This is a genomic window from Streptomyces sp. NPDC104307, from assembly GCF_055584045.1.
The window spans coordinates 1-57,212 of record NZ_JBVJMU010000022.1 but is presented as its reverse complement, the minus strand read 5'-3'; the positions used below and the strand labels follow the sequence as shown (position 1 = coordinate 57,212).

At 71.0% G+C, this 57,212-nt stretch carries 51 protein-coding genes, 2 tRNA genes and 1 pseudogene (1 of these 54 running past the window's edge); 21 read left to right on the top strand and 33 right to left on the bottom strand.

Going from position 1 to position 57,212, the window contains the following annotated elements:
* From ACZ601_RS35485 to ACZ601_RS35455, 7 genes are all read right to left on the bottom strand, one after another.
* A protein-coding gene (locus ACZ601_RS35485) for an amino acid adenylation domain-containing protein (RefSeq protein ID WP_469545588.1) crosses the window boundary here: on the bottom strand, positions 1-2,177 show its 5' end (the start). 5,452 nt of this gene lie to the left of the window's left edge; only the first 2,177 of its 7,629 coding nucleotides appear in the window; its start codon is at positions 2,175-2,177; its stop codon lies off the left edge, out of view.
* 22 nt (positions 2,178-2,199) lie between these two features.
* Positions 2,200-4,161, bottom strand: coding sequence for a non-ribosomal peptide synthetase (locus ACZ601_RS35480; protein WP_469545586.1), 1,962 nt, complete (start codon positions 4,159-4,161; stop codon positions 2,200-2,202).
* A complete protein-coding gene (locus ACZ601_RS35475; protein WP_469545582.1) occupies positions 4,158-5,207 on the bottom strand; it encodes an HAD-IIIC family phosphatase in 1,050 nt (349 codons plus the stop codon). The genes ACZ601_RS35480 and ACZ601_RS35475 overlap by 4 nt, the downstream gene beginning before the upstream one ends.
* On the bottom strand, positions 5,204-6,433 hold the full coding sequence (locus ACZ601_RS35470) for an acyl-CoA dehydrogenase family protein (RefSeq protein WP_469545579.1): 1,230 nt from the start codon (positions 6,431-6,433) through the stop codon (positions 5,204-5,206). The genes ACZ601_RS35475 and ACZ601_RS35470 overlap by 4 nt, the downstream gene beginning before the upstream one ends.
* Positions 6,417-6,689 carry an acyl carrier protein gene (locus ACZ601_RS35465; protein WP_469545576.1) on the bottom strand — a complete coding sequence of 91 codons (273 nt, stop codon included), beginning with the start codon at positions 6,687-6,689 and terminating at the stop codon, positions 6,417-6,419. Before ACZ601_RS35465 ends, ACZ601_RS35470 begins: the two co-directional genes overlap by 17 nt.
* Positions 6,686-7,702 (bottom strand): 3-oxoacyl-ACP synthase, encoded by a 1,017-nt coding sequence (locus ACZ601_RS35460; RefSeq protein ID WP_469545574.1) that lies wholly within the window; start codon positions 7,700-7,702, stop codon positions 6,686-6,688. The genes ACZ601_RS35465 and ACZ601_RS35460 overlap by 4 nt, the downstream gene beginning before the upstream one ends.
* A 69-nt stretch (positions 7,703-7,771) precedes the next feature.
* Entirely contained in the window at positions 7,772-9,184 is a 1,413-nt protein-coding gene (locus tag ACZ601_RS35455) for a class II 3-deoxy-7-phosphoheptulonate synthase (RefSeq protein ID WP_469545572.1), read from the bottom strand.
* Positions 9,185-9,448: 264 nt separating this feature from the next.
* Here ACZ601_RS35455 and ACZ601_RS35450 point away from each other — a divergent pair, with 264 nt between their 5' ends.
* Both ACZ601_RS35450 and ACZ601_RS35445 read left to right on the top strand, forming a co-directional pair.
* Entirely contained in the window at positions 9,449-10,939 is a 1,491-nt protein-coding gene (locus ACZ601_RS35450; RefSeq protein WP_469545569.1) for an anthranilate synthase component I family protein, read from the top strand.
* A gap of 29 nt (positions 10,940-10,968) precedes the next feature.
* On the top strand, positions 10,969-11,565 hold the full coding sequence (locus tag ACZ601_RS35445) for an anthranilate synthase component II (protein ID WP_469545702.1): 597 nt from the start codon (positions 10,969-10,971) through the stop codon (positions 11,563-11,565).
* On the opposite strand, the gene pdxR is transcribed toward ACZ601_RS35445, so the two are convergent.
* On the bottom strand, positions 11,539-12,942 hold the full coding sequence (gene pdxR / locus ACZ601_RS35440; RefSeq protein WP_469545567.1) for a MocR-like pyridoxine biosynthesis transcription factor PdxR: 1,404 nt from the start codon (positions 12,940-12,942) through the stop codon (positions 11,539-11,541). The two genes, ACZ601_RS35445 and pdxR, sit on opposite strands and share 27 nt — an antisense overlap.
* Positions 12,943-13,061: 119 nt before the next feature.
* Between pdxR and trpD the strand changes: the two genes are divergently transcribed.
* Positions 13,062-14,120, top strand: a complete 1,059-nt coding sequence (gene trpD / locus ACZ601_RS35435; RefSeq protein WP_469545565.1) for an anthranilate phosphoribosyltransferase — start codon at positions 13,062-13,064, stop codon at positions 14,118-14,120.
* A gap of 41 nt (positions 14,121-14,161) precedes the next feature.
* Here the strand turns inward: trpD and ACZ601_RS35430 are convergent, their stop codons facing one another.
* Positions 14,162-14,491, bottom strand: coding sequence for an acyl carrier protein (locus ACZ601_RS35430; RefSeq protein WP_469545563.1), 330 nt, complete (start codon positions 14,489-14,491; stop codon positions 14,162-14,164).
* 69 nt (positions 14,492-14,560) lie between these two features.
* A complete protein-coding gene (locus tag ACZ601_RS35425) occupies positions 14,561-14,761 on the bottom strand; it encodes a hypothetical protein (protein ID WP_469545561.1) in 201 nt (66 codons plus the stop codon).
* A 767-nt stretch (positions 14,762-15,528) separates the two neighbouring features.
* Between ACZ601_RS35425 and ACZ601_RS35420 the strand changes: the two genes are divergently transcribed.
* From ACZ601_RS35420 to ACZ601_RS35410, 3 genes are all read left to right on the top strand, one after another.
* Positions 15,529-16,407 carry a YwqG family protein gene (locus ACZ601_RS35420; protein ID WP_469545558.1) on the top strand — a complete coding sequence of 293 codons (879 nt, stop codon included), beginning with the start codon at positions 15,529-15,531 and terminating at the stop codon, positions 16,405-16,407.
* 38 nt (positions 16,408-16,445) lie between these two features.
* The gene (locus ACZ601_RS35415; RefSeq protein WP_469545556.1) at positions 16,446-17,648 is read left to right on the top strand and encodes a hypothetical protein; all 1,203 of its coding nucleotides are present in this window, start codon (positions 16,446-16,448) and stop codon (positions 17,646-17,648) included.
* A gap of 129 nt (positions 17,649-17,777) precedes the next feature.
* Positions 17,778-17,996, top strand: coding sequence for a hypothetical protein (locus ACZ601_RS35410; RefSeq protein WP_440578576.1), 219 nt, complete (start codon positions 17,778-17,780; stop codon positions 17,994-17,996).
* Positions 17,997-18,068: 72 nt separating this feature from the next.
* On the opposite strand, the gene ACZ601_RS35405 is transcribed toward ACZ601_RS35410, so the two are convergent.
* From ACZ601_RS35405 to galU, 7 genes are all read right to left on the bottom strand, one after another.
* Positions 18,069-18,142: transfer RNA gene (locus tag ACZ601_RS35405), tRNA-Ala, on the bottom strand.
* A gap of 96 nt (positions 18,143-18,238) precedes the next feature.
* On the bottom strand, positions 18,239-19,402 hold the full coding sequence (gene sepX, locus ACZ601_RS35400; RefSeq protein WP_469545553.1) for a divisome protein SepX/GlpR: 1,164 nt from the start codon (positions 19,400-19,402) through the stop codon (positions 18,239-18,241).
* Between the two features lie 163 nt (positions 19,403-19,565).
* Positions 19,566-20,180 carry a GNAT family N-acetyltransferase gene (locus ACZ601_RS35395; RefSeq protein WP_440577123.1) on the bottom strand — a complete coding sequence of 205 codons (615 nt, stop codon included), beginning with the start codon at positions 20,178-20,180 and terminating at the stop codon, positions 19,566-19,568.
* A gap of 17 nt (positions 20,181-20,197) precedes the next feature.
* A complete protein-coding gene (locus ACZ601_RS35390) occupies positions 20,198-20,704 on the bottom strand; it encodes a MogA/MoaB family molybdenum cofactor biosynthesis protein (RefSeq protein ID WP_469545550.1) in 507 nt (168 codons plus the stop codon).
* A gap of 8 nt (positions 20,705-20,712) precedes the next feature.
* Complete coding sequence (moaC, locus tag ACZ601_RS35385; protein WP_469545547.1) at positions 20,713-21,213, bottom strand: cyclic pyranopterin monophosphate synthase MoaC; 501 nt, start codon at positions 21,211-21,213, stop codon at positions 20,713-20,715.
* 122 nt (positions 21,214-21,335) lie between these two features.
* The gene (glp, locus tag ACZ601_RS35380) at positions 21,336-22,646 is read right to left on the bottom strand and encodes a molybdotransferase-like divisome protein Glp (RefSeq protein WP_469545544.1); all 1,311 of its coding nucleotides are present in this window, start codon (positions 22,644-22,646) and stop codon (positions 21,336-21,338) included.
* Between the two features lie 4 nt (positions 22,647-22,650).
* Positions 22,651-23,553, bottom strand: coding sequence for a UTP--glucose-1-phosphate uridylyltransferase GalU (gene galU / locus ACZ601_RS35375; protein WP_390089282.1), 903 nt, complete (start codon positions 23,551-23,553; stop codon positions 22,651-22,653).
* 83 nt (positions 23,554-23,636) lie between these two features.
* Here galU and ACZ601_RS35370 point away from each other — a divergent pair, with 83 nt between their 5' ends.
* Positions 23,637-24,245, top strand: coding sequence for a 5-formyltetrahydrofolate cyclo-ligase (locus tag ACZ601_RS35370; protein WP_469545541.1), 609 nt, complete (start codon positions 23,637-23,639; stop codon positions 24,243-24,245).
* A gap of 31 nt (positions 24,246-24,276) precedes the next feature.
* Here the strand turns inward: ACZ601_RS35370 and ACZ601_RS35365 are convergent, their stop codons facing one another.
* Positions 24,277-27,027, bottom strand: a complete 2,751-nt coding sequence (locus ACZ601_RS35365) for a penicillin acylase family protein (RefSeq protein ID WP_469545538.1) — start codon at positions 27,025-27,027, stop codon at positions 24,277-24,279.
* 276 nt (positions 27,028-27,303) lie between these two features.
* On the opposite strand from ACZ601_RS35365, the gene ACZ601_RS35360 reads away from it, so the two are divergent.
* The 6 genes and pseudogenes from ACZ601_RS35360 to ACZ601_RS35335 all read left to right on the top strand — a co-directional run.
* Positions 27,304-29,004, top strand: a complete 1,701-nt coding sequence (locus ACZ601_RS35360) for a potassium/proton antiporter (RefSeq protein ID WP_469545535.1) — start codon at positions 27,304-27,306, stop codon at positions 29,002-29,004.
* Between the two features lie 370 nt (positions 29,005-29,374).
* Positions 29,375-30,658, top strand: a complete 1,284-nt coding sequence (locus tag ACZ601_RS35355) for an MFS transporter (protein WP_469545533.1) — start codon at positions 29,375-29,377, stop codon at positions 30,656-30,658.
* 66 nt (positions 30,659-30,724) lie between these two features.
* On the top strand, positions 30,725-31,093 hold the full coding sequence (locus ACZ601_RS35350; RefSeq protein WP_311305111.1) for an FmdB family zinc ribbon protein: 369 nt from the start codon (positions 30,725-30,727) through the stop codon (positions 31,091-31,093).
* Positions 31,094-31,179: 86 nt separating this feature from the next.
* The gene (locus ACZ601_RS35345) at positions 31,180-32,013 is read left to right on the top strand and encodes an S-methyl-5'-thioadenosine phosphorylase (protein ID WP_469545530.1); all 834 of its coding nucleotides are present in this window, start codon (positions 31,180-31,182) and stop codon (positions 32,011-32,013) included.
* Positions 32,014-32,406: 393 nt separating this feature from the next.
* Positions 32,407-32,937: a hypothetical protein gene (locus ACZ601_RS35340; RefSeq protein ID WP_469545528.1), complete on the top strand. Its 531-nt coding sequence runs from the start codon at positions 32,407-32,409 to the stop codon at positions 32,935-32,937.
* 40 nt (positions 32,938-32,977) lie between these two features.
* Positions 32,978-33,285 (top strand): annotated as a pseudogene (locus ACZ601_RS35335) (MscL family protein); the annotation flags it as partial.
* 5 nt (positions 33,286-33,290) lie between these two features.
* On the opposite strand, the gene ACZ601_RS35330 reads toward ACZ601_RS35335, so the two are convergent.
* The 6 genes from ACZ601_RS35330 to ACZ601_RS35305 form a co-directional block, all read right to left on the bottom strand.
* Positions 33,291-33,494 (bottom strand): hypothetical protein, encoded by a 204-nt coding sequence (locus ACZ601_RS35330; protein WP_440575932.1) that lies wholly within the window; start codon positions 33,492-33,494, stop codon positions 33,291-33,293.
* Between the two features lie 111 nt (positions 33,495-33,605).
* Complete coding sequence (locus tag ACZ601_RS35325) at positions 33,606-33,986, bottom strand: hypothetical protein (protein WP_390089266.1); 381 nt, start codon at positions 33,984-33,986, stop codon at positions 33,606-33,608.
* Complete coding sequence (locus tag ACZ601_RS35320; protein WP_469545524.1) at positions 33,983-34,729, bottom strand: Rieske (2Fe-2S) protein; 747 nt, start codon at positions 34,727-34,729, stop codon at positions 33,983-33,985. Before ACZ601_RS35320 ends, ACZ601_RS35325 begins: the two co-directional genes overlap by 4 nt.
* Positions 34,726-35,328 carry a 4Fe-4S dicluster domain-containing protein gene (locus ACZ601_RS35315; RefSeq protein ID WP_024489583.1) on the bottom strand — a complete coding sequence of 201 codons (603 nt, stop codon included), beginning with the start codon at positions 35,326-35,328 and terminating at the stop codon, positions 34,726-34,728. Before ACZ601_RS35315 ends, ACZ601_RS35320 begins: the two co-directional genes overlap by 4 nt.
* A 7-nt stretch (positions 35,329-35,335) precedes the next feature.
* A complete protein-coding gene (locus ACZ601_RS35310) occupies positions 35,336-37,621 on the bottom strand; it encodes a molybdopterin oxidoreductase family protein (RefSeq protein ID WP_469545700.1) in 2,286 nt (761 codons plus the stop codon).
* 110 nt (positions 37,622-37,731) lie between these two features.
* Complete coding sequence (locus tag ACZ601_RS35305) at positions 37,732-38,814, bottom strand: MFS transporter (RefSeq protein ID WP_440575929.1); 1,083 nt, start codon at positions 38,812-38,814, stop codon at positions 37,732-37,734.
* Positions 38,815-39,059: 245 nt separating this feature from the next.
* Here ACZ601_RS35305 and ACZ601_RS35300 point away from each other — a divergent pair, with 245 nt between their 5' ends.
* Together ACZ601_RS35300 and ACZ601_RS35295 are read left to right on the top strand one after the other, a co-directional pair.
* Positions 39,060-40,157 (top strand): P1 family peptidase, encoded by a 1,098-nt coding sequence (locus ACZ601_RS35300; protein WP_469545520.1) that lies wholly within the window; start codon positions 39,060-39,062, stop codon positions 40,155-40,157.
* 124 nt (positions 40,158-40,281) lie between these two features.
* Positions 40,282-41,052 (top strand): DUF6227 family protein, encoded by a 771-nt coding sequence (locus ACZ601_RS35295; protein ID WP_469545518.1) that lies wholly within the window; start codon positions 40,282-40,284, stop codon positions 41,050-41,052.
* Between the two features lie 98 nt (positions 41,053-41,150).
* Here the strand turns inward: ACZ601_RS35295 and ACZ601_RS35290 are convergent, their stop codons facing one another.
* Positions 41,151-42,698, bottom strand: coding sequence for an MFS transporter (locus ACZ601_RS35290; protein ID WP_469545515.1), 1,548 nt, complete (start codon positions 42,696-42,698; stop codon positions 41,151-41,153).
* A 62-nt stretch (positions 42,699-42,760) separates the two neighbouring features.
* Between ACZ601_RS35290 and ACZ601_RS35285 the strand changes: the two genes are divergently transcribed.
* Positions 42,761-43,756 (top strand): helix-turn-helix transcriptional regulator, encoded by a 996-nt coding sequence (locus tag ACZ601_RS35285; RefSeq protein ID WP_469545513.1) that lies wholly within the window; start codon positions 42,761-42,763, stop codon positions 43,754-43,756.
* Between the two features lie 115 nt (positions 43,757-43,871).
* Here ACZ601_RS35285 and ACZ601_RS35280 read toward each other — a convergent pair whose 3' ends face one another.
* Positions 43,872-44,870, bottom strand: coding sequence for a sigma-70 family RNA polymerase sigma factor (locus tag ACZ601_RS35280; RefSeq protein ID WP_073737264.1), 999 nt, complete (start codon positions 44,868-44,870; stop codon positions 43,872-43,874).
* Positions 44,871-45,017: 147 nt separating this feature from the next.
* Here ACZ601_RS35280 and ACZ601_RS35275 point away from each other — a divergent pair, with 147 nt between their 5' ends.
* A complete protein-coding gene (locus tag ACZ601_RS35275) occupies positions 45,018-45,578 on the top strand; it encodes a GNAT family N-acetyltransferase (protein WP_469545509.1) in 561 nt (186 codons plus the stop codon).
* 119 nt (positions 45,579-45,697) lie between these two features.
* Entirely contained in the window at positions 45,698-46,804 is a 1,107-nt protein-coding gene (locus ACZ601_RS35270) for a questin oxidase family protein (protein WP_469545507.1), read from the top strand.
* A gap of 59 nt (positions 46,805-46,863) precedes the next feature.
* On the opposite strand, the gene ACZ601_RS35265 is transcribed toward ACZ601_RS35270, so the two are convergent.
* Positions 46,864-47,646: a dioxygenase family protein gene (locus ACZ601_RS35265; RefSeq protein WP_469545506.1), complete on the bottom strand. Its 783-nt coding sequence runs from the start codon at positions 47,644-47,646 to the stop codon at positions 46,864-46,866.
* A gap of 135 nt (positions 47,647-47,781) precedes the next feature.
* Between ACZ601_RS35265 and ACZ601_RS35260 the strand changes: the two genes are divergently transcribed.
* A complete protein-coding gene (locus ACZ601_RS35260; protein WP_440575921.1) occupies positions 47,782-48,297 on the top strand; it encodes a MarR family winged helix-turn-helix transcriptional regulator in 516 nt (171 codons plus the stop codon).
* Between the two features lie 95 nt (positions 48,298-48,392).
* Here ACZ601_RS35260 and ACZ601_RS35255 read toward each other — a convergent pair whose 3' ends face one another.
* Positions 48,393-49,931: an MFS transporter gene (locus tag ACZ601_RS35255; protein ID WP_311305096.1), complete on the bottom strand. Its 1,539-nt coding sequence runs from the start codon at positions 49,929-49,931 to the stop codon at positions 48,393-48,395.
* A gap of 227 nt (positions 49,932-50,158) precedes the next feature.
* Positions 50,159-50,821: a TetR/AcrR family transcriptional regulator gene (locus ACZ601_RS35250; protein ID WP_390089241.1), complete on the bottom strand. Its 663-nt coding sequence runs from the start codon at positions 50,819-50,821 to the stop codon at positions 50,159-50,161.
* Positions 50,822-51,131: 310 nt separating this feature from the next.
* Between ACZ601_RS35250 and ACZ601_RS35245 the strand changes: the two genes are divergently transcribed.
* The gene (locus ACZ601_RS35245) at positions 51,132-52,409 is read left to right on the top strand and encodes a M6 family metalloprotease domain-containing protein (protein WP_469545502.1); all 1,278 of its coding nucleotides are present in this window, start codon (positions 51,132-51,134) and stop codon (positions 52,407-52,409) included.
* Here ACZ601_RS35245 and ACZ601_RS35240 read toward each other — a convergent pair.
* Positions 52,396-54,291: a class I adenylate-forming enzyme family protein gene (locus ACZ601_RS35240; RefSeq protein WP_469545500.1), complete on the bottom strand. Its 1,896-nt coding sequence runs from the start codon at positions 54,289-54,291 to the stop codon at positions 52,396-52,398. The genes ACZ601_RS35245 and ACZ601_RS35240 overlap by 14 nt on opposite strands.
* Before the next feature lie 514 nt (positions 54,292-54,805).
* On the opposite strand from ACZ601_RS35240, the gene ACZ601_RS35235 reads away from it, so the two are divergent.
* Positions 54,806-54,878, top strand: a tRNA-Arg gene (locus ACZ601_RS35235).
* Between the two features lie 71 nt (positions 54,879-54,949).
* On the opposite strand, the gene ACZ601_RS35230 is transcribed toward ACZ601_RS35235, so the two are convergent.
* From ACZ601_RS35230 to ACZ601_RS35220, 3 genes are all read right to left on the bottom strand, one after another.
* Positions 54,950-56,101 carry a tyrosine-type recombinase/integrase gene (locus tag ACZ601_RS35230; protein WP_469545498.1) on the bottom strand — a complete coding sequence of 384 codons (1,152 nt, stop codon included), beginning with the start codon at positions 56,099-56,101 and terminating at the stop codon, positions 54,950-54,952.
* Positions 56,101-56,289, bottom strand: a complete 189-nt coding sequence (locus ACZ601_RS35225) for a helix-turn-helix domain-containing protein (RefSeq protein WP_030075792.1) — start codon at positions 56,287-56,289, stop codon at positions 56,101-56,103. Before ACZ601_RS35225 ends, ACZ601_RS35230 begins: the two co-directional genes overlap by 1 nt.
* Positions 56,286-57,212, bottom strand: a 927-nt coding sequence (locus ACZ601_RS35220; RefSeq protein WP_469545496.1) for a replication initiator, incomplete at its 5' end; no start/stop codon positions are given. The genes ACZ601_RS35220 and ACZ601_RS35225, both read right to left, overlap by 4 nt.

Here is a 57,212-nt window from a genome sequence, read left to right as displayed (position 1 = left end):
CCGTCGGGGGACAGCGCCTCCCCCAGCGGCCCGGCCCAGCAGCGCACGCCGGTCAACGGATGCCCCGGCAACGGAACCCGGACCGCCGACGGGTCGTCCCGCAGCGCCGGCCAGTCCAGGCCGACGCCTTCCTCGTACAACCGGCCCAGCAGCTCCAGTACGGCGGTCTCGGTGTCGGCCCCACCGGGCTCCAGGCGGAGGACGCGGGCGTCCGCGCGGTCGTGGAGGTGAGCCGTCAGGCGGTCGCTGATCTCGCCGCGGGCGGCCAGCTCCACGAAGACCACAGGGCCGTCGGAGAGCTGTTCCTCCGCCGCCGCATGGAGCTGCTCCACCCGCAGCGGGTCACCCGCCACCGCCGGGTCCTGACCGCTGTGGGCCCGGCGCAGCGTGGCGGTGTCCTCCGCGCTCAGACCGCCCCGCAGGTAGCGGGCGGTGTAGCGGGAGATCCCCGAACTCATCAGGCCGTCCGGCGAGACGCCCGCCCGGACCAGCCGCCGGTACGCCGCGAGTTGACCGCCGGCCATCGCGGCGCGGTCGGCCGGTACGGGCAACTCGTCCGGCAACTCGTCGCGCGGCCCGACGGGGGTGGCGTCCGAGGAGAGCAGGAAGACCACCCGGGGTGCGGCCGGGGAAACGCCGTCGGCCGCTCCGTCCTCCCCGCCCCGACGCCAGGTGACCTCGGCGGCCAGGCGTGCGGCGAGCTCAGAGGTGTCCCGGGCGACCACGGCGGCACGGTGGGGGCCGTGGTCCCTGCCCTCGTTCAGCGTCCGCGCGATATCGGCCGGCGGGTGGGCGGCGCGGCGCAGTCCGAGCGACAGCCGCTCGCACTGGGCGAGCAGTCCGGCCCGGCTGCGGGCGGACACCGCGAACAGCCGAGGGCGGCCGACGTCGGCCCGTACCGGGGTGGTCACCGGGGGCTGCTCCAGCACGCAGTGCGCGTTGACGCCGCCGAGGCTGAACGAGCTCACGCCCGCCCGGCGCGGCTCGTCGCCCCACTGTTCGAGCGAGGTGACGACCTCCAGTCGGGCGCCTTCGAGGTCGACCTCGTCAGCGGGCTCCTCGAAGTGCAGCGAGGGGTACAGCTCGCCGTGGTGCACGCTGAGTACCGTCTTGATCAGCCCGGCGATCCCCGCGGCGTGGTCCAGGTGCCCGATGTTGGTCTTGACCGAGCCCACCTTCACCGTCTGGTCGCCGTCCGGGCGGGCGAGGGCCAGTCCCTCGGCCTCGACCGCGTCGCCGAGCCGGGTGCCCGAACCGTGGGTCTCGATGTATCCGGCGGCCGACGGGTCCAGCGCGGCGTCGCGCCACGCCTTGGTGATGACCCGGGCCTGCGAGCGGGCGCTCGGGGTGCTGATCGTCGCGGAGTGCCGGCCGTTGTGCGCCACGGCGCTGCCGCGGATCACGGCGTGGATGAACGCGCCCTCCGCCAACGCCCGTTCCAGCGTGGCGAGGAGCACCACCCCGCCGCCCTCACCGGCGCCCGCGCCGTCCGCTCCACGGTCGAACGCGCGGGAGCGGGCGGTGGGCGAGGCGATGCCGGGGAAGTCGGCCACCGCGGCGACGGGCGGCACGACGTGGCGGAGCTGCACCCCGCCCACGACGGCGTAGTCCGCTTCGTCGTCCGCGAGTTCACGGCAGGCCTGGTGAACGGCGACGAGCGAGCCGTTGCAGCCGGTGTCCACGCCGTAGCTGGGTCCGGTGAATCCGAAGAGGTGGGAGATCCTGGAGGGCAGGGCGCAGGGGATGTTCCCGGTCATGCCGAGGGTGCCGTGCTCGCGCACCAGGGGTGCGTAACCGTTGCTCGGCGAACTGAAGATCACCGCTGTCCGGCTGTCCCGGAGCCCCGAGGGGGCGTATCCGGCGTTCTCCAGCGCCTCCTGGGTGAGCTGGAGCGCGAGGCGGTGCTGCGGGTCGGTCACCTCCGCCTCGCGCCGGGAGAGGCCGAAGAACTTGTGGTCGAAGAGGTCGATCCGGTCCAGGTAGCCCATCTCCGGGTAGTCGATCCGGGGATCGAGCCCGGTGCCGCGCGCCCGTTCCCCGGGGATCGGGCGCACCGAGTCCCTCCCCGCCCGCAGGTTCGCGCGGAAGGCGGCGAGGGAATCCGCCTGCGGGAATCTCGTGGCGATGCCGATCACCGCGACGGCCGGCCTGCCGTGTGTCACACCCGAACCACTCATGTCGCCTCTCCGTTCGTACGTGTCAGAGCTCGTAGGTGACCGGTGCGGCGGGTTCCTCGTCCTGGGCGCGCCCGCCCAGGCGCTCCGCGATCAGCTGCGCCTGGGTGGCGATGGTGATGTAGTCGAACAGCTCGCCCACCCGCAGCGCTTCGGGCCAGAGCCCGTCCAGCCGGTCGTACAGGTCGATGACCTTGATCGAACTCCCGCCGACAGCGAAGAAGTTGTCGTGCGGGGTGGAGCGGGAGTGCCCGAGGACCTCCGCCCAGATCCGTCCGACGGCGGCTCTGTGGCCGCTCCACTCCCCGTCCGCGCCGCCCTCCGAGCCCTGCCGGTCCGTCGGGATCAGGGTGCGGAGCGCGGCCCGGTCCGCCTTGGTGCTGCGGTCCAGCGGCATGTGGCCGACCCGTACGAACAGGGTCGGAGTGGCCTGCTCCACCAGCCGGCCCCGGCAGTGTCCGCGCAGCTCCGCGTCGTCCGGCGGGGTGCTGCCGGGTGCCGGCAGCACGAAGGCGATCAGCTGCGGCTCGCCCTGCCCCGCACGCTCGCAGAGCACCACGGCCTGCTCCACGCCCGGATGGCGTTCCAGCACGCTTTCGATCTCGCCGAGTTCGATCCGCATCCCGCGGATCTTGGCCTGACTGTCCGTTCTGCCGTGGTAGTGCAGCTCGCCCCGCTCGTCGACGCTGGCGATGTCCCCGGTGCGGTAGAGGCGCCCGCCCGGTCGTCGCCCGTACGGGTCCGCGACGAACCGCTCGGCCGTACGGGCTGGCTGGTTCGCGTAGCCGATCGCCACCAGGGAGCCGCCGACGTAGAGCTCGCCCCGCTCCCCGGGCGGGACCTCACACAGCCGCTCGTCCAGTACCAGGGTCCGCACTCCCGGCCAGGGCCGCCCGATGGGGACACGGTCCCCGGCCGGGTCGGGATCGGTCGCCACCGTGCAGGCGATGGTCGTCTCGGTGGGCCCGTACTCGTTGACGAGCGGTACCCGGGGCAGCCGCTCGTGGTGTGCGGCCAGCAGCTGGGGGGTGCATGCCTCACCCCCCACGACCACCCGGCGCAGCGTGTCGGGCAGACCGCCCGGGTCCTGGAGCACCGCCCGGTAGTAGGAGGGGATGTTGAAGAGGTGGGTCACACGGTGTTCCCTGGCCAGCCGGACGAACTCCGCCACCCGCACGAGCTGCCGGGAATCGGGGAGCACCAGCGTGTGACCGCCGGTGAGCGACCAGAACATTCCGCCGAGGATCCCGTCGAAGGACAGCCGCAGCGCGATCAGGAAGACGGAGCGCTCCGTGCCGTACACCGGCCCCCGGCAGCCGATGGACGCCGCGAGCTGGTCCCGGCCGACCAGCACGCCTTTCGGCACCCCCGTGGACCCCGAGGTGTAGGCGACGTAGGCGGGACTCGTCTCCGGGACCGCCGGGTACGGCTCCGCGGGCAGCGCCCGGCCCGCCTCGACGAGCCGCGTCAGCCTGAGGTCCGCCGCGTCCACGACCACCGGCGGCTCGGCCATCGCCGCGAGCGCGGCGGCCGGTACCGCGTCGTCGCTCTCGCTCAGCACCACCGCGCAGTCGACGTCCCGGCAGAGCGCCTGGAACCTCTCCACGGGCAGGTCGGGTTCCAGGACCGCCCAGGTCGCGCCGGTGCGCAGTGCGGCGAGCATGGCCACCACGGACAGGGCGCTCTGCTCCGTCCGGACGCAGACGACCCGTCCCGGCCGCAGCCCGTGCCGCCGCAGCAGCAGCGCCAGACCGGCCGTGGCGTGGTCGAGCTCGCGGTACGTCAGCGAGTCCCCGCCGATCACGAGCGCCGTCGCCTCCGGCACCGCGGCCACCTGGCTCCGGAAGGCGGCCCACACCGGCCGTACCACCGCCGGGGCCTGGCCGGGGACCTCCGCGGCGGGCGCTACGGGGACGGACTCACCGGTGTCTCCCGGGTGCCGGGTCATCGCGGCCTCGCTTCCTGTGTCGTTGCCCGTGCCGGTCATGCCGCACCGGCGATCACGCGGGTGTGGCCCGGGGCCTTGCCCGGCGGGCGCTGCGGGTCCACGGCGAGCACGAGGCGGTTCTGCTCCTCTGCCGTCGTCCCGTAGCCGGCGAAGCGCATGGTGACCAGCAGGTTCCGGTTGACCTCTGTCGGGGTGAAGTGCGCGACCGGGCGCCGGCCGTCCGCCAGTGCCCGCTGGATGAGGTGGTGCAGCAGCACGCTCCCCGCCCCGCGCGAGGCGACCCGGCAGGACATCAGCATCAGCCGCAGGACCGAGTCCCGCCCGACGAGTTCGGTGACGGCGAGGCCGATGATCCCGTAGTCGCCGAAGCGGTCCCGGAGCCTGGCCAGCCGAACCTGGTGGTCCGGGGACGCGCTCAGCCGCCGCAGTTCGTCGATGCCGTAGGTCAGCCCCGTGCTGTTGAGCTGATGGGTGCGGACGGTCAGCTCGCTCGCCCGGGACAGGTCCTCCTCGGTGGCCGGACGCACCTCCATGACCAGGCCGAGCGAGTCGAGGAACGCCTGTCGCCCGTCGGTGAACTCCTCCTCGGCCTCGTGGCGTTGCCACTCCGTCCGGTAGAGCAGGCGCCGCCCGGTGGCCTCCGCGGTGATGTGCTCGGGCCGGAACTCCCGTAACTCCGGCAGCTGTCCGACCTCATCGGCCCGGTAGCAGCGGACCATGGGGAGTTCGCTCGCGACCTCCGCCCGCTCCACCGCGTCGTTGTCGACGAACGCGATGGTGTCCAGGCCGAGGTTGAGGGCCTTCGCGATCCGGCGCACAGAGGCGGACTTGGCACCCCAGCCCACCCGCACCGCGCAGAACCACTCGGCCAGCCCGCGTTCCGTCAGATGGCGCTGGGTGACGCTCCGTTCGCCGCGACTGGCGGCGGCGTGCAGGATGCCGCGACGGTCCAGCTCGGCCAGGGTCTCCAGCGCGGCGGGGAAGGGCTCGGGATCGTCGCCCTCCAGCACCACTCCGTTCCACAGGGTGTCGTCCAGGTCCCACACCAGGCACTTGACGGTCGGAGCGCCGCTTGCCGCCGTCACGACGCGGTCCCGGGGAGACGGGCCCCGGCAGGGCGGCCGGTGCCGCGCTCCGCAGCACCGAAGCGACGTAACAACCGCTCCGCTATGTGTAGTTCGGCCACCTGCGGTGCTCCTTCGATGATCTCCATGACCTTGGCGTCCCGGAAGTGACGGCCCGCCCTGCTGTCGGGTGCGCAGCCGGCCGAGCCGAGCACCTGGACGGCGTCGCGGCTCGCCGTCGCCGCCGCGGCAGCCGCCGCGTACTTGGCCATGAGCGTCTCGGGCACCCCGTGCCCCGGGCCCGGGGCCCGTGCCTCCGCTGCCCTGCGGGCGAGTTCGCGGGCCCCTGCGGCGTCCACCGCCGCCCTGGCCAGCATCGACCGGACCAGCTGGTGATCGCCCAGGAGGGTGTCGCCCTGGCGGCGGGCCGCCGCGTGGGTGGCGGCGTCCTCGACGCACGCCTCCGCCATCCCCACGCATCCCCAGCCGACCGTGAAGCGGCCGTGGTCGAGGGCGGTCCCGATGACGTGGGAGAGCCCCAGACCGGGAGGGGCGATAAGCCGGCTCCGGGGCACCCGCACACCGTCGAAGGTCAGGTGGGCGATCCGGGCGGCCCGCATGCCGAGCTGGCCGTGCACCGGCTCCCGCTCGACACCGGCCCGGTCCGCGTCCACGAGCACGGCGGCCGGCTTCCCCTCGTACTGGCCGAGCACCAGGAACACGTCGGCGACCTCACCGAAGGTGATCCACCGCTTGCGGCCGCTCACCACCAGTTCCCGGGAGCCGGACCGGTCCAGTGGATCGATACGGGTCTCCACCGAGCCCAGCGCGCTGCCGGCGGACTGCTCCGTCACCGCGAAACCGGCGGTCAGCTCGCCGCCGGCCAGCCGGGGCAGCCAGTCGTCCCGCTGCTCCGCCGTTCCCCAGCGCAGCAGCGCCGCCGCGACCATGCCCTGTACGGTCAGCAGCCCGCGCAGGGCGCTGCACTCACCGCCGATCCGTGCGGTGATCTCCCCGAGCGCGAGTGGACCGAGGCCCGCGCCCCCGTACCGCTCGGGCAGGTCGGCGGCGAGCAGTCCCGACGCCGCGAACCTCTGCCGTACCGAATCGGGCAGCCCGCCGTCCTGGTCCCAACGGGAGGCACAGGCACGTGCTTCGGCCGCCGCCTCCTCCGCCGCCCGGAACAGGTCGGGGGACGGCGGATCCGCCGTCGCGGCGTCGGGGCCGCCGTCAGGACCCGTCAGCATGCGCCACCCCCCGCCCCTGGGCACCGGCCTTGCGCCTCACGACCTCCGTGATGCGGTTGGCGGTCCTGAAGTTGTCGAGGTCCAGGTCCTCGACCTCGATGGTGAGGCCGAAGCGGTTCTCCACGAAGGTCACCAGCTCCAGTGCGAACAGGGAGTCGGCGAAACCCTGGTCGAAGTAGTCGTCGTCCGGCTCGATCCGCCGCCGGAGCGCCGCGCTCAGGAACTCGGTGATCTGCTCGGTGATGTCGTCGTTCATGTCACGTCCTCCTGTGGACCTGTCTCGACCAGCAGCAGGCTCCAGGCGGCCACCGGGCTGACGTTGATCAGGACCGCGAGGCCGCCAGGGGCCATCTCCTCGCGGTCCAGTGCGGTGCGGAGATTGAGGAACACGTCGATGGGGCCGAGGTGTCCGTACCTCCGCAGGTTCCGCCGGCACGCCGGCAGCAGTTCGATGCCCAGGGAGTCCTCCAGGAAGGTGAAACCCCCGGCGGATAGGTTCTGGCTGACGAATCCGCCGACGTCCTCGCGGCCGATTCCGTTGCGCCGCAGCAGGTCGTCCAGCATCGAGGAGAGGCGGTTGCGCGTCTCCACGGCCAGGCGGAAGGAGTAGGTGCTGAGTTCGGTGCACTGTTCGCGCCACTGGGCGGTGGGGCGGTTCCGGTAGTCGACGTGGAAGAGATCCCAGTAACGCCCGTTGCTCAGCTGCGCGATGTCGCGTATCCGGATGCTGCCGCCGCGGGAGAGCAGCAGCGCCTGCCCGGCGTCGCCGTTCACCGTGACGGGGTGGCGGTAGCGCAGGGCGGCGGCCGGCTTGCTGCCGTGCACGACCAGGACATGGTCCAGGGCGGGGTCCGCGGCCAGCAGTCCGCGGGCCGTCAGCAGGGCCGGGGTGATCGAGACACAGCCGAGCCCGCCCACCGAGAAGGTGAGCGCGTTGCCGGCGCCGAGCCGCTCCTGGAGCTGAGTCGCCTCGGAGCTGAGGAACGTCTCCTGGACCCGCGACTCCACCATCACCAGGGCGCCCAGCTCCCCGGCGTCGAGCCCCGACTGTTCGAGGGCCCGGCGCGCGGCGCGTTCCGCGAGAGCGACCGCGTTCAGCCGGTCGTCGGCCCGGACGGTGTCGATGCCCAGGGCGTCGCGGGTGGCCCGCTCGGTCTCGTCGAGCGTCCGCACCTCGGTGATCGGCAGTGTGTGCTCGGGCAGATACCAGGCGGCGCCGCGGATGGCGACGGGGGCCGCGCCATGCTGCTGAAGGGCCTGCTGGGACACGCTCTTTCCCTCCCGTCCGAGAGCCGAATGGCCTCAGCCTCGCCTCGGGGCCCAGGAGCCGCCAGGTCTTTAAGCAGACGGCGAATCCGCCGGGTGAGCGTCGCTCCCCGCTGACCGGCCGGGGAGTTCGCGGTACATCTCGGCGAGCAGGAAGGCCAGGTCCAGGGACTGCGTGTGGTTCAGGCGCGGGTCGCAGGCCGTTTCGTAGCGCTGGTGCAGGTGCTCGGGAAGAACCGTGTTGCCCCCGCCGATGCACTCGGTGACGTCGTCCCCGGTGAGCTCCACATGGATGCCGCCGGGGTGGCTGCCCAGTTCGCGGTGGACCTCGACGAAGCCACGCACCTCATCCAGGATCGTGTCGAACCTGCGGGTCTTGTGGCCGCTCGCCGCGGTGATGGTGTTGCCGTGCATCGGGTCGCTGACCCAGCAGACGAGCGCGCCCTCCGCCTCGACCTTCTGCACCAGGGTGGGCAGTACGTCGCGGATCCGGTCCGCGCCGGCCCTGACCACGAAGGTCAGACGGCCGGGCTCGCGGTCCGGGTCGAGCCGGTCGAGGAGGGCCATCACGGAGTCGGGGCTTGCCGTGGGGCCGATCTTCACCGCGATGGGGTTGGCCACCCGGGAGAAGTACTCGACGTGCGCCCCGTCCAGGTCACGGGTCCGCTCCCCCATCCACAGCAGATGGCCGCTGGTGGCGTACGACCGGCCCGTACCGGGTTCGGCGCGGGTCAGGGCCGCCTCGTAATCGAGCAACAGGCCCTCGTGGCTGACGAAGAACTCTGTGGTGCCGAGCTCCCGGGTGTCGACCCCGCAGGCCTGCATGAAGGCCAGGCTGCGGTCGATCGCGTGGGCCAGCCGCTCGTAGCGCTCACCGGCCCGCGAATCCGCCACGAAGCCCTGGTTCCAGGCGTGCACCTGGCGCAGGTCGGCGAATCCGCCGGTGGTCAGGGCCCGGACGAGATTGAGCGTGATGGCCGACGACTCGTACATCCTGCGCAGTCGGTCCGGGTCGGGCCGCCTGGACTGCGCGGTGAACTCCGCGCCGTTCACCGCGTCGCCCCGGTAGGAGGGCAGTTCGATGTCGCCACGCCGCTCCACGGCACTGGAGCGCGGCTTCGCGTACTGGCCGGCCAGCCGGCCGACCTTGACGACGGGCAGGGCCGTGGCATGGGTGAGCACCACGGCCATCTGCAGGAGGGTCTTGAGCTTTCCGTGGATGGCCTCGGCCGTGTTCCGCGCGAAGGTCTCGGCGCAGTCGCCGCCCTGGAGGAGAACGGCCTCCCCGCGCGCCACCGCGGCCATCCTGCGACGCAGCAGATCGCACTCGGCGGCGAACACCAGCGGCTGGGCGAGCTCCAGCTGCTCTGTCGCCGCCCGCAGTTCGGCCATGTCGGGCCAGTCCGGCTGCTGGGCCGCGGGGAGCCCGCGCCAGGAGTCGCGGGCGGCGTTCAACGCTTCGGGTTCCCTCTTGCTGACTCTCATTGCAGCCTTCCATGCGGGCGGCGGACAGGGAGGAAGTACTCAATGGGGCACGGCCGGGGGCGACCGGGAATTCCTGTCGCCGATTCAGACGTGCACCAGCTCAATCCAACGAGCCGGTCCGGGTCAAGCAAATCAGGAATGGACCGCATCCGGGGATGCGGATTGGTCTGGCTCCACCGGCACACCACTGTTTTGCTGACCGCGGCCGAGTAGAAGTGGATCGGCCGATACTGCCATCGGCACCGAATTCACAAGGAGTTCACCATGCCGGCAACGAACAAGATCGGTATCGAGGTCACCGATACCGATGTGCCGCACCACGATCCTCTCGATCTGTACGTACATCTGAGGGAGCTTCTTCCGGTTCAGGACGTATTCCTCTTCGAGAGCGTCGACGGCGCCGGCCAGGACCGCCGCTCGGCCGTTGTCGGCTTCGGCCGGCTGGCCGAGATCCGGGTGTTCGACGGCTACGTCGAGATCGACGGGGCCGGTCCCCTCGCCCTGGCCCTGGCACAGGAGGCGGAGTCGCTGGGGATGACCGCCGAGCACCCGGCCGGCTCCGACGCGCACCGGTACCGCTTCACCGGCCCCGACCCGATGTGGGGCCTGCTCTCGCGCGCGCAGGACCTCTTCGCCGTGGACACCCGGATCCCGACGACGTCGTACGCCTTCGGCTTCCTGACCACGCTCGCGTACGAATCCGCCTGGCACATGGAGGAGCTCCCGGACCGCACCAAGGTGCCGCGCGGGCCGGACATCACCCTCACGCTCTTCCGGGACACCGTCTGGTACGACCTGCCCTCTGGCCGGGTCCGGCGGCTGAGCGCCCGGAGCGACGCCTTCGCCGACGCGCGGGTCGTGGTGGACGTCGCCGCCCTGGCGCGGCGGCCCGCCCCGGCCGTTCCCGAAGCGCCCGCGCCCCTGTCGGTGCACGACAGCGTGGACCGGCAGACCTTCATGGACTGGGCCGACCGGTGCCTGGCGCACATCGGGGTCGGGGACATCTACCAGATCCAGATAGGCCACCGCATCGACGTACGTTCCGCGTTGACCCCGGTGGAGGTCTACCGCCGGTTGCGGGAGCGCAACCCCTCGCCCTACATGTATCTGATGCCCCGCGCGGACAGCGTGCTGATCGGCGCCAGCCCCGAGCTGTTCTTCCGCATCGAGGGTGACACGGTCGAGATGCGCCCCATCGCGGGCACCGCACGGCGCGGCCCGGACGAGGAGGAGAACCAGCGGCGCGTCAAGGAGATGCGGGAGAGCACCAAGGAGCAGGCGGAGCACATCATGCTCGTCGACCTGTGCCGCAACGACATCGGCCGGGTGGCACGCCCCAGCACCCAGCCGGTCGAGCGGCTGATGGCGGTGGAGAGCTTCTCGCACGTCTTCCATCTCGTCTCCACCGTCAACGGCCGGCTCCGGGACGGACTGGACACCTGGCAGGTGGTGCGCGCGACGTTCCCCGCCGGGACGATGACCGGCGCGCCCAAGGTCCGCGCCATGGAGATCATCGACGGGCTCGAAGAGCAGCGGCGCGGGAGTTACGCGGGCGCCGTGGGCCTGGTCGACGTACGCGGCTGGAGCGAACTGGCGCTGTGCATCCGCACCATCGAGTACGACGGGAGCACGTACTCGACGCAGAGCTCTGCGGGCATCGTGGCGCAGTCGGAGCCCGCGGCCGAGTGGCGGGAGACCCTGGCCAAGATGGGGGCCGCCTACTGGGCGCTCACCGGTGAGGAGCTGCTGTCGTGAACACCACCGACCCGAAGGACATAGCGGACATGAAGGTCCTGCTGATCGACGCGTACGACAGCTTCGTGCACATCATCGACCAGTACCTGCGCACCCTGGGCGCGCGTACCGAGGTCGTACGGTCCCTGTCCCGCACCCCCGACGAACTGGCCGCCTCGCGCCCCGACGCGGTGGTGCTCGGTCCCGGCCCCGGGCACCCCGCGGAGTCCGGTCACGTCGAGCTGGTGCACCGGTTCGCCGGGACGGTGCCGCTGCTCGGCGTCTGCCTCGGGCACCAGGCCATCGCCCTGGCCCACGGCGGCACGATCGAGGTGGCGGACCAGGTGATGCACGGGCGGACGAGCATGGTGAGGCACGACGGGGAAGGCCTGTTCCAGGGGCTCGGCAACACCCTCGAAGTGACCCGCTACCACTCGCTGATCGTCGCCGAACCCCTCCCCGAGGAGCTGGTCACCACCGCCGTCGCCATCGACCACGGCTATGTGATGGGGCTGAGGCACCGCACGCTTCCCATCGAGTCGGTGCAGTTCCACCCGGAGAGCATCACCACGACCGGCGGGCTCGCCATGATGCGTAACTTCCTCTCCGACGCGGCCGGTTCACGGGAGCAGCGCATCGGCGTCTGACCGCACCCCCATCGCCCGGATCGCCTCGGCCACCCCGGAACAGGGCAGATGCCCGTGGCCCACCACCAGGGCCGGGGCATCCCGGCGCGGCCAGGCGTGGAACGCGGCGGCCCCGCGCACCAGGACGGAACGGCGCAGCGCCCCGGCCACCAGCGCCCCCTCGTCGGTGTGCCGGGGCAATCGCACGTAGGCGTGCAGCCCCGCACCCCGGCCCAGCACCACGGCTCCGGGCAGATACCGGAAGACCGCTTCGTCCAGGGCGTCCCGACGCCTGCGGCCCAGGGCGTTCAGACGACGCAGATGACGGTCGAACAGCCCGGTACGCAGGAGCTCGGCGAAAGCCAGCTGGGTGAGGGTCTCGGTGCCCAGGTCGTGCCGGGCGCGCGCCCGCAGCAGTTCGTCGAGCATCGGCCGGGGCGCGGCGAGCCAGCCCAGGCGGAGCCCCGGGGACAGCGTCTTGCTGGCGGTGCCCGCGTAGACGACCCGGCCCGGCATCATGCGCTGCAACGCCAGTGGCCGGGGCCCCCGTTCGTACCACAGGCCGCCGTCGTAGTCGTCCTCGATCACCCAGCCGTCGACGTCCCGGGCCCAGCGCGCCAGGGCCTCACGACGCTCTGCGGACAGGGTGACACCGGTGGGGAACTGGTGGGCGGGCGCGACCAGGACGGCGCGCACTCCGGACGCGGCCAGCGCGGCGACGTCGATGCCCTGGCCGTCGACCGGAACCGGCACCGCCCGCAGTCCGCTCTCGCGGACGAACTGTCGCTGGCCCGGGTGGCCCGGGTCCTCGATCGCGAGCGCGTCGATGCCCAGGCGCGGCAGGACCTCGCAGACCAGGCTCAGCGTCTGGGCGAATCCGGCCACCACCATGAGCTGCTCCGGAGAGGTGCGCAGCCCCCTCAAACGGCCCAGGTAGCCCGCGAGTTCGTGGCGCAACGCCGGATCACCGGCCGGCGGCGGGTAGCCGTGGTGCACCGAGTCGGTCGACTGCAGGACCCGCTGGTAGCAGCGCAGCCACTCGCGCCTCGGAAAGGCCGGGGTGTTGCCGCCTCCGGGGCGCAGGTCCCAGCGGACCCTCGGCACCCGCCCCTCGTCCAGCAGGGCGGGCGCGGCGGGCTCGGCCTCCAGATGGCCCACCACCCTGGTGCCGGCACCCTGGGCCGCCTCCAGGTATCCCTCGGCGACGAGCTGCCCGTACGCCTCCACGACCACACTGCGCGATACGTCCAGGTCACCCGCGAGCCGGCGGCTGGACGGCAGCCGGGTGCCCGGCTGGAGAATTCCCTCGGATATCTCCCTCTTGATGAATTCCTGGATCTGCGTGGTCAGAGAATTCCTGGAATCCCTGACCACTTCAACCGCTATGTGCAAGGCCACGGTCCTGTCCCTCCTGAAGTGGTCCGTATTGGTCGCCCGACAGTGGTCTGGAAAGAAGCTGCCGCCATTCGCAGACTGGACAGCGACACGTCCGCTTGCGCCGTTCAAGGAGAATTCCCGTGACTGCCGAGCCACAGGGTCGTACCTGGCCGCAACTGCTCAACACGCTGCTGGAAAGCAGAGATCTGACCGCCCACGACACCGCCTGGGCGATGGACCAGGTCATGTCGGGCAGCGCCGGGGCGGCCCGGGTGGCCGGTCTCCTGGTGGCGCTGCGCGCCAAGGGGGAGACCGTCGACGAGATCGAGGGCATGGTGCGCGCCATGTACGGGCACGCCGTGCCGCTTCACATACCGGGTCCCGCCCTGGATATCGTCGGCACCGGTGGCGACGGCTCCAACAGCGTCAACGTGTCCACGATGTCGGCGGTCGTGGCCGCCGCTGCGGGCGCCCGCGTGGTCAAGCACGGTAACCGCTCGGCCTCCTCCGCCTGTGGCTCCGCCGATGTGCTGGAGGAGCTGGGGGTGGCGCTGACCCTGGCTCCGCAGGAGGTCGCGGCGGTCGCGGAGGAGACCGGCATCACCTTCTGCTTCGCCCCGGCGTTCCATCCGGCGATGCGGCACGCGGCCGGGCCGCGCCGTGAGCTCGGCATCCGCACCGTCTTCAACGTGCTGGGCCCGCTGGCCAATCCGGCGTCGCCCGCCGCCCAGGCGGTGGGCGTCGCGGACCGGCGCCTCGCACCGCTGCTCGCGGGGGTGCTGGCCCGCCGCGGGGTGTCCGCGCTGGTCTTTCGCGGGGACGACGGAATGGACGAACTGACGGTCACCACTACCTCCACGGTCTGGTCGGTCCTCGGGGGCGAGGTGCGCACCGAGTCCTTCGACCCTCGGGACATCGGAATCGACTACGCGCCGGCCGCCGCCCTGCGCGGCGGGGACCGCGCTCACAACGCACGGGTGGCCCACGAGGTGTTCGCCGGGGCCCGGGGGCCGGTCCGGGACGCGGTACTGCTGTCGGCCGCGGCGGGGCTCGCGGCCCTGGAGCCCAGCGGACGCCCCGTCACCGAGCGGCTCGCGGCCGGCCTGGAACAGGCCGCAGAAGCCGTCGACTCGGGTGGCGCGGCGGATGTCCTCGAACACTGGGCGGCGGTCACGGTCAAGTACGCCCAGGCCGGCTGATCCGGGAGGGCGGTCGGGCCCGGCTCAGACCCGGGCCCGGCTCAGAGGCTGCCGGCCGGAGGCCACCCGACAGCCTCTGAGGCCCGGTCGCGCTCCGGCAGCCCGCGCAGCACCGCCATCACGTCCTCTGAGACCTCGACCACGCTCGGCCGGCCGAGCAACAGCTCCCGCTCCAGCGGGACGCCGCACCAGCGCGACAGCTCACCCGCGAGCCAGGTGCTGGTCACCGAGTCGACTCCGTACGCGCTGAGGGGCACGTCGGGGTCTATGTCCTCCGGTGCCAGTTCCAGCAGTTCGGAGAGCAACTGGACGACATGGTCGGCCACTTCCCGCTCGGACAGGTTCTGGGGGCCGGTTCGTCGGCTGTCCATCTTCACGTCTCCTCCTCGACTTCAACGGCTGGCCCACTGGGCGAGCGGCCGCAGCTCTCCGGCCGCCACCTACTGGGCGCGGGCCCGACGGCGGATCTTGCCGCTGGTGGTTCGGGGCACCCTGTTCCTGGCCACCGCGAAGACGCTCACCGGGGCGGGCAGCGCCTTGCCGACCGCGATACCGGCCGCCCGTACGGCCCCGGCCAGCACCTCCTGGTCGCGCTCGGCCGTCTCGATCAGGACGGCGACCCCGTTCCGCTCCTCGTCCACCGGCCCTGCGAAGAGTCTGCCGACCGGCCCTGACACAGCACTGACGCCCCGGCGCTCACATGGCACACCATCGACCTGTCCGGACCGCCGCTCCGGACAGCCGCCATCCGGCCCCGAGCTCATCCGTGCCGTACCAGGCCCCAGAACGACGAAATCCCGTCCGATCGAAATGATCGGACGGGATTTCGTGAACCGTCTGCGAGCTGACTTGTGAACGGCCCTGTGGTGGGGTGTTCACTAGTGGTTCTGAACAGGCGGGACAGAAGCGGTTGAAGATCGCTTCCCAGTTGACCGAAGATCGTTTCCCACTGGCAGGGCGGCCACCCGATATCGAGTGGAGTCAGGGTGGCTAGGCAAGGCAGAGTGGGACGGTGAGTGAACTGTGGGCACACACCCTGACGTGGGCAGATGTGGATCCGGCTCGACATCCGTTCGAGATGGACGAAGATGCGGCGGAGGAGTTGGCGAGCCTGGTCGCGCCCCTGCTACCCAGCGCTGAAGTCGCTCGCGAGGAACGCTGGCGTTCGCTGGATCCAGTCACCGAGTTCCTGGCGGACCGGTACAGCCGACGGGCACTGACGCTCTGGACACGTTGCTGGTGGCAGACGTGCCGTCTCCGGCGTGGCAGCGGGTGGTCCACGGTGAATGCGGGGAGGGCGGTGGGCTGCTGATGTGAGGCTCTGCCACTGTCGGCCCGTTACCTATCAATACAAGCCGGCCGGAGGCCGGCTCATGGGCGGCAGGGGCGGCTGTCGGTGGTGCCATGGATGATCGGGCGTATGACACACGGTTCCCGAGATGCCCTTCGTTCCCTGGCCCTGCAGCATCTGTCGCCCGAGGCAGCCGAGAAGTGGACTTGTCTGCTTCGGCCTGGCATTCGTCTGGAAGCAGCGGTCAATTCCGGCGACGCAATCGGGCAACTCGGCGGACTCCCGGCGCTACCGGCCACCCCAGCGTGGCCGGTCTGGGATGGGCACGGCCCGCTCTCCTTCATCGCCTCGATCGACTGCGCGCGCCTGTCGGCGGCTGCGCTGGACATAGATCTTCCCGCGGCAGGGACGCTGCTGTTCTTCTACTTCGATGGGCAGTTGGACGACGGCGATGCTCTCGTTCTGGCTGAGGACCGGGAGAGCTGGTCGGGCGCCCGCGTCCTCTTTGTGGCAGCTGACGAGGAGGTGACGGAGTGTGGGGCGCCTGCAGGCCTCAAGCCGTATCCGGTGGTGCCGCTTACCTCTCGGGTGGAAATGACGGCGACCGAGCCCTGGCATCCATCCGTCCGGGCCGCCTTCGCCCCGGGCGCCCCGCTGGGGAACCGGTACGACCATCCCGTCTGCTCGCAGGAGTTCCTCGACGCGCTGTGGAAGTCCGGCGACGAGGTGGGGCACCAGATCGGCGGCCACGCCCACTCCATACAGAACCCGGTGGAGATCGAGATCGCGGAGGCGGTCCTGGACGGCGAGGTGTCCTGGGACAGCCCTCGGCTGTCCGAGGAAGCCGGCGGCTGGGTGCTGCTGGCCCAGTTCGACAGCGAGGACGCCGCAGACATGATGTGGGGCGACGCCGGAGCCCTGTACTGGCTGATCCGTCCGGAGGATCTGGCCGAGCGACGCTTCGAGCGGGCGATGTTCACCTGGCAGTGCGGCTGATGGCCACGACGCCTCCCGATTGGGGAGTCCAGTACATATTGAGCCTGCCGAGCGAGGCCGCTGCCCGCACCGCCGCGGCTGAGCTGTCCGGGATGGGGCACCGTCTGACGGCGGTGCGCGTCCACGATCACTTCCGGTGCGTCCCGTCCAGTTTCTGGTACGGCAAGCCGTCGATGGACCCGGAGCTGGAGGGGTGGTGGCAGGTCTTCTCGCTGGCCGTCTACAGCGGGTACGAGCGCATCGCTCTCGAACCGTTCCTTCGGAGTGAGCGGATTCGGGTGGCCCAGGTAGCCCGTACTCACGCAGGCTTCCAGCAGGGGTGCAGCGAGGGAGGTGCTGCGACTCTCGAAGAGATCTTCACACGGGTCGGCCTGGTCCACGAGCAGGCCGGTGCCGACGTAGCCCTTCCGATTCCGCTGCCCGAGGATCCCGTGCGTCCTCCGGCCGGACCGCCGTGGAAGAGCCCTGAGGTCGGTGAGCCCGCAGCGCTGGTCCAGGCAGTCCTGGCGGTCGCAGAGCGCATGTACGGCGGCGCGGAGGACGCTCCGGAGGCGGTGGGGTGGCTACTCGACGAGGAGTTCGCGTTCGGCGAGCCCTACGAGTCGACGGGTGAGTTCCTCGGGTATCTCGCCGATGCCGTTGCCCACCAAGGCACCTGCACCGACGCCACGGTCGAGGCTGTCCCCTTCCTTGCGGAGCTGGTCCGCGACGACAGTGTCGCGCCCGGCAGCCGGTTGATCCTGCTCAGCGACCTGTTGCGGATGGCTGCTACGGGGCCGGCAGCCGCGGTCTCCTCGGCGGACCGGATCACCGCGCTCGGGGGTGTCCGGGTGGAGTCTGCAGCTGATTACCTGACACGGCGGGCCATCGGCAGCGAGCTGCCGATGCTGTTGTCCCGCTGGGAGGACGAGAACGACGCCGCCCGATTCGCTCTCGCCGCCCTCACGGCGCTCTGCGGCTCTCATGACCAGCGCGCACTCTCAGGACTGGCCGCTCTCCCGGCTCCAGCGGGCAGCTCCCGCGCCGATGTCGTGTCGCTCGTGGCAGCCCTGCTCCGCGACGACCGAGAAGGCTTGCTCACCGTGCTGGACCGCCTGAGCTCCTGGCTGCCTCGCATTGCGGAGAAGGCAGCCGGTCCGAGCGTGGAACTCCGGAGTCTGGCACTGGCCGTCCTTGCGGACCTCGTTGTCGAAGACGTGATGTCAGGATTCGCGGCAGAGGGCGATCTGTCCTGCCCCTGAACGATGGAGTGATCAGGTCCCCTCCGGAGAGGTCGAGCGCCCTTCACCGCAGAGCCGCCGCAAGGCGGAAGACGGGTGCCAGAACGTCGTCGCCGGAGCTGTACGGCATCACCGGCTGGTGGGGGTCATGTGAAGCTTCCGGTCCGCCTGCCGGGGTACGAGCGCTCCATGGTGCTGTGGGGCAAACGTATAGGCGTAGCGGTGGCATACGGGGCGCTCGTCGGGGTGGTGTCACGCCTGTGGCAAGACACCTGGTCCGACAGTCTCGCGTTCGGAATCAGTATGGCCGTGGTGATGCTGGGCATCGCCTGCGCGATGGACATCCGAAAGCGCGCGGGCAAGGACTGACTGCTGTACTCCGCTGCTGTACGACAGCTCGAAGCCCCTACCAGGTGAACCCGGTAGGGGCTTCGATGTGCGTGGACCTGTGGGGATTTGAACCCCAGACCCCCTCGATGCGAACGAGGTGCGCTACCAGACTGCGCCACAGGCCCTTGCAACGAGTGAAACTTTAGCACCCTCAAGGGGGTGCTCGGAAATCCGGTAGCCGCTGGTCAGCCGAGTCGGCGTCGCGGCGCGCGGCGGACGCCTCACTCGTTGGCCGCGCGCGGGCGGTCGTCCTCGTCGTACTGGTCGAAAAGAGGGGTACGGCCCCGGTCGCGGGAGCGGCGGGACTGGCCGGTGCGCTGGCGCGGTGCGGGGTCCACGGGGGGTGCCGAGGGGCGGGGGACGGCCGGCTGGGCGGGTTCCGCGGTGCTGGAGCGGGCCGCGCTCCAGGTCTCCGGGTTGCCGACCTCGACGCCGCCCGTGGCGCGCGGGGCGACCGGGGCGGTGACGTAGGTCGGCAGCGGGACCGGGACCGGCTCCCAGCTGTCGCCCTGGACCCGGCCGCGTTCGCGCTGCTGGTCCACCCACTCCGCGTGGTCCGTCTGCTCGACCAGGGCGCGGCGGCCGGCCTCCTGCGGGGAGACCGTGGGGGTGGGCTCCGGGGCGGGGTGGCGCGCTTCGGGGTCCTCGTCGGACTCCGCGGTGGCCGTCGTGGCGGGCTGGTGCCTGCGCGGACGGTTCTCCCGTAGGTGCTGCGCCGCCACCTCGGCCCGTCGCCGGTCCATGGTGAAGGCGAACCTGCGCCGCTCCTGGGCACGCAGATGCACGATGTACGTGCTCAGCAGCACCGCGGGAACCGCGGGGGCCCAGAGGAAGCCGAGGCCGCCGACCGCCGCGACGACCGCGCCGAGCGTGAAGCCGAGGAAGAGGACGACGGTGGTGCGCCGACGGCGTGCGAGGACCTGGGTGCGCTGCGCGCGCCGGGCTCGTTCGGCATCGATGCCGCCGGGGCGCGGGCGAGCGCGCCGGGCGGGTGCGGATACGGGGTCGGGGCCGGCCGGGGGTGCCGGGCGTTCCCGGCCCTGCCGCTCCTTCGGTGCGCGCTCCGGCGTACGGGCCGGGTCATGGACCCGGGCCTCGGTGTGCGCCGGGGGCGCGGAGAAGTTCCGGACGTCGACGGAATCCATTCGATCCGTGTCCGCGTCCGGGTCGGCGTCGGGCGCCGCCTCACCGTCGGTGCGCTCCTGCAACCCCTTGGCATACCGGCGCTCCATCGCCGCCCGTCCGGACAGCAGCCGGATGGCGGTGCTGAAGCGTTCCGTCGGACGGGCTTCGTTGAGCTCGTCCTGCCTGCGGAGCCACATCGGCACCAAGTAGGCGGCCCAGGCCCCGACGATGACTGCGTAGATGAGGCCGCTGCTGCTCACATCTCACACCGTAGAGGGGTTTGCATGGAGGCATCGGCCAATTGGCGCGGTGTGTCGCACGATCCTGCTGATATCAAGGACTTTTTTTGTGATTGTTCGGATCAACAGTCGGCGTTTGCCCGCCCAGTAGCGGTCAAACGGCGATCAATTTCGAACATATATTTCATTTAGTGCGATGTTCAGGCTGGTCCGGCCTGGCCCGCTGCCACCTCCGGAGCAGGCCGTCGGGCACCTCCTCCGCGGTGAGCGCGTAGATCAGATGGTCCCGCCAGGCGCCGTCGATGTGCAGATAGCGGGGCCGGATCCCTTCCTCGCGGAATCCCAGTTTCGCCACCACCCGCCGGCTGGGCGCGTTCTCCGGGCGAATGCACACCTCGATCCGGTGCAGTCCGACCGCGCGGAAACAGTGGTCGACGGCGAGGGCGACCGCGGTCGGCATCACCCCGCGCCCCGCCACCTCCTGGTCGACCCAGTAGCCGACATGGCCCGAGCACATCGAGCCCCAGGTGATCCCGGCGACGGTCAGCTGGCCGACCAGCCGGCCCCGGTACTCGATGGCGAACGGCAGCATCCGCCCGGCGTGGGCCTCGGACCGCAGATGACGGATCATCTGCCGGTACGTGGGGCGCTGGGCCACCGGCCCGCCGGGGGCGGGCGGCGGCACGGTCGCCTCCCAGGGGCGCAGCCAGTCGCGGTTGCGCCGGTTGACCTCGCGCCACATGGTCTGGTCGCGGAGCTTTATCGGCCGGAGGGTGACGTCGCCGTCCACCAGGGTCACCGGCCAGGTCGGGACGTTCAGCTCGGGCTCCCGGGTCGGGGGTGATCGCCACCGCGGAGCTGGTCGACGGCGTGCACCAGGATTCGGCTCAGGACGGCGAGCCCGTCGCGCACCCCGCCGGTGGAACCGGGCAGGTTGACGACGAGCGTGCGGCCGGCCACGCCCGCCAGACCGCGCGAGAGCGCGGCCGTGGGGACCTTGTCCCGGCCCTCGGCACGGATCGCCTCCGGGATACCGGGGATCTCGTGGTCCAGGACCGCGCGGGTGACCTCGGGGGTGCGGTCGGTGGGCGAGACGCCGGTGCCGCCGGTGGTGACGATGACGTCGTACGCGGCGGCCACCCCGTCGCGCAGCGCCCGCTCGACCGGGTCTCCGTCCGGGACGACGCGCGGCCCGTCGACGGTGAAGCCGAGCCCGGTCAGCGCCTCGGCGATCAGCGGGCCGCCCTTGTCGGCGTAGACCCCGGCGGCAGCGCGGTTGGACGCGGTCACCACGAGGGCGCGGTAGCCGGTGGAATCCCTCACCGGGGCGCTCACGCGTCCGCCCCGGGCGGTGCGGTGCGGCGGTAGTCGCCGGACTTGCCGCCCGACTTCGCCTCGACCCGGATGTCGGTGATGACCGCGGCCTTGTCGACCGCCTTGATCATGTCGACGACGGTGAGCGCGGCGACGGAGACCGCGGTCAGGGCCTCCATCTCGACGCCCGTGCGGTCCGTGGTCTTCACCGTCGCGAGGATCTCCACCGCGTCGTCGGCCACGCTCAGCTCGACCGTGACGCCGGAGACGGCCAGCGGATGGCAGAGGGGGATCAGATCCGGAGTGCGCTTGGCCCCCATGATCCCGGCGATGCGCGCGGTGGCGAGCGCGTCGCCCTTGGGGACCCCTTCGCCCCGGAGCAGTTCGATGACACGCGGCGAGACGAGGACCCGGCCGCCGGCACGGGCGACGCGCGCGGTGACGTCCTTCTCGGAGACGTCGACCATGCGGGCCGCGCCCGCCTCGTCGATATGCGTCAGCCTGTTCTGCGTACTCAACTCACTCCGCCTAGCGGTAGGGCGCCGGTTGCCCCTGAGCCGCACCGGGGTGCGGGCCCGGGGTCCGGGGGATGTCCCCCGGAAGGCACAGCGGCAGATACCGTACCGCCACCGGGCGCCGGTCAGCGGATCAGGATCACCTCGGTGTCGGTGCCGGGCTCCGCGGAGGTGACGTCCTCCGGCAGCACGATCAGCGCGTCCGCCTGGGCGAGAGCGGCGATCAGATGCGATCCGGAACCGCCCACGGGCGTGACGGTGCCCGCCTCCGCGTCGTACGTACCCCGCAGGAACTGTCGCCTGCCGTCGGGCGAGGACAGCGCCTTGTCACAGACCAGGGTGGCCCTGGCGGTGGGGCGGTTCACGTCCGGCAGGCCCATCAGCGTCCGGATCGCGGGCCGTACGAACAGTTCGAACGAGACGTAGCTGGAGACCGGGTTGCCCGGCAGCGCCAGCAGCGGGGTGTGCTCCGGGCCGATGGAGCCGAAGCCCTGCGGCTTGCCGGGCTGCATGGCCAGCTTCCGGAAGTCGACGCCGCTGCCCGGCTCGTCCTCGTCGCCCACCGAGGACAGCGCCTCCTTGACCACGTCGTACGCGCCGACGCTGACGCCCCCCGTGGTGACGACGATGTCGGCGCGGATCAACTGGTCCTCGATCGTGGCGCGCAGCGTCTGGGCGTCGTCGGTGACGGCGCCGACCCGGTAGGCGATCGCTCCCGCGTCGCGCGCGGCGGCCGTCAGCGCGAAGCTGTTCGAGTCGTAGATCTGGCCGCCGGTCAGCTCCTCGCCGGGCTGGACCAGTTCGCTGCCGGTCGAGATGACGACGACGCGCGGCCGGGGCCGCACCTTCACCGTCGAGCGGCCGATCGCCGCGAGCAGCCCGATCTGCGGGGGGCCGACCACCGAACCGGCGCGCAGGGCCAGATCGCCCGGCCGCACGTCGCTGCCCCGGTCCCTGACGTGGGCGCGGGCCTCGACCGGGCGGTGCACCCTGACCTCGCCGCGCGCGCCCTCCGGGGCGTCGCTGTGGGAGCGCATCGACGTGGCGGGGCCCTCGCCCGTGCCGCCGTCGGTCCACTCGACCGGGATCACGGCCTCCGCCCCGGCCGGCAGCGGGGCGCCGGTCATGATGCGGGCGGCCTCCCCCGGGCCCACCCGCTGGTCGCCGAGGAGCCCGGCGGCGCCCGCCGCGACGTCACCGATGACGGTGAGGACCGCGGGGAACTCCTCTGTGGCGCCCTCCACATCGGAGACGCGGACCGCGTAGCCGTCCATCGAGCTGTTGTCGAAGGGCGGCAGGGCGATCTCCACCACGACGTCCTCGACCAGGACGCAGCCCTGCGCGTCGGGCAGTTGCAGCTCGATGGGTTCGAGCGGCTTCACGGCGGCGAGGATGTCTTCCAGGTGCTCGTCCACCGACCAGATCGTGCTGCTCAAGGTCTTACATCTCCTCGGTGACGTAACTGCGCAGCCAGGTCCGGAACTCCGGGCCCAGGTCTTCACGTTCGCACGCGAGTCTGACAATGGCACGGAGGTAGTCGCTCCGGTCGCCGGTGTCATAGCGGCGGCCCTTGAAGACGACCCCATGCACCGGGCCGCCGGTCTTCTCGTCCTCCGCCAGCAGTTGCAGGGCGTCGGTCAGCTGGATCTCGTCACCGCGGCCCGGCTCGGTCCGGCGCAGTATCCCGAAGACGGCGGGGTCCAGGACGTAGCGGCCGATGATGGCGAGGTTGCTGGGCGCGTCGGCCGGTTCCGGCTTCTCCACCAGGCCGGTGATCCGCATCACATCGCCCTCGGCGGTGGGCTCTACGGCCGCACAGCCGTACTGGTGGATCAGCTCGGGCGGTACCTCCATGAGCGCGACGACGCTGCCGCCCTCGCGCTCCTGGATCTCCACCATGCGGGCCAGCAGGGGATCGCGCGGGTCGATCAGGTCGTCGCCCAGGAGCACCGCGAAGGGCTGGTCACCGACGTGCGGCGCCGCGCACAGCACCGCGTGGCCGAGGCCGCGCGGGTCGCCCTGGCGGACGTAGTGCATGGTGGCGAGGTCGCTCGACTCCTGGACCCTGCGCAGCCGTTCGGCGTCGCCCTTGCGGGTGAGCGCGGACTCCAGTTCGTAGTTGCGGTCGAAGTGGTCCTCCAGGGGACGCTTATTGCGACCGGTGATCATCAGTACGTCGGAGAGACCGGCGGCCACCGCCTCCTCGACGACGTACTGGATGGCAGGCTTGTCGACGACAGGCAGCATCTCTTTGGGAGTGGCCTTGGTGGCCGGCAGGAAGCGGGTACCGAGGCCCGCCGCCGGAATGACAGCCTTGCTGATCCTGGGGTTCGACTGAGTCATGCGCTGAACCTTAACCGGCGCACATGGGCGGAAGATGAGCCTCCGGTTAACTTTGTACTCATATATGCCAGTACGAGAGGTCCATGGGTGCCCCGTTGAACACCGACATGTCCGCAAAGGCGCTGTTGCGGCGTGAACTGCTCGCCGCACGACGCCTACTGACCGATGAGGACGTCGAACGGGCCGCCGCGGTTCTGGCCGGCCGCGCGCTCGCACTCCCCGAGCTCTCCGGGGCCCGTACCGTCGCCGCGTACGTCTCCGTGGGGCGCGAACCGGGCACCCGCGCCCTGCTGGACGCGCTGCGCGCACGGGGCGTCCTGGTCCTGCTGCCGGTGCTCCTGCCGGACAACGACCTGGACTGGGCGCCGTACGAGGGCGCCGGGAGCCTCACGAAGGCCGGCCGAGGACTGCTGGAGCCGGGCGGCGAGCGGCTCGGCCCCGACGCCGTACTGGACGCGGACGCGGTGCTGCTGCCGGGCCTCGCGGTGGACGGGCGCGGGATGCGGCTCGGCCGGGGCGGCGGCAGCTACGACCGGGTGCTGGCCCGGCTCTCGACGGCCGGGGCGCACCCGGCGCTGATCGTCCTGCTGTACGACGACGAGGTGGCCGCGCGGGTCCCGGAGGAACCGCACGACCACCCCGTGGACGCGGTGGTGACACCGTCGGGATCGCGGCGCTTCAGCGACGGCTGAAGCGCGGCGGGCCCGCCCGCTGCCAAAGCCCCTACGGCTTGAGGGTCAGCGTGTCCGTCGTCGAGCCGGCCACCGCGTTCGTCCCGTAGGACCAGTCGAGCAGCTCACCGTTGACCCACTTGTCGGTCTGGTCGGTGTAGTGCGCGCTGAACGCGTGCCCGGAGGCGCCGGTGAGGTTGATCCAGCGGGACTTGTCCCAGTCCCCCACGTTGACGACCATCCGCATCGACGGCACCCAGACGACCTCGTAACCGCCGGCCGCGTTCCAGCCGGTGGCGTCCACCGCGGCCTCGCCGCCGCCGAGGTTCCACGGGCCCCGGTTGAGCACCCGCTGGAGCAGTCCGGGGCCCTCCGTACCGAGGGTCTGGTTCTTCAGGGTCAGCTGGTGCAACCTGCCCCAGTTCCAGGTGGTGATGTCCTTGCCGAGCTTGGCCGTCAGCTCCCAGCGCGCGTCCTTCATGGCGCGGGCGAAGAGCTCCTCTCGGTTGCCGGTCGCCTTGTCCTTGCGGTTCGCCGGCGTCTTCCACCAGTCGCTGTCCGGCTTGTCCATGAGGTTCTCGACGACCTGGTACCAGCGGTCACCGCCGTCCGGCTGCGCCGAGTCGGGGGCGCGCTGGCCGCATTCGCGTACCAGCCTGTCCTGCTCGTCCACCGGGCCCGAGCTCTTGGCCGGCGGCACGTTCAGGCACTCACCCTTGACCCGCATCTCCTTGGGCAGCTTGTCGCCGAAGGCCAGCTTGAGGATGTTGCGCCAGACCGCGTTGAAGTACGCGGCCGCGGCCGAGTCGGACTCCTGGGTGTAGTCCCAGCCCTCCAGCAGTTTCTGCGCCTCCCGGACGTCCTTGTCCGAGATGTTGATCTTCATCAGTTCGGGCACCAGCAGCGCGGCGATCTCGCTGGTGTTGTCCATCTGCATCTTCTGCATGTCGTCGGTCGAGATCTTCCCGCCGCCCTTGATCTTCGACTGGATGAGGTCGTTGATCCGCTGGCTGCGGGTGCCGTAGCCCCAGTCCTTGGTGAGCAGGGGACGGTACGTGTCCTCGTCGATCACGGCCTGGTTGGCGGTGACGATGTACCCGCGCTTCGGGTCGTACTCGTACGGCAGCTCGTCGAACGGGATCGGGTCCTTCTTCCAGCCATAGGCCGACGACCAGCCGGGACTGGGCATCGTGCCGTCACCGGACTTGCGGACCGGGATCTTGCCAGGGGCCTGGTAGCCGATGTGGCCCTTGGTGTCGGCGTAGATGAGGTTCTGCGAGGGAACCTCGAAGTGCTCGGCCGCCGCGCGGAAGGACGTGAAGTCCTTGGCGCGGTTCAGCTCGAAGACCGCGTCCATGGACTTGCCGGGCTCCAGCGCGGTCCACTTCAGCGCCACCCCGTAGCCGTCCGCGCGGTCCGGGGCCGCGTTGGTGACCGGCGCCTTCTGGCCGACCTTCTCCAGCTCGCTGCTGCGGTCGGAGACCAGCGGGCCGTTGTTCGTCTCACGGACGGTGATGTGCCGGTCCTTGCCGCCGGCGACCTTGATGGTCTCCTCGCGGGTGGTGAAGGGCTTCACCTTGCCGTCGTACTGGTAGCCGTCGGCGGAGACCTTCTCCAGGAAGAGGTCTGTGACGTCCGCGCCCAGGTTGGTGAAGCCCCAGGCGACTTCCTGGTTGTGGCCGATGATCACGCCCGGCATGCCGGAGAACGTGTAGCCGGCGGTGTCGTACTTGCAGGTGACCGAGACGCTGCGGCAGTGCAGCCCCATCTGGTACCAGAGCGAGGGCAGCTGCGGCGCCAGGTGCGGGTCGTTGGCGAGCAGCGGCTTGTCGGTCGTCGTGTACTTGCCCGAGACCACCCAGGAGTTCGACCCGATGCCGGTGCCGTTCGGGCCCAGCAGCGAGGGAATCTCGTCGAGGGTGTCGGAGAGCGCGCCGAGCTGGGTGTTGAGCCCCTCGGTGGCGCCCTGCACGGTCGACGAGCCGAGGCTGTCGGACGGTGTCGCCTGCGGGTCGTACTTCCCGGAGAGCGTGGAGATCCCGCCCTCGGAGACGATCGGCTTGTGCTTGTCGTACGGGTACGGCGGGTACAGGTCCTCGATCTGCTTCGCGTCGAGCCTGCTGGTCATCAGCGAACGGTCGATCTCGTCCTGCATGTTGCCGCGCAGGTCCCAGGCCATCGCCTTCAGCCAGGCGACGGAGTCGACCGGGGTCCACTTCACCGGCTTGTAGTCGTTGGTGAGGCCCAGTGCCGCGTACTCGACGGAGATGTCCTTGCCGTCGCGGCCCTTGAGGTAGGCGTTCACGCCGTCCGCGTACGACTGGAGGTTCTTCTTCGTCTCCGCGGACAGGACGTTGTCGTACTCCTCCTGGGCGACCTTGCGCCAGCCCAGGGTGCGCAGGAAGGAGTCCGTCTCGACCTGACCGGACCCGAACATCTCGGAGAGCCGGCCGGCCGTCATGTGACGGCGGACGTCCATCTCCCAGAAGCGGTCCTGCGCCTGGACGAATCCCTGGGCGCGGAACAGGTCGGAGTCGGAGTCCGCGTAGATCTGCGGAATGCCGTAGCTGTCGCGCTTGACCTCGACGTTGCTGCCGAGTCCGGCGAGCTGGGCGGTCCCGTTGGTCTGCGGGTACGAGGCCCGCACGGTCGATACGGACCAGTACGTGCCGTATCCGATACCCGCGACAAGCGCCAGCACCAGGACGATCACGATCAGTCGGGCGCGTCGCCCCTTCTTCTTGCGCGACCCGCCACCGGCGGTACCGGTGGAGCCGGAAGAGGCGGTTGTGTTGGCGGGCATCGCTGTCCTTCGAGGGGCAGGGTGGTCCTGGGAGTGCAGGAGCAACCATAGGCGCAGCGCCGGAGCCCCTCTGACGCGGTATCGGGATGGCTCGAATTGCGTAGCGATCGCACGAGTACTCGAACGCATCAAGAAAACGTTAAAGATTAGGTAAGGTAACGAAGTACCGGCCGCCGGAACACGATCCGGCAGGCGCTCGCAGGGAAGGACCGGCCACTGACTGTCCACACGCTCAACGAGCTCCTGCTCGTCTGCTCACTTGTCCTGCTCGTCGCGGTGGCGGCGGTCCGGATCTCGTCGCGCAGCGGGCTCCCGAGCCTGCTCCTGTACCTCGGCATCGGGGTCGTCATGGGGCAGGACGGGCTCTTCGACGTCAAGTTCGACAACGCGGAACTGACGCAGGTCATCGGGTACGCGGCCCTGGTCGTGATCCTCGCCGAGGGCGGCCTCGGCACGAAGTGGAAAGAGGTCAGGCCGGCGTTGCCCGCGGCCGCGATGCTCTCCACCGTCGGCGTCGCGGTGAGCGTGGGCGTGACCGCCGCCGGGGCGCACTACCTGGTCGGCCTGGAGTGGCGGCAGGCGCTGATCATCGGCGCGGTCGTCTCCTCCACGGACGCCGCGGCGGTCTTCTCCGTCCTGCGCAAGGTGCCGTTGCCGTCCCGGATCACCGGCGTCCTGGAGGCCGAATCCGGCTTCAACGACGCCCCCGTGGTGATCCTGGTGGTGGCCTTCTCGGCCGTCGGTCCGGTGGACCACTGGTACGTGCTGGTCGGCGAGATAGCGCTGGAGCTGGCGATCGGGGCGGCGATCGGCATCGCGGTCGGCTGGCTGGGCTCGTTCGGGCTGCGGCACGTGGCACTGCCGGCCTCCGGCCTCTACCCGATCGCCGTGATGGCGATCGCGGTGACCGCGTACGCGGCGGGCGCCATGGTCCACGGCAGTGGCTTCCTCGCCGTCTACCTGGCGGCGATGATCCTCGGCAACGCCAAGCTGCCGCACTGGCCCGCCACCCGCGGATTCGCGGACGGGCTCGGCTGGCTGGCCCAGATCGGCATGTTCGTCCTGCTCGGCCTGCTGGTCACCCCGCACGACCTGCTCGACGACTTCTGGCCCGCCGTCGTCGTGGGCCTGGTGCTCACCGTGGTGGCCCGGCCGCTGGAGGTCTTCCTCTCGCTGGCCCCGTTCCGATTGCCGTGGCAGGAGAAGGCCCTGATGTCCTGGGCGGGGCTGCGCGGCGCCGTGCCCATCATCCTGGCGACCATTCCGATGGTGTCCGGCATCGAGGGTTCCACCCGGGTCTTCAACATCGTCTTCGTGCTCGTCATCGTCTACACCCTCATCCAGGGCCCGACGCTGCCCTGGCTCGCGAAGGCCCTCAAGATCGCGGAGGACCCGTCGGAGACCGCCGACCTGGGCATCGAGTCGGCGCCCCTGGAACGGCTGCGCGGACATCTGCTGTCGGTGGCCATCCCCGCCAAGTCGAAGATGCACGGCGTCGAGGTCGGTGAGCTGCGACTGCCCTCGGGGGCCGCGGTCACCCTCGTCGTACGGGACGACAAGAGCTTCGTACCCAACCCGCCGACGGTGCTGCGCCGCGGCGACGAACTGCTGGTGGTCACGACCGACCCGGTGCGCGACGCGACAGAGGCGCGGCTGCGCGCGGTCGGCGAGGGCGGCAAGCTGGCCGGCTGGCTGGGGACCGAGGCGAGCCCCGGCGCGGAGCCCTTCACCGGGCCGCATGTCTCCAACGCGCTCAAGGCGGTGAAGAAGCTGGGCCGGACGCCGGACGGGACGAAGGCCCACGAGACACCACCCCGGGAGATGAAGACCCGCGAGGCGAAGGCGCGTGAAGCGAAGGCCCGAGAGGACCGAGAGGACCGAGAGGCGAAGGCCCCTGACGCCAAGGGCCATGACCCGAAGAACCGTGATCCGAAGAACCCTGACGCGAAGAACCGTGACGCGAAGGCCCATCAGTGAGGGAGCGCCCGCGTTCACAGGTTACGGAGGGTGATTGGCGCACAATCGCAGGTGCACCTGGAAACCTGCCTGTACGATGAAGGGAGTCTGCCCGTCGGCCGTATGCGTACGGCCATGACGCGCGATCCACAAGCGATCGGCATCCGAACGATCGATATCCAACGACCTTGATCGACCAACTCTGCCTGACGCAGAGCTGGCGCGACCGTATGGCGGTCGTGGCGTCCTCCGCCTTTGCTGCGAGCGCCCGGCATCTACCGCAGTTCCGCGCGAAGAGGACAGCTCTCGGCAGCCCCTGACCGGGTCCGCACCCAGGTGCCGGCCCGTTACCGCAGGAGCACGGCCACCAGGCGGCAGAAAGGCATGGACCGTGGTGTCCACGGTCTCCGACCGCCCCGGATACGGGCAGTTGCTGCGCACTCCGGGTGCGTGGACCTTCCTCCTGCCGGGCTTCGCCGCACGGCAGCCCTTCGCCATGCTGACCATCGGCATCGTTCTGCTGGTCCAGCACACCACCGGCTCCTACGGCAGCGCGGGCGCCGTCGCCGCCGTGAGCGGCGTCTCCATGGCGCTGTTCGCGCCGCAGACCGGCAAGCTCGCGGACCGGTTCGGGCAGCGGGCCGTACTGCTGCCCGGCGTCCTGGTGCACGGAGCTTCCGTGGGCGCGCTGACGGCGCTCGCGCTGGCGGACGCGCCGATCTGGGCGCTGTTCCTGGCGGCTGTGCCGACGGGTGCCTCGATCCCGCAGATCGGGCCCATGGTGCGCGCCCGCTGGGCGGCCGTGCTCGGGGCCGCGCCCGGCCGTGAGGCCTCGCCCCTGATGTCGACCGCCGCCGCCTTCGAGTCGGTGACGGACGAGTTCACCTTCGTCATCGGCCCCGTCATCGCCACCGCGCTGTGCACCGGGGTGCATCCGGCGGCGGGGCTCATCGCGGAAGCCGCGCTGACGCTGATCGGCGGGCTGTTCTTCGCCGCGCAGCGCGCCACCCAGCCGTCCGTGCGCGAGGCCGGGCCCACCGGCTCCCCACGGCACGCCTCCGCCCTCTCTGTGCCCGGTGTGCGCGTGCTCGCGGTCGCCTTCCTCGGGATCGGCGCGGTCTTCGGCGGCATGCAGGTCTCGCTGACCGCCTTCGCGGAGGAGATCGGCAGGCCCGGCTCGAACGGGGTGCTGTACGGGATCTTCGCGGCCGGCAACATGCTGGCCGGGATCGCCTGCGGTGCCATCGCCTGGAAGAGCGGGCCGCGACGCCGGCTGATCGCCGGGTACACGGCGCTGACCCTGACCGCGTCCGGCCTGTGGGCGGTGCACTCCGTGCCCCTGCTGGCCGCGCTCGGGCTGCTGGTCGGTCTCTGCATCGCCCCGGCCCTGATCAGCGGCTACACACTGGTCGAGGCGCTGGTGCCCGCGTCCGCCCGGACCGAGGCGTTCACCTGGCTGACGGGTGCGGTCGCACTCGGGCAGGCGGCGGCCGTGACGGTCGCCGGGCAGCTCGCGGACGCCCATGGCGCGAGCACCGGATTCCTGGTGCCGCTGGTGGGCACGGTACTGGCGCTGGTGACGCTGCTGGCGCTGCGTTCCAGGCTCGTACCGAGCTCTTCTGGACGGACCGTGGCACGTGGTATCGGTCACCGCGGGCCGGTCACAGTGGACTGATGCAGCGGAATACGTCACTATGAAGCGTCGTTAGCACTCATCGAGTCAGAGTGCCAGGAGGAACAAGTGCCGACCTATCAGTACCAGTGCACCGAGTGTGGCGAGGGCCTCGAAGCGGTGCAGAAGTTCACCGATGACGCCCTGACGGTGTGCCCGAGCTGCGAAGGACGCCTGAAGAAGGTGTTCTCGGCGGTCGGCATTGTCTTCAAGGGTTCCGGCTTCTACCGGAACGACAGCCGCGGCTCCTCTTCGAGCAGCACGCCCGCACCGGCCGCCGCGAAGACCTCCGGTTCCGGATCGTCGTCCTCGACGGGGTCGGACAGCAAGTCCTCGGCCTCTTCGTCCTCGTCGACGTCGTCCGCTTCGAGTTCTTCGTCGTCGAGCTCATCGAGCTCCTCTTCTTCGGGCTCTTCGAGCGGTTCGTCGGCTACCTGAGCCGGCGCCCCACCTGTTTCACCCGTGACCCCGCTGATCCAACTCGGCGGGGTCATCGGCGTTTGCGGCCCCGATAGTGTGACGGCATGGCAAACGCAGAGATCGGTGTGATCGGCGGCTCGGGCCTGTACTCCTTCCTGGAGGACGTCACCGAGGTCCGCGTGGACACCCCTTACGGACAGCCGAGCGACTCCGTCTTCCTCGGCGAGATCGGCGGCCGCCGGGTCGCCTTCCTCCCCCGGCACGGCCGCGGCCATCATGTGCCGCCGCACCGCATCAACTACCGCGCCAATCTGTGGGCGCTGCGCTCGGTCGGAGTGCGCCAGGTGCTCGGCCCGTGCGCGGTCGGCGGGCTCCGGCCGGATTACGGGCCGGGGACGCTGCTCGTACCGGACCAGCTGGTGGACCGTACGAAGACCCGCACCCAGACCTTCTACGACGGGGAGACCCGGGCGGACGGCGTGCTGCCGAACGTGGTGCACCTGGGCTTCGCCGACCCCTACTGCCCCAAGGGGCGCAAGGCGGCGCTGGCGGCGGCCCGGGGCAGGGACTGGGAGGCGGTGGACGGCGGGACGCTGGTGGTCGTCGAGGGGCCGCGCTTCTCGACCCGGGCGGAATCGCGCTGGCATGCGGCGATGGGCTGGTCGGTGGTCGGCATGACCGGGCACCCGGAGGCCGTGCTCGCCCGTGAGCTGGGACTCTGCTACACGACGATGACGCTGGTGACCGACCTGGACGCGGGCGCGGAGACCGGCGAGGGCGTCTCCCACGCCGAAGTGCTCAGGGTCTTCGCGTCCAACGTCGACCGGCTGCGCTCGGTCCTCTTCGACGCGGTGGCCGAGCTGCCCTCGGAGGCGGACCGCGACTGCCCGTGCGCGCATGCGCTGGACGGCATCGACACGGGGATCGAGCTGCCGTAGGGCGGCGACCCGGGGTGGGTTTCTGGGTGCGTTTCTACGTGGGTTTCTGGGTGCGTTTCTGCGTGGGTTTCTCGGGTGCGTGGGTTTCTGGGTGCGTCTCGCGGGTGCGTTCCTCGGGTGCGTCTCGCGGGTGAATGTCTCGGGTGGGTGGGGGAGTTATCCACATTCGTTGAGCCGTCCACAGGGCTCAGCGGGAATCTCGTGAATGCCGGATCGTGAGGTCTGTTCATCGGGGCCGCCCGGCTCCGGATCCGCGACTCCCTTGCCCAGGCGGTGTTCGTCATGCGTTCGCCCAGCTCACTCGACTCACCCGAATCCTTTCGCCCCGTCCCCGTCCCTGCTCCCATCCCCACTCCCTCCCCCTTCCCCGCCCCGTCGTCCGGCTCTCCGGCGATGTGCGCGCCCGCTCCCGCGCCCTGCGGGGTGCCCGCGTTCCCGCCGTTGCGGGTGCGCGGTGGCGGCGGGCACCGGATGTGGCGGGCCGCGTGGCGCCGGCGGCGGGCGATGGCCGCAGGGCTGGCGCTGACCGCTGCCGCACTGGCCGCCTCGGGGTTCGCCGGGGGCCGGGGCGGCGACGGCGGCACGGGGACCGAAGCGGCCGGTGCCGCGGCGAGCACGGCCGGGGCGGCGCGGGAACGGGCCTCGCCGCCGGTCCGCCTGGTGTCGGCGCCGGTACGGATCGCGGACGCGGCGACCGTACGGCTGCTGCGGCCCGGAGACCGCGTGGATGTGATCGCCTCCGCGGGATCCGGGACCGACGCCCGGGTGCTGGCGAGGAGCGCGCGGGTGGCCCAGGTGCCGCAGACGTCCGCCGGAGGTCCGACGGAGGACGGGGCACTGGTCGTGCTGTCCGTACCGCGAGCCACGGCCGCCACGCTGGCGGGCGCGGGAGCCTCAGCCGGACTTGCGGTGATTCTGTGCTGATTCGAACTGACGGCTCATCATGTCACTTGCGAGCAATGCGACGGACCCGACGACGGGCGAGGCGACCGAGGGAATCCGGATCCCGTGGGGTCGGTGCTCAGCGCCACCCTCAGCTTCCTGATCACCGCCGCCGTCGTCTATTTCCTGATGGTCCTGCCAATGGCGAAGTACCTCGCCAGGCGCGCGGCCATGCTGGCGGCGAAGGAGGGAGTCCAGGAAACGCTGGAGGTCAGCGAGCTGGAGGTACTCAAAGAGATCCGCGACGCGCTGGTCTCCCAACGGGTCGGCCCGACGGATGGCACCCCCGGGGCCGGAGCCGGGGGCTCAGGGCCGGGCGGCCGGGAGTAGCCGGCTCAGATGTGATGGGGCGGCTTGTCGTCGAGGAAGCGGGCCAGGTCGGCGGCGCTGCCGCCGGAGGGGGACCGCTCACCCCAGCCCCGGTCCGTATCGTCCGAGGACTGCTGGTCCAGCGGATCGTCGAAGACCAGTGCCGGCTTCGGCCGGTCCGGCGGGCCCGGCTTCGAATCGCGCGGTCCGGGGGCGGGGGCGGTACTCATGCGTCAAGGGTACGGCCGCCCTGCCCGATGCGGTCGCCCTCCGGGATAAGGCCGCCCTGCCCGGTGCGGCCGCCCTCCGGGATACAGCCGCCCTCCGGAGCGTTCCCCCGCTCAGCGGTCCTTCGGGTCCAGCGCCCAGAGGCCGAGCACCACGAGGAACGACAGGCACAGGAATCCGGCTCCCCACCAGGCGGTGCCGGAGTTGCCCTCCATCCATTCGTCGACGATCACGGTCAGCCCCCAGAGCTGCCCGATGACCACGGTCATGGCAAGGGTCAGCCGGGCCGTGAGCTTCGAGGAGCGTTCCGGCTCCTGGTCGGTGCCGGCCCCCGGCCCCGGCCCGGTTCGGCGGACGCGGGGGTCGCCGTAGCCGCTGGTGGGCCGGATCTGGGGATAGCGCTCGTGGACGGGCCGGTTGAGTTCGGGCCGGGCGCTGCCCGGGTGGTACTCCGGGTAGTGCGGGCCGGGCTCCGGCTGCTGGGCGTCGCTCATGTCCGCCTGCCGGAGGTCTCGGCGGTCGCGGTGGCGGGTGCGGTGGACGAGGTGGCGCCGGCTGTCGCGGTGGCTTCCGGTGCTCCGGTGGCGCCGGCCGCGCCGGGGGCCTCCGCGCCCCGCTTGGCTCCGGGGCAGCCGATCCGGGAGGCGAGGTCCGGGCGGTCGTCGCCCAGCTGGCGGCAGAGCCCGTGCTCGGCGCTCTCCCCGGAGTACGCGGTGCCGACCGCCCAGACAGTGCCGTCGGCCTGCTCGGTGAGCACCACCTTGGGCAGACCGCGAGGCGGCGGGCCTGCGGTGACCTCGCCGGTACGGGCGTCGAAGACACCTTCGTGGCAGGGGCAGTACAGCTCGCCCTCTGAGCCCCGGTCCTTCCTCCAGAGCACGGCGCAGGCGAGATGGGTGCAGATCGCGGAGTAGCCGACGAGCGTCCCGTCATTGAGCCGGACGGCGACCGCACGGTCCTCCTCGTCCGGGTAGCGGAAGTCGACGGACTCCCCGGGCAGGAGCTGGGCGCTGATCTTCTTCGGCTGGGGTGCCTTGGCGTCGTCGGGGTCGCCGTGGCGCGGGAGGATGCCGGCGGCGACGCCGAGGCCGCCGACGGCGAGTCCGCCGGAGACGGTGGCGACGATCCGCAGGTAGTCGCGCCTGGTGGTGAGGGAGTCCGCGGCGATCCGGTCGTGCAGGGCGTCGCGCGGGTCCCCGGCGGGCGGCGGGGAGGGCGGCTGGTCGGTGACGCTCATCGGCGGACGTCCTTCCCGTTGATCTCCACGACGGGCAGGCCGCCGGGCACCGGCCACTGGACCCGGTCGGCGGGGACGACCATGGCCACGCCGGTACGGACCTCGCTCTCACCGAAGACGAAGGTGTCGGCGACCTGGACGCCGGGGCGCTCTGCCTGGAGCTCCTCGACGGTTCCGTAGAAGAGCGCTCCGGTCGGGCAGACGGTGGCGCACATGGGGGCGAGGCCATAGGCGGTGCGGTCGTAGCAGAGGTTGCACTTCATCTGCAGCTTCGCCTGGAGGTCGATCTTCGGGACACCGAAGGGGCAGGCGTTGACGCAGTTGGCGCAGCCGATGCAGCGGGTCGTGTCGGCCTGCTGCACCACCCCGTCGGCGGTCACCAGGATCGCGTCGGCGGGACACACCTCGGCGCAGGGCGCGACGGGGTCCTCACAGTGCATACAGACCGTGGGAAGGGAGGCGACGGACTGGCCCTCGTCGGTGTAGTCGAGGTGGATCATCGACTTGCCCCGGTGCGAGTCGCACTCGCGGCAGGCGGAGACACAGGCCTGGCAGCCGATGCAGCGCCCCGGGTCGATAAAGATCGTTCTGCCCATCATGCGGGCATCAGCTCCTCTCCGAGGTGCCGCGGCCCTGCGGCGAGGTGGGCGGCAGCGGGTCGGTGCGGGAGACCTGGGTCTCCGGGTAGGCGACATGCCCCGGCGCGACCGGGGGCGCGGGGACCACGTCGATGGCCGCCGCGTGCTCGATGCGGCAGGCGCAGACCTTGTACTCCGGGATCTTGGAGCGGGGGTCAAGGGCGTCGATGGTCAGCGCGTTGGCGGCGGTGGGGACGGGCCAGTGGTACGGGATGAAGACGGTGTCGGGGCGGATCGCCTCGGTGACCAGGGCGGGGAAGACCTCGCTGCCGCGCCGGGTGACGACGCGGACCGGTTCGCCGTTGCGGAAGCCGTGGGAGGGGTGGATCTCGGCCCAGGGGCGCGGGGTCTGCTCGACGAGGGCGCCCAGCCGGCGGGTCTGGTTGCCGGAGAGGAAGTGCGCGACGGTACGTCCGGTGGTGAGGGACATGGGGTGCTCGTCGTCGTACGGGTCCATCGGCGGGTGCCATTCGACGACCTGCATATGGATCTTGCCGTCGGGGTGGTAGGTCCTGCCGTCCTCGAAGAGACGGGGGGTGCCGGGGTGGTCGGTGGAGGGGCAGGGCCAGGCGATTCCGCCGGTCTCCTCCAGCCGTTCGTAGGTGATGCCGTAGTAGTCGTTGACGGTGCCGGCGGAGGCGATCCGCAGTTCGTCGAAGACCTCGCGGGAGTCGTTGAAGGCGAATTTGTCTCCCGCGCCGAGGCGTTTGGCCAGTTCGCACATCACCCAGGTGTCGGTCCGTACGCCGGGAGGCGGGTCCTGGGCCTTGTTGTGCTTGACCACCCGGGCCTCGGCGTTGGCCATCACCCCGTCGTCCTCGGCCCAGGTGGTGACGGGGAAGACGACATGCGCGTTGGCGGCGGTCTCGGAAAGGAAGAAGTCGAATTGAGCGTGGAACTCTGTCGCGTCGTACCCCTCCTTGACCACCTTGTAGTTGGGGAGGGAGACGAACGGGTTGTTGCAGATACCGATCAGTCCGCGGATCTCACGGCGCTGCATCTGCCAGACCATTTCCATCATCGAGGTTCCGGCGGGCGGGAGTTCGGACTCCTCGATGCCCCAGATCTCGCAGATCTGCCGCCGGTGCTCCTCGTTCAGGATGGAGCGGCCGCCGGGCAGCAGGTCAGCCTTCTGGCCGTGCTCGCGGCCCCCCTGCCCGTTGCCCTGGCCGGTGAGGGTTCCGTATCCGGCGCCGGGCTTGCCGATGTGCCCGGTGGCGGTGCAGAGGTTGATCACGGTGAGGCAGTTCTCGACGCCCTGCGAGTGGTGCTCGATACCGCGTGCGTGCCAGGCCATGGCCTTGGGTGCGCGGGCGAAGGTGCGGGCGACCTGGACGATCTGTTCGGCGGGGACCCCGCAGATCTCGGCGGACCTGGCCGGCGGGTACTCGGCGGCCTTGGCCTTCACCTCCTCCCAGCCGGTGGCGTGGGCGGCGAGGTAGTTCTCGTCGGTGAGCCCCTCCTCGATGACCACGTTCAGCACGGCGTTGAAGAACGCCGAGTCGGTGCCGGGCTTGAGAGCGACGTGAATGTCGGCGGTCCGGGCGATGGCCGTCTCGCGCGGGTCGATGACGATCAGGCTGGCCCCTCGGTCCCGGGCGCCCCAGACGTACTGGGTCATCACGGGGAAGCACTCACCGACGTTGGAGCCCGCGATCAGCAGGCAGTCGGTGAGCAGGATGTCGGAGAAGGGGTTGCCTGCCCGGTCGATGCCGAAGGCGAGCTTGTTGGCACCCGCGGCACTGACCATGCAGAGCCGGCCGTTGTAGTCGACGTGCCGGGACTTGAGGGCGACCCGGGCGAATTTGCCGACCAGATAGGTCTTCTCGGAGAACAGGCTGGCCCCGCCCAGCAGCCCGAAGGCGTCGTTCCCGTGGGTCTGCTGGATGCGCTTGATCTCGGCGACGGTGAAGTCGAGGGCCTCGTCCCAGGAGACCTCGCGGAAGTCCTCGTCACGGGAACGCCGCATGAGCGGGGCGGTGAGCCGGTCGGGGTGGTTGACCTGCTGGTAGGCGTTGATGCCCTTGGGACACAGGCGCATCCGGTTGATGTCGTGGTTACGGGGCTCGACGCCGAAGACCTTGCCGGCCCGGTCGACGCGGAGGTACATCCCGCACTGGACACCGCAGAAGCAGCAGTGGGTGGGGACGAGCGTCTCGCCGTTCTGGTCGGCGTGCCACTGGTCGGCGGGGATGCCGCCCGCGTCCCGGAAGGCGCGGGTGCCCGGCGGCGCGAGGGAGGGGTCGAGGGGCACGATCGCCCGGGGGCCGGCCGCCCGGGGGTCGGTCGCTCGCGGGTCGGTCGCCCGGGGGTCGGTCGCCCGGGGGTCGGTCGCTCGGGGGTCGGTCGCTCGCGGGTCCGAGGTCAATTGAAGCCCTTCTTCACCTGGGAGAGATAGGCGCTGCCGCGCAGCACCCGCTTGCAGCGCGGGCAGTACTCGGCCCACGCGTCGAAGTCGAGGCTGAGGTCGCGCATGGTGCCGCGGAGGTTCTCGACGTACGGGGCGGTGTCGATGGGCTCCTCGCAGCGGCGGCAGCTGAAGACCTCCTGGTCCTGCCGGCCGGTGTACTTGAAGAGCTGCATGCCGACGGCGGCGGGCCGCTGGACGATGTGGAAGAACTTCCCGAACGGGATGTAGATGAGGGTGAAGACCACCGAGACCATGTGGAGGATCGCCAGGAACTCGTATCCACCGCCGTGCAGGAAGATCGAGGAGAAGGTGAGGAGCAGCCCGGTGACGGCGATGACGATGAGCGCGATCAGCGGCACCAGGTCGTAGGCGAACCGCTGGCCCGTCATGGCGCCCCGGTCCTTCATCCGGCGCCACAGGAAGTAGGAGGCGCCCGGGATGACGAGGACGGCGGCGATGTCCAGGCCGTGGAACATCAGCCAGCCGAGGATGTTCAGGGAGTCGAATCCGATGATCTTGAATCCCCAGATACGCATCTCGTAGCCGGGTCCCGCGCCGCTGCCGGAGGTGAAGGTGAACCAGCCCCAGGTCAGCGGGAAGGTGATCAGGGAGGCGAGGACGCAGCCCCAGAAGATCAGCTGGTGGGCGGCCCAGCGGGCGTGGGAGCGGGCGCCGAGGAATTTCTGGAAGCCGAGGTAGGTGGCGATCATCTTCGGCAGGGCGGTGGGGGCCTTGCGGAAGTTGGCCATCGAGAAGAGGCTCCCCCAGCCCTTTTTGAACAGCCGCCGGGCCCCGGGCGCGGAGACCCAGACCGTGTAGCGGTAGGCCACCCCGAAGGCGAGGAAGACGGTGGCCACGGCATAGGGCAGGAGGGCCGAGTCGAAGTTCTCCAGAAGCCTGCTGCCCAGCACGATCGCGATGACGAGCAGGAGGGAGACGATGACGCCGGCCGCGGTCGCGCGGGCGGTGGCGGACCGGGCGCCCGTGGGCGCGAGGCGGGCGGGCCTGTCGGCAGAGGGCTCTGGTGGCTCGGTCACCCCGCCACCGTAGGGACATAAGGGAGTGTTAGTCCTGTTTTGCGGCTCTACGGGGTGAGCGCGTCGCTGTGGAACAACACCCGGACGCCCGGATGCCCGGACACCCGGACGCCCAGGCACCCGGACGCCCGGACACCCCGGCACCCAGGCGCCCTCTCCGCTCTCCCGCTCTCGCGGGTAGGTTCGCCCCGTACCGCCCGCCACGACGTACCGCCCGCCACGATCACGACCCCGAGGAGCACCGGATGGACGCGCTGACCGATGTGGCCGGGATCCGGGTGGGGCACGCCTCGCTCGCGGGTCAGGGCGCGCTCAGCGGCACCACCGTGGTCCTCGCGCCCGAGGGCGGCGTGGTCGCCGCTGTCGATGTGCGGGGCGGCGGCCCCGGCACCCGGGAGACGGACGCGCTCGACCCACGCAATCTGGTGCAGCGCATCGATGCCGTGGTACTGACCGGGGGCAGCGCGTACGGGCTCGACGCGGCGTCCGGGGTGATGGCCTGGCTGGAGGAGCAGGGGCGCGGCGTGCGGGTCGGCGCCGATCCGGCGCAGGTCGTCCCGGTGGTCCCGGCGGCGTGCGTCTTCGACCTGGGCCGGGGCGGTGACTGGCGGGCCCGTCCGGACGCGTCGACCGGCCGGGCCGCCGTGGAGGACGCCGCGCGCACGGAGCCGGGGGCGGCGGTCGCCGAGGGGTGCGTCGGCGCGGGCACGGGCGCGGTCGCCGGGCAGCTGAAGGGCGGGGTGGGGACGGCGAGCGCCCTGCTGCCGTCCGGCATCACGGTGGGCGCGCTGGTCGTGGTGAACGCGGCGGGCTCGGTCCTCGATCCACGTACCGGGGTGCTGTACGGGGAGTACGGAGCCGCCGAACCGGCTGCCGCCCCCGCACCGGAGGTCCACCGCACGGCGCAACAGCGCCTGGCGCAGGCGCACGACGCGAACGCGCGCCCCCCGCTCAACACCACGCTCGCCGTCGTCGCGACGGACGCCGGCCTCAGCCGGGCACAGGCGCAGAAGCTCGCGGGCACCGCGCACGACGGGCTGGCGCGCGCCATCCGGCCCGTGCATCTGCTGACCGACGGGGACACCGTTTTCGCGCTGGCCACCGGCGGACGGACGCTGGACCCGGCGAATCCGATCGCACTCAATGACCTGCTCGCGGCGGGTGCGGAGACCTTGACCCGCGCCATCGTGAAGGCCGTGCGGGCGGCCACCGGAGTCAACGGCCGCGAGGGTGGCGGCACATACCTCGCGTACAGCGATCTCTACGGCACGCGGCCGCAGCCGGGGCGCCCGGCGGACGGCGACGGCCCCGCGGCCGACTCGCCCTCCGCACAAGGAAGTTAGGGCAAAACGACGGGAACCTTCTGCGTGCGTCGTACGTTTTGCTGAACCCCGGTCACGATGTCAGACCCAGGGACTACGTTAAGCACGCATCGGGTAACACGCGGCGACGGCCTGGAGAAGCACCTTGAGCGATCCGTACGAGACAACCGAGCAGCACTTCGACCGACTCCTGCGACGGGCTCTCAACTCGTTCGACCTGCCCGACAGTACGGTCGAGCGGCTCGGCTCGGCCCTCGCCCACAGCAGTTCCCTGCACTCCTCGCACCACAGCTCGACGCTGCACCGCGAGACGTACCGGCATACGTATCTGCTGTCCGACGGCAGCCCGTTCACGCTCTGGGAGCTGGTGCACTGCGGTCAGCGGGACGCCGAGGGCCCCCGCTGCGGCTCGCGGCCTGGCGACCGGCAGCACGAGCTGTACGACGACGAGGCCGACGTGCACATCGCGGCGGCCCGCCTCGCCGGCGGCTTCCGTGACGCCCCGGTCTTCGGTGACGAGGGGCCGCAGGGCGACCTGGAGATCCTCACGGCCCTGATGGCGGCGCCCCCGGCCCCGCTCCCCCGGATGTACGCCCCGGACAACTCCGCGGACCACGCCCGCCGCGTGCTGCGCCGCGCGGAGAACGGGGACGTGCCCGGCGAGGAGACCGCCCAGCTGCTGCGGGCCGCCTTCGCCCACCACATCACCCAGGTCTTCGGCCGCCAGTGCCAGGTGGACGGGCGGGACGCGGGCTTCACCCTGTACGAGCACGCCTTCCTGCTCCTGGACGGCAGCGAGACGAGCCTGTGGGAGGTCGAGCACACGGCGACGCCCGACGGCCGCCACATGTGCGAGGTGTACGCCGACGAGGAGGCGGCGCGCGGCGCGATGGAGAGCCGTACGCGCATCTGCTGAACCCGCGCGGCGCGCATCCGCTGAACCCGCACGGCAAGCGATCGGTGCCCGCACCCCCCGAGGGGTGCGGGCACCGCTCACGCTCTCCGTCCGCTCGCTCAGTGCGTGAGCACGGGCTCGTCGACGGGTTCTGCGGGGAAGGAGGCCTCGGCCACCTCTTCGCCGCCCTCCACGTGCTGCTTCGGCCGGGCCGGCAGCGCGAACATCAGCAGGAAGATGGCCGCGAGCACACCGGCCACCCACCACAGCGAGTGCTCGAAGGCGTCGGCGAACGCCGGGCCCAGCTGCGCGGGCGTCAGCCGGTCACCGATGGCCCCGAAGAAGATCACCGAGACGAGCGCGAGCCCCAGCGCGTTGCCCATCTGCTGCACGGTGTTGAAGAGCCCGGAGGCGGAGCCGGAGTGCTCCCTGGGCACCTCGGACAGCACCGCGTCGGCCAGCGGAGCAACGATCAGGCCCATCCCGAGCCCCATCACCACCAGCGGCAACGCCATCTGCCAGGACGTGATCCCCACGCCGTAGCGGTCGGACTCCCAGATGTAGAGCAGCAGACCGGCGACCATCAGCAGCGCCCCCGCCTGGAGGACCTTGCGCCCGAAGCGCGGCACCAGCTTCTGTACGGAGATCCCGGCGGCGACCGAGACGGCGACCGAGAACGGGATACCGGTCGTACCGGCCCGCAGCGCGCTCCAGCCGAGCCCCTCCTGCATGTACAGCGTCCAGACCAGGAAGAAGATGCCGAGGCCGACACCGAAGGTCAGCTGCACGGCGATACCGGCGGCGAAGCTCTTGACCCGGAACAGCGACAGCTCGACCAGCGGCGAACCGTCCTGGCGCGCCTTCCGCCGCTCGAAGAGCACGAGCACCAGGAACACCACGAGGCTGCCGGCCATCGACAGGTAGCCCCAGAGCGGCCAGTCCAGCTCCTCGCCACGGGTCAGCGGGTAGATCAGCATGAGCATCCCGGCCGTCACCAGCACCACGCCGATCAGGTCGAGGCGAAGCGCCTTCGGCGCCTTGGACTCGGTGATGAATCTGCGGCCCAGGATCAGTCCCGCGATGCCGACCGGCAGGTTGATCAGGAAGATCGGGCGCCATTCGAGACCGGCGATGTTCCACTCGGTGAGCAGCGCGCCCAGCAGCGGCCCGGACACGGCGCCGAGGCCGACGATCGCACCGAAGAGGCCGAAGACCTTGCCGCGCTCGTGCGCCGGGAAGGTGGCGTGCACGATCGACAGCACCTGCGGGACCATCAGCGCGGCCGTGCCGCCCTGGAGGATGCGGGAGGCGACCAGCATCTCCGGGCCGGCGGCGAATCCGCACAGCGCGGAGGCCACGGTGAAGCCGCCGATCCCGATGAGGAACAGCCGCTTGCGGCCGTAGATGTCACCGAGCCGGCCGCCGGTGATCAGCCCGGCGGCGAAGGCCAGGGCGTATCCGGCGGTGATCCACTGGATCGAGCTGAACGTGGCGCCGGTGTCCCGCTGGATGCTCGGGATGGCGATGTTGACGATCGTGACGTCGACCAGGTCCATGAAGGCCGCGGTCATCACGATGGCCAGCGCGAACCACCGGCGGCGGTCCGAGGCGTCCGGGGGCACCGCGGCGGCGGCCGTCCCGGACGGCTGGGGTGCGGAAGAAGTCATATGAAGAAGTTAAGTGCCCATTAGGTCAGCTCGTGACCCAATGGGTCGGCATCCTGGGTGACATGACCGACACCCCGGCACGACTGCTGAATCTGCTGTCACTGCTCCAGACGCCGCGCGAATGGCCGGGCAGTGAGCTCGCGGACCGTCTCGACGTCAGCCCGCGCACCATCCGGAGGGACATCGACCGCCTCCGCGAACTGGGCTATCCGGTGGAGGCGTCGCGCGGTGCGATCGGCGGCTACCGGCTGGTGGCGGGCACGGCCATGCCGCCGCTGCTGCTGGACGACGAGGAGGCGGTGGCCATCGCGGTGGGGCTGCGGGCCGGGGCCGGTCACGCCATCGAGGGTGTCGACGAGGCCTCCGTCCGGGCGCTGGCCAAGCTGGAGCAGGTGCTGCCCTCGCGGCTGCGCCACCGGGTCTCCGTCCTCCAGAACGCTACGGTGCCGCTGACCCGCGGGGACGGGGCGACGATCGACCCGCAGACGCTGACCGTGATGGCCTCCGCGGTCACCGGGCGGGAGCGGCTGCGGTTCGCCTACCGGGCGGGGGACGGCGCCGAGACGCGACGGCAGGTCGAGCCGTACCGCCTGGTCAGCACCGGGTGGCGCTGGTATCTGGTCGCGTACGACCTGGAGCGGGAGGCCTGGCGCACCTTCCGGGTCGACCGGGTGAGCGACCCGTATCCGACGGGGGCCCGCTTCACGCCCCGGGAGCTGCCCACCGGTGACGCGGCGAAGCTCCTCAGCAGCTCCATGGCACGCATCAGGCCGGAGCTGGCGATCGACGTGAGCTTCGCGGCGCCGGCGGAGTTCGTCACCTCGCGGCTGCCCGCCTCGATCGGCCCGCTGGAACCGACCGGTGAGCACAGCTGCCGGCTGCGCGCGGCGCTGTCGGACTCGCTGGAGTGGGTCGCGGTGCGGCTGGCCATGGTCGACTGCGAATTCACCGCGCACGGGCCACCGCAGCTGCTGGCGTTTCTGAACGACCTGGGCGGCAGACTCACCCGCGCGGCACCACCGTCGGCCTCGCAGCCGACGGCGCGGTCAGCACCGTAAGAAGGCTGAGCCCGGAAAAGGGATGAGCCCCGGCGCCAGGGGGGGGTGGGCGCCGGGACTCAGCTCAGGGGGGCCGCGATGAAGTGGCCCAATTCGGAGGTTACTGGACTTCGGCTCACGCCGCAGCGTCAAAGCCCGTGTCGTGAGCCATTCGCTTCAGTTCGAGCAGCGCGTGCTTCTCGATCTGGCGGATTCGCTCCCGGGTCAGCCCGTGCTGCTTGCCCACCTCGGTCAGCGTCCGCTCACGGCCGTCCTCGATTCCGTACCGCATCCGGATGATGGAGGCGGTGCGGTTGTCGAGCCTGCCGATCAGCTCCTCCAGCTCCTCGCTGCGCAGCAGTGTCATCACCGACTGCTCGGGGGACACCGCCGAGGTGTCCTCCAGGAGGTCTCCGAACTGCGTGTCGCCGTCGTCGTCCACGGACATGTTCAGGCTGACCGGGTCACGGGCCCAGTCCAGCACGTCACCGACGCGGGATGTCGTGGAATCGAGCTCGGCGGCGATCTCCGCGTGCTCCGGGTCGCGCCCGTGCTCGCGGTTGAACTCGCGCTGCACCCGGCGGATCCGGCCCAGCTCCTCCACCAGGTGGACGGGGAGCCTGATCGTGCGCGACTGGTCGGCTATCGAGCGGGTGATGGCCTGCCTGATCCACCACGTGGCGTACGTGGAGAACTTGAAACCCTTGGCGTAGTCGAACTTCTCGACCGCACGCACCAGGCCCGCGTTGCCCTCCTGGATCAGGTCGAGCAGGGGAAGCCCGGCCCGCGGATACCGGCGGGCGACGGCGACCACGAGTCGGAGGTTGGACCGGATGAATACGTCCTTGGCGCGCTCGCCGTCGGCGACCAGCGCCTCCAGCTCCTCGCGCGAGGCCCCACCGGCATCGCTCTCCACCACACCGTCCAGGATCCGCTGCGCGAAGACGCCCGCCTCGACGGTCTGCGACAGCTCGACCTCCTTGGCGGCATCGAGCAGCGGCGTGCGCGCTATCTCGTCCAGATACATGCCGACCAGGTCGCGATCGGCGATCTCCCCGCCCACGGCGCGAACACTGCTTGCCCTGTTGGTCCCGCCGGTGGAGGACGAACGTCGGGCGACGGCACGGGTTGCCATGCGTGCTCCTTGCTGAGTAGGTCGCGACACCCTTTCGGGTGCCCAGCTTCCGATGGAAACAACGACTGGAATCCGGACAGAATTCCCATGCCTGGCATTCATTTTCGCGATCATGCAGTACCCTGTCGCGCCACCAAGGGAGGGCACATGACACAGATAGAGGCAGAGGCGCAGGTCAGGCCTGGTATCGAGGGCGATCTGGAGGCCCTCACCGATATCTACAACCATTACGTGCGTGAGACCGCCCTCACATTCGACACCGCCCCCTTCACTCCGGGTCAGCGTCTGCCCTGGTTGCGCTCCCACCCTGTAGACGGCCCGCACCGGCTCCTGGTTGCTCAGGATGTCCGTAATGTCGACGCGCCGGGTGCCGGTGGCCCGGTCCCCCGGATCCTGGGGTACGCCACCAGCAGCGCCTTCCGCCCCAAGGCGGCGTACTCCACCTCCGTCGAGGTGAGCGTGTACTGCGCGCCCGGCGCCGCCGGGCGCGGCATCGGCACCCTCCTCTACGCGGCGCTCTTCGAGGCACTGGCCGGTGAGGACCTGCACCGGGCGTACGCCGGCATCACCCAGCCGAACGAGGCCTCGGTCCGGCTGCACGACCGCTTCGGCTTCCGGCACCTCGGCACGTACGCGGAGGTCGGCCGGAAGTTCGGCCGGTACTGGGACGTCGCCTGGTACGAGAAACACCTGGGGCCCGCGGCCTAGTCCCCGCCGGGTACCTCCCTAGGACGTGAGCCGGGGCCCGCCCTAGGACCGGAGCCGTGGGTCTCCCTAGGTCCGCAGCCCGTTACGGAGAGCGGTCGCGGTGCCTAGCGTGATGCGGCATGGACGACACGACGCGCAACTCACCCGACACCTCCGGCACGCTCGACGAGGCACTGGAACGGCTTCACTCCTTCGGCCCCGAGCGGGACGGCTGGCTGAGCAACCACGCCCCGATGGCGGTCGAGGCACTGGTGCACCACGGCCAGGCGCCAGGCGTGCACCGCTGGCTGGACCACTACCGGGCGAAGCTGGAGGACATGCCGGAACGGTTCACCGAGGTGACCCCGGACAACTGGCGCGAGGCCCTGGGCGACCCCCGCCGCATCGCCGACTGGACGGCGTACTTCGAGCGGGAGACCGCCGACCGGCCCTGGCGCGAGGTCCTCGCCGAGTGGTGGCCCCGGCTGCTCCCCGGCATCGCGGCCGGCGCCACGCACCCGGTGATCAGGGTCGGCCACTGTGTACGCACCCTGCTGGCCTCCGGCGAGAACGCGCCCCGCGTCGCGGAGCTCGCCCACGGCCTCGGCTACTGGGCGGCCCGCCACCAGCCGCTGCCGCCACTGACCCCGCTCGCCCCGGCGACCGGCGCGGCCGCCGCACTGGACGCCGTGGACCGGGTGCCGGACCAGAGCGGCGGCATCCGGCAACGGCTGGGACAGCTCACCGGGTTCCCGGTATGGCCGCCCCGGCCCGTAACCGACGCCGACCCCACCCGCACCCGGCCCACGACCGATGCCGACCCCGCCCGCACCCGGCCCGCGACGGACCCCGATCTCGCCCGTGCCCGGCTGGAGGAGCTGGTGCGCGCCGCGACCCACCGGTACGCGGCGTACGCGCACGGCTCGCCGGTCATGCTGGTGCATGCCGCGACCGCGCCCAACGCCGTACTGCGTACGCTGCCCGCGCTCCCCCGGGAGCTGTGGGCGCCGAGCCTGGACGCGGCGTGGGCGGCCAGTGCGGCGGTCACCGCCGCGTACGCCCCGGCGCGGGCCGCCGACTACCCGGCCGCTCCGGAGGGGCTGGCCCCCGAGGAGGTCTTCGCGCGGGCCGCCGCGCACGGTGACGACCACACCATCAAGTTCACCGACACCGCGCTGGACGTCGGCGGCCCGGCCGCGCTGGCCGCCGCGCTCCGCTCGATCGAGCTGAACCCTCCGGCGCTCTGAGCCGGGCGGACGACTCCGACGCTCGGGGCCGGGCGGACGGCGCCGCTTCGGAACACGCCCTACCCGTACTGCAACGAGCGCTTGGCCAGCCCCATCCAGAACCCGTCGATCACGCTGCGGCCCCGGTCGAGCTCCCCCTCCGCCGCGCCCAGCGTCACGAAGAGCGGGGCGAAGTGCTCGGTGCGCGGGTGGGCGAGCCGGCCCGCCGGGGACTTGTTCTCGAAGTCCAGCAGCGCGTCGACGTCCTGCGCCTGGAGCGCACGGCTCCCCCAGTCGTCGAACTCCGCCGACCAGCCGGGGGTGCCGCCGCCCTGATGCCGCAGGGCGGCCAGGTTGTGGGTGAAGAAGCCGCTGCCGACGATCAGGACGCCCTCGTCGCGCAGCGGCGCGAGCTTGCGGCCGATGTCCATAAGCTTCTGCGGATCCAGCGTCGGCATGGAGATCTGCAGCACCGGGATGTCGGCCGCCGGGAACATCTCCACCAGCGGGACGTACGCCCCGTGGTCGAGGCCCCGGTCCGGGATGTCCTGGACCGGCGTACCGGCGCCGCGCAGCAGCTTGCGCACGCTCTCAGCGAGCCGCGGTGCGCCGGGCGCGGCGTACCGCACCTGGTAGTAGTGCTCGGGGAAGCCCCAGAAGTCGTAGACGAGCGGGATCGTCTCGGTGGCGCCGAGGGCGAGCGGGGCCTCCTCCCAGTGCGCCGAGACCATCAGGACGGCGGTGGGCCGGGGCAGCCCGGCGGACCAGGCGGCCAGTTCGCCGGGCCAGACCGGGTCGTCGGCCAGCGGCGGGGCGCCGTGGGAGAGGTAGAGGGCGGGCATGCGCTCCGCGGTGACTGTCATGACACTCCCCATCCACTGCTGCTCAAGGTAAGTCTTCTGGTGGAACGTTCAGAAGGAAGACTTCTTTAACCTTCAAGTTCCTACCTTCGGAGACCTTAGCTCTATCTAGTTCAACTTTCAAGAAAAGGTCGTACAGTGGAGTACATGACCACGGCATCCACCGGTGAGCAGACGCGCTGGCTCACCGACGAAGAACAGAGCGTCTGGCGGGCATACCTCCACGCAGCCACGCTCCTGGAGGATCACCTCGACCGCCAGTTGCAGCGCGATGCCGGTATGCCGCACATCTACTACGGGCTGCTCGTCCAGCTCTCCCAGGCGCCCCGCCGCCAGAAGCGGATGACCGAGCTGGCCAAGGACGCCAAGATCACCCGCTCCCGGCTCTCGCACGCCGTCGCCCGGCTGGAGAAGAGCGGCTGGGTGCGCCGCGAGGACTGCCCGTCCGACAAACGCGGCCAGAACGCGGTCCTCACCGAGGAGGGCCAGGAGATGCTCCGCCGCTCGGCACCGGGCCACGTCAGCGCCGTACGCCAGGCACTGTTCGACCGCCTCACCCCCGAGCAGGTGCGCTCGCTCGGGGAGATCATGCGGGTCGTCGCGGCCGGGCTGCAGCCGGAGGACGCGGACGCCGACCTGCCCTGGCTCCGCTGACCCGCCCCACCTCACCGCACGCACCTCTGCCCCGGTTCCGTCCGACGGAACCGGGGCAGAGGCCTGTGCGGTGAATCGGCGCGCAGCGCGGTGACTCAGTGGGCGACGACCGGAATCCGGACCTCGTCCTCGACACCGTCGGCCGAACCGGTACCGGTGCCGGTACCACCGGACGTCGTGGTCGTCGAGGGGCGGCCGGCGTTGACGAAGGTCGCCGCGATCGCGGAGGCCACCACCAGGATGCCGACGGCCCACCAGATGGCGCCGGTGAAGCCGTGCACCATCGACTGGAGCTTCAGCTGCTCCGGGTCGGTGGCGCCGAGCGCGGCGTGCGAGGTGGCGTACGCCGTGGCGGCGGAGGCGGCGATGGTGTTGAGCAGCGCCGTACCGATGGCGCCGCCGACCTGCTGCGAGGTGTTGATCATCGCGGAGGCGACACCCGCGTCACGCGGCTCGATGCCGTGCGTGGCCAGCGACATGGCGGGCATGAACGCCGTACCCATGCCCAGGCCCATCAGGAGCTGACCCGGCAGGATGACCGCCGCGTAGGACGAGTCGACCTGGAGCTGGGTGAGCAGCAGCATGCCGACCGCAGCGGTCAGGAAGCCGGGACCCATCAGCATCCGGGCCGGGACCCGGGTCATCAGCCGGGCACCGATCTGCGTCGAACCGGTGATCATGCCCGCGATCATCGGGAGGAAGGCGAAGCCGGTCTTGATCGGCGAGAAGCCCTGGACGACCTGCAGGTAGTAGGTGAGGAAGAGGAACAGGCCGAACATCGCGATGACGCCGAGGCCCAGCGAGAGGTAGACGCCGCCGCGGTTGCGGTCCATCAGGACGCGCAGCGGGAGCAGCGGGGACTTGACCTTGGACTCGGTCAGCACGAAGGCCAGCAGCAGCACGCCGGAGGCGACGAACGTACCGATGGTCAGCGCGTCCGACCAGCCGCTGGACTCGGCGCGGGTGAATCCGTACACCAGCGAGACCAGACCCAGCGCGGACAGGACGACGCCCGGGATGTCGAGCGAGGACCGGTTACGGCCGCCGGCCGGCTCGCGGATCACGAAGTAGGCGCCCAGGGCCGCGACGACCGCGAAGGGGATGTTGACGAAGAACGTCCAGCGCCAGTTCAGCGTCTGGGTGAGGAACCCGCCGAGGATCAGGCCGACGGCGCCACCGCCACCGGCGATCGCACCGTAGATGCCGAACGCCTTGGCGCGCTCCTTGGCGTCGGTGAACATCACCGCGAGCAGCGAGAGGGCCGCGGGGGCGAGCAGGGCGCCGAAGACACCCTGGAGTGCGCGCGAGCCGAAGAGCATGCCCTGGTTCTGGGCCGCTCCGCCGAGCGCGGAGGCCAGCGCGAAGCCGATCAGGCCGACCACGAAGGTGCGCTTGCGGCCCCAGAGGTCGGCGATCCGGCCTCCGAAGAGCAGCAGTCCGCCGAAGGCGAGGGCGTAGGCCGTGATGACCCACTGCTTGTTGGCATCCGTGATGCCCAGGTCCGTCTGGGCGTGCGGCAGCGCGATGTTCACGATCGTGGCATCGAGCACGACCATCAACTGGGCGAGCGCGATGAACGCCAGCGCTTTCCAGCGACTCGGATCAGGGAGTCGGATATCAGCTGTTTTTGACATGGGAGTAGCCACCTAAGGGCGCGTTCGGGCGCGCGAAGTCGTGAACCGTTGACCGGGCCGTGAACCGTGGATGCGGCGAGGGCCCGAAAGGCTGAGGGTCGTGAAGAAGCGAGGGTCGGGTGGAGACGAGGGTCGTGAAGAGACGAGGGTCGTGAAGAAAGGGGCGGGGTGATCGGGGCGGGGCGGACGCGCGGCCGGGCAGCCGCCTCAGCAGCCCGGCACGCTGGTCAGGTCCGGCGCCGCAGGTCCTCCATGGTCGCCGCCGTACCGGGCAGGACGGACCGGGCCGGGGCCTCCAGTCCGTCCAGGAACAGCTGGAGATGGCGGTGGGTGAACCGGTCGATGCTCATACAGGCGATGCCTGGCAGCGGCCGGGTGAGCTGGGAGAGGGCGACCAGTACGTCACCGACGGCGATGTCGGTACGCAGGCGCCCCGCGGACATGGCACGCCCGACGAGTCCTTCGACGGCCTCTTCGAGGCGCCGCCGCTCGGCGAGCAGTTCTGGGTGGTCCTTGTCGAAGCCGCCGGACAGCATCGGGCACAGCGCCCCGATCCGTTCGTCGGCCGCCGCGTGCACGAAGCGGCTGAGCGCGACGAAGGGGTCTCCCTCTTCGTTCGCGGCCTCTTCCGCGCGCTCGGTGGTGCGGGAGGTGACCGCGAGGACGACCTCATGGGTCAGCGCGGCCCGGTCCGGGAAGTTCCGGTAGAGCGTGGCGTTGCCGACGCCCGCGCGGCGGGCGACCTCGTCGAGCGGCACGTCCGGCCCGAACTCGACGAACATCTCGCGCGCGGCCGTCACGATCCGCTCCCGGTTGCGCAGCGCGTCGGCCCGCGGGCGGGGCGTACGCGGCTGCGCGGTTCCGGTGACCGCGGGGGTGACGGTGTCCACGACGGCGCTCCTTCTCTTCCGGTGGTTCTTCCGGTGGTTCTCTACCGGTGGCTGTTGGTACCTGCGTTGGTCCGGCGGCCTCTCCGCGTAACCGGGGACCGCCTCCCCGTTTCGCGGGGGACACGTGTGCAAACGGGGAAACGGTCCCCGGTTATTTCCCGGCCCCATGTGACCTGAGTCACACCATGCGGAAACGGGAGAATCCCACCCCTTCGGCGCACCCAACGCGCGGCCCCGCAGCACCCGGCAGAGGCTGATCGACAGAGCGCAGCCAGGGTCGGCCGGCTGCCGCGGCCCCGAAGGCGCCTTTATGCAGCAGCCCCGCCACCGGATACGCAAGCACCGCCACCCGGTCGTCCTTGGCGCGGCAACAGCCCTGGTCATCGCGGCACTGGCCTCGGCCAGCAGCACGCTCCCCCTCCCCAGCCGGGCCTCCGCAGGTTCGGTGTCCAGCACCGGCACGGCCGGGATCGGCCCGTGCCGGATATCGGCGTCCATGGGCGTACAGATGTCGGAGGGCATGCCGACCCAGCCGGGCTACGCCCGCTCCACCGGCCAGATCCACGCGCTCAACCTGATGGTCGACTTCCCGGACGCGCCGGGCACGGAGCCGGCCATGGACCGGCTCGCCGAATTCTTCCCGCAGACCACCGACTGGTTCCGCACCAGCTCGTACGGACGGCTCACCTACGTGCCGGAAGCCCCGGTGAAGTCCTGGCTGCGGATGCCGCTGCCGTTCTCGGGCTACGGGATCGAGCGCGGATCACCGTACGAACCGGGCTACCGCCATCTCGTCCAGGACATCGTCGCCGCCGCCGACCCGAAGGTGGACTTCAGCGCGTACGACCTGGTCAACATCCTCGTCAGCCCGAACGCCGGACCCTCCGCCCTGGACACCGTGCTCTCCGTGACCTTCTCGGGCAACGACGACGCCCCGTACGCGGACGGCGTGCCGCTCTCCAACACGTCCTTCGTCTACAGCCGGCAGGACGACGGCTCGGGGTCCTACGCCCAGACCGGATACCGCGTCCTGCCGCACGAGAACGGCCACGTCTTCGGCCTCCCGGACCTCTACACGATGGAGGGCGGCGGCTCGGTCGGGCACTGGGACATCATGTCCGAGGACTGGGGCGCCAATAACGACCTGCTCGGCTGGCACAAGTGGAAGCTCGGCTGGCTGGACAACAACCAGATCAGCTGCGCCTCGCGGACCGGCACCAGCGACCACGTACTGGAGCCGCTGGCCGGCAGAGGCGGTACGAAGCTGGCGTTCGTGCCGCTGAGCGCGGAGTCCGGCTACGCGGTGGAGGTACGGACCCAGGCGGGCAACGACCAGGCCATCTGCCGTCCCGGCGTACTGATCTACAAGGTGAGCTCGGACGTCGACACCGGTCAGGGCCCCATCTCCGTCGCGGACAGCACCAAGGACAGCAGCGGCTGCACCCGGCTGCCCAACGTGCACGCGGAGCTCTCCGACGCCCCGTTCCAGCCCGGCCAGACCTTCACCGACCGGGCCACCGGGATACGCATATCGGTGGTCGACAAGGATTCCAAGGGCGACTACCGGGTCCGGGTCACCCGCCCCTGACCCCTGATCCCCCGGCCTCCGATCCCCCGGCGCCTGCCGCCCGGATCTCCTCCTCGACGGGTCCGCGCAGCTCGCGCTTGAGGATCTTCCCGGTGGCGTTGCGGGGCAGCGCCTCCCCGGCCACCAGCACATGCGCCGGGACCTTGAACGCGGCCAGGCTCCGGGCCACATGCGCCCGCAGCTCCTCGGCCGTGGCCGCGGCACCGGGCCGGAGCCGTACCACCGCGGCGACCTCCTCACCCAGCACCGGATGGGGGACGCCCAGAACCGCCGCGTCCTCGACGTCCGGGTGGCCGTGCAGCACGCCCTCGACCTCGACGCAGTACACGTTCTCGCCGCCCCGGATCACCATGTCCTTGATCCGGTCGACGACATCGACCCGCCCCTCGCGGACGACCGCCAGGTCCCCGGTACGGAACCAGCCGCCGCTGAACGCCCGCGCCGTCGCCTCCTCGTCCTGCCAGTAGCCCCGCACCAGCGCCTGTCCGCGCAGCCACAGCTCGCCGACCTCGCCCTCGGGCAGCTCCTCGCCCGCCGGACCGGCGATCCGCACCTCGGTGGTGGGGGTCGGGCGGCCGACGCTGCCGGGATGCGCCCGGTACTCGGCACCGAAGTTCGCCAGGACGCCGCCGCTGGTCTCGGTCAGCCCGTACCCGTTGCGCGGCTCGATCCGCTCCCCGTAGCGGGCGGTCAGCCGGGCCACCAGATCGGGCGGGGCGGCGGCCCCGCCGGTGTTGAGCATCTGGAGGCTCGCCAGCCCGTCCTCCTGCGTCCCGGCCTCCTCCGTCCTGGCCTCCTTCCGGGCGGCCGAGGCGAGCAGTTGCAGCGCGGTGGCCGGCACCCCGGCGTAGTGCGTCACCCCGTGCTCGCGGATCAGCCGCAGCGCCTCCTCCGCGTCCCACTTGCGCATCAGCACGAGGGCGCCGCCGGCCGACATCGCGGCGTAGAAGCTGGTGAACGCTGCGACGTGGAAGAACGGGAACGTGAGCAGCGTGACGGGCGCCGGCCCCTGCCCCGGGATGACGCCCCGGCCGAGCGCGGAGGCCGCCGCGTGGAACCGGGGGTTGCGCGCGGCACCCGCCTGGGCGAGGTGGGTGGCGACGGCACCCTTGGGCCTGCCGGTGGTGCCGGAGGTGTAGATGATCGTCGCGTCGTCCTCGGGCCGGATCTCGACCTCGGGCGGCGCGGCGTACGGATCGGGCTCGGGCGGGTCCGCGTACCACTCGACGCCACCCTCCGGCTCCGCGCCACGGGCCCCGCGCTCCTCGTCCCGGAAGACGATGACGCGCGCCCCGGAGTCCCGGGCCCAGTCCGCGACCCTCGGCAACCGCTCCCCGTCCACCAGGAGCACCCGGGGCCCGCAGTCGTCGAGCGCGTACCTGAACTCGTCCCCGGTCCACCAGGCGTTCAGCGGCACGGCGACCAGCCCGGCCAACTGGGCCGCCCAGAAGGCGATCTGCCACTCCGGATGATTCCGCATCGCCACCACGGCCCGGTCCCCGGGCCGCAGCCCGTACTCCTCGCTCAGCCGGCACGCCAGCGCGGAGGCCGCGGCGAAGAACTCCCCGTACGTATAGCCGCGTTCCTCCGAGATCAGGAACGGCTGGTCCCCGAACGCCCAGGTGGTCTCGACGAACTCACGGAGCGTCCCGGGCCCGTCCGCATACACGAGCGCCCCCGCCTGCGGCCCGTCCTCGGCACGCACGACGGCGAACGGCCCCCCGGGCCCGGTCAGCGCGGCCGCCACTTGTTCGGCTCGGGCCGCCGCCTGGGCAGGCGCGGGGGCGACCGGGGAAGGCTCGGGGGCGACCGGGGAAGGGTGGGGAGCGGCCGGGGCGGGCTCGGCGGCGGGGGTGGCTGGAGTCGGGTCGGGGTGCGGCACGAACGACCTCTCTAAGCGCTTGCTCAGGGCTTTCGTGACGCTATGCCCACGCCCGCACCCCGTCAAGGGACCCCGCGACCGGCGCGACGTCACGCCGTCACGCCGTCACGCCGTCAACTCACCATGCGCCACCCGCGATGAAGTATGGCGGCAACGAGGGCACAGACGAACGTGGCCGACGACAACGGCCGACAACGGCACGGCGAGGACCCGATCGACGAAGCCGTGGATGACCACGGGGTGGCACCGGCCGCCCCATGCCCCTCCCGAAGAACCCCGCCCCATGAAAACCGCAGGTCAGAAACCGGATACCCACCGCCCGATGCCACCGACCCCATGGGGAAGCCCTTCGCGGGGACGGATCCGCTACGCTGTCCCTGGTCGTTCACCGGTATGCCCCGCCGCCTGCACCGGCAAGATCGCAGAAGGCGCCACGCCGCGTCCGACCAATGGGCTCGCAGCCCTTGCCAACGCCCCGTTCACCGGGCCTCCGGCAAGACCACTCCGAGCCCGCGCCTCCGTAGCTCAGGGGATAGAGCACCGCTCTCCTAAAGCGGGTGTCGCAGGTTCGAATCCTGCCGGGGGCACAAGCGAAAAGGCCACCTACTGATCTTGGTAGGTGGCCTTTGACATCTACTCCTGACATCAACGGCGACGGTCACGCACGGCCGGGCCGCCTCTTGAGCAGTCGGTCCATGTGGCTGATCGCCTCGCGTTGCGTGCCCTGGACGACGTGTGTGTAGACGTCCATCGTGATGCTGATCTGGCTGTGCCCGAGGATCTCCATCACGACGCGAGGAGCCACCCCGGCCGCGGTCAGGAACGTGGCGCAGCCGTGCCGAGCATCGTGCAGACGGATCACCCGGAGGCCGGCGGACTCGGCAACGCGGGTAAAGGAGCGGTAGACGTTCCGCGGCTCCACCGGGCGACCGGTCCGGGTGGTGAAGACGTGTCCGCCTTCCTGCCACGACTCCCTCGCCCGAACCTTGGCATCAACCTGCCGCATCCTGTGCCAGCGAAGGGGCGCAATACACATAGCCGGGAGCGGCACAGCCCGCCGGCGTCGTCCCTTGGGATCATCGTCGTAGAGAACCCCGCGCCGGCGCTGGGTCTGCTGGCGGACATAGAGAACGCGGTTCTCCAGGTCCACGTCAGTCCACCGCAGTCCCACCAGCTCCCCGCGCCGCAGGCCCATCGTGATGGCAAGAACGAACGCTGCGTAGAGCGGATCCTTGCGAGCCGCAGCCAGGAAAGTCATGGTCTCGTCCAGCGACCACGGGCTCAGCTCTCGCGACTTGGCGCGTGGCGGTTCAACGAGGCTGGCTACGTTCCGAGTGACCAGCTCTTCCCGGCAAGCCGCGGTAAGGGCTGTGCGCAGAACCCGGTGCGATTCCTTGGCAGTAGCCGCGGTGGTCTTGTTCTCCAGCTGGACGAGGAAGCGCCGGACATCAGCGACACCGAGCGACTCCAACCGCTTCCCGCCGACCATGGGCACCAAGTACAGCCGAACGTGAGCTTCGTATTTGTCGTACGTGCTCAGCTTGCGTCGAGGCTTCACCACGTTGTCGAGCCAGTACGGCAGCCACTCGGAGAGCTTGGCCGACCGGGTGGGCACGGGTACGCCCTGATCTACCTTGGCGAGCAGGTCGCGGCGCTTCGCATCGCACTCCGCCCAGGTCTTGCCGTAGGCGAACTTGCGAGCGCGGGTGCCGTCCGGCTGGAGGACGTAGACAGCAGCCTGGAAGCGGCCATCCTTGCGCTTGGTAATGGTGCCCGCGCCATTCGGGTTGCGTTTGCGCTGTGCGGCCATCAGGCGGCCTCCTCGATCTCGTTGACGATGAAGTCCCGTACGGCGTCGGCGGGGATGCGGCGGGACCGGCCGATAGTGATCGAGGTCAGCCGGCGCGAGCGGATCAGGTCGTAGACCGTGGAGCGTCCGAGCTTCAGCCGCGCCATGACCTCAGGCACGGTGAGCAGTTCGGCGGTGGCGGTGGTCATGCGTCGGCCCCTTCCAGAGCGAGTTGGTCCATGCCTTCGGCGCGTGCTTCGCGGGCGGTGTCGCGGTTGAGCTGGATGTCGCGGTGGATGTTGGCGGCGAGCCAGGATTCGCCGGGGGTGTGGCCGTGGCCGGCGTAGGTCCAGTGCGCGAGGGTGAGGGTCGTGGCCTCGGGGTGGTCGTCGGGGTCGGGGAGGCCGAGGGCGGCGCGTTGCTGGGCGGCGCGGTAGTCGGCGCGGACCTGGCGGAGGGCGCCGAGGGTGGTGGAGTAACGGCGGGATTTGGTGGAGAAGTGGCCGCGGAAGCCGAGCATGTGCGCCCAGTCGCGGAGCTTGCGATCGGGGTAGGCGTGGTGGAGGTCGAGGCAGGCTTCGATCAGCCGGCTGGGGTGGTCCGGAACGCCGAGGAGGATCAGCGATTCCTTGTTGCCGACACGGTGGTCCACGGTCCCGGTCGTCTCAGCCGCTTTCGTGGCGTACTTGGCGACGTAGGAGGCCACGGCTTGTTCGGTGAGGTCTTCGCCGTTGCCGAACGCCTTGATGGGCTGGACATCAAGCTGTGTTCCCCAGCGCAGCACCCAGCCGGTGGGGAAGCCGGCTTCCTCGTTCGCGGGAACGGTGACTTCGACTCGGGCAGCGGCGGCGCGGATGGCGTCGTCGAGGAGATCGAGGGTCGCCCAGGGCGGGGGTGGTGAGTCGGGTCCGTCGGGTCCGTCGAAGCGGATCACGGCGTGGAAGTGGACCGCTCCGCGCTTCTGATACTCCGCGACCTTCCCGAAGGAGAGCCGGGACTGTTCGCGGGCCGCTTTCTGGGTGAGGCCGGCACGCTTCGCGATTTCGCGGCGGAGGTAGATCGTGAAGTAGCGCCACAGGTCGGAGGCGTGGTTGTTCCACAGCACCGCGCCCGCGTAGTCGTACCGGTCGGG

Excerpts from the sequence above, each read along its gene's own strand:
- ACZ601_RS35480 (WP_469545586.1), bottom strand. The coding sequence starts at position 4,161 with ATGACCGGCACGGGCAACGACACAGGAAGCGAGGCCGCGATGACCCGG.
- ACZ601_RS35445 (WP_469545702.1), top strand. The coding sequence starts at position 10,969 with ATGAAGGTCCTGCTGATCGACGCGTACGACAGCTTCGTGCACATCATC.
- ACZ601_RS35230 (WP_469545498.1), bottom strand. The coding sequence starts at position 56,101 with ATGGCCGCACAGCGCAAACGCAACCCGAATGGCGCGGGCACCATTACC.
- ACZ601_RS35300 (WP_469545520.1), top strand. The coding sequence starts at position 39,060 with ATGGACGCGCTGACCGATGTGGCCGGGATCCGGGTGGGGCACGCCTCG.
- ACZ601_RS35285 (WP_469545513.1), top strand. The coding sequence starts at position 42,761 with ATGACCGACACCCCGGCACGACTGCTGAATCTGCTGTCACTGCTCCAG.
- ACZ601_RS35320 (WP_469545524.1), bottom strand. The coding sequence starts at position 34,729 with ATGAGCGTCACCGACCAGCCGCCCTCCCCGCCGCCCGCCGGGGACCCG.
- ACZ601_RS35430 (WP_469545563.1), bottom strand. The coding sequence starts at position 14,491 with ATGGACAGCCGACGAACCGGCCCCCAGAACCTGTCCGAGCGGGAAGTG.
- ACZ601_RS35365 (WP_469545538.1), bottom strand. The coding sequence starts at position 27,027 with ATGCCCGCCAACACAACCGCCTCTTCCGGCTCCACCGGTACCGCCGGT.
- ACZ601_RS35290 (WP_469545515.1), bottom strand. The coding sequence starts at position 42,698 with ATGACTTCTTCCGCACCCCAGCCGTCCGGGACGGCCGCCGCCGCGGTG.
- ACZ601_RS35420 (WP_469545558.1), top strand. The coding sequence starts at position 15,529 with ATGATCGGGCGTATGACACACGGTTCCCGAGATGCCCTTCGTTCCCTG.
- ACZ601_RS35470 (WP_469545579.1), bottom strand. The coding sequence starts at position 6,433 with ATGCTGACGGGTCCTGACGGCGGCCCCGACGCCGCGACGGCGGATCCG.
- ACZ601_RS35450 (WP_469545569.1), top strand. The coding sequence starts at position 9,449 with ATGCCGGCAACGAACAAGATCGGTATCGAGGTCACCGATACCGATGTG.
- ACZ601_RS35275 (WP_469545509.1), top strand. The coding sequence starts at position 45,018 with ATGACACAGATAGAGGCAGAGGCGCAGGTCAGGCCTGGTATCGAGGGC.
- galU (WP_390089282.1), bottom strand. The coding sequence starts at position 23,553 with ATGACTCAGTCGAACCCCAGGATCAGCAAGGCTGTCATTCCGGCGGCG.
- ACZ601_RS35270 (WP_469545507.1), top strand. The coding sequence starts at position 45,698 with ATGGACGACACGACGCGCAACTCACCCGACACCTCCGGCACGCTCGAC.
- ACZ601_RS35455 (WP_469545572.1), bottom strand. The coding sequence starts at position 9,184 with ATGAGAGTCAGCAAGAGGGAACCCGAAGCGTTGAACGCCGCCCGCGAC.
- ACZ601_RS35340 (WP_469545528.1), top strand. The coding sequence starts at position 32,407 with ATGTGCGCGCCCGCTCCCGCGCCCTGCGGGGTGCCCGCGTTCCCGCCG.
- ACZ601_RS35330 (WP_440575932.1), bottom strand. The coding sequence starts at position 33,494 with ATGAGTACCGCCCCCGCCCCCGGACCGCGCGATTCGAAGCCGGGCCCG.
- ACZ601_RS35325 (WP_390089266.1), bottom strand. The coding sequence starts at position 33,986 with ATGAGCGACGCCCAGCAGCCGGAGCCCGGCCCGCACTACCCGGAGTAC.
- ACZ601_RS35255 (WP_311305096.1), bottom strand. The coding sequence starts at position 49,931 with ATGTCAAAAACAGCTGATATCCGACTCCCTGATCCGAGTCGCTGGAAA.
- ACZ601_RS35345 (WP_469545530.1), top strand. The coding sequence starts at position 31,180 with ATGGCAAACGCAGAGATCGGTGTGATCGGCGGCTCGGGCCTGTACTCC.
- ACZ601_RS35280 (WP_073737264.1), bottom strand. The coding sequence starts at position 44,870 with ATGGCAACCCGTGCCGTCGCCCGACGTTCGTCCTCCACCGGCGGGACC.
- ACZ601_RS35245 (WP_469545502.1), top strand. The coding sequence starts at position 51,132 with ATGCAGCAGCCCCGCCACCGGATACGCAAGCACCGCCACCCGGTCGTC.
- ACZ601_RS35225 (WP_030075792.1), bottom strand. The coding sequence starts at position 56,289 with ATGACCACCGCCACCGCCGAACTGCTCACCGTGCCTGAGGTCATGGCG.
- ACZ601_RS35315 (WP_024489583.1), bottom strand. The coding sequence starts at position 35,328 with ATGATGGGCAGAACGATCTTTATCGACCCGGGGCGCTGCATCGGCTGC.
- ACZ601_RS35370 (WP_469545541.1), top strand. The coding sequence starts at position 23,637 with ATGGGTGCCCCGTTGAACACCGACATGTCCGCAAAGGCGCTGTTGCGG.
- ACZ601_RS35465 (WP_469545576.1), bottom strand. The coding sequence starts at position 6,689 with ATGAACGACGACATCACCGAGCAGATCACCGAGTTCCTGAGCGCGGCG.
- ACZ601_RS35265 (WP_469545506.1), bottom strand. The coding sequence starts at position 47,646 with ATGACAGTCACCGCGGAGCGCATGCCCGCCCTCTACCTCTCCCACGGC.